Annotated in this window: 50 protein-coding genes and 1 pseudogene (2 of these 51 running past the window's edge); 27 read left to right on the top strand and 24 right to left on the bottom strand. The window is 59.6% G+C overall.

Translation table 11 applies throughout. The annotated features are described in order from the left end of the window. From AC13Q5_RS14990 to AC13Q5_RS14980, 3 genes are all read left to right on the top strand, one after another. Positions 1-1,168, top strand: partial view of a pyridoxal phosphate-dependent aminotransferase gene (locus AC13Q5_RS14990; RefSeq protein WP_488502174.1) — the 3' portion only. The gene continues 47 nt to the left of window position 1, outside the view; only the last 1,168 of its 1,215 coding nucleotides appear in the window; its start codon lies off the left edge, out of view; its stop codon occupies positions 1,166-1,168. A 900-nt stretch (positions 1,169-2,068) separates the two neighbouring features. Continuing rightward, positions 2,069-3,031 carry a class 1 fructose-bisphosphatase gene (locus AC13Q5_RS14985; protein ID WP_488502173.1) on the top strand — a complete coding sequence of 321 codons (963 nt, stop codon included), beginning with the start codon at positions 2,069-2,071 and terminating at the stop codon, positions 3,029-3,031. 146 nt (positions 3,032-3,177) lie between these two features. Beyond that, a complete protein-coding gene (locus AC13Q5_RS14980) occupies positions 3,178-4,611 on the top strand; it encodes a DUF5939 domain-containing protein (RefSeq protein ID WP_488502172.1) in 1,434 nt (477 codons plus the stop codon). Between the two features lie 135 nt (positions 4,612-4,746). Here AC13Q5_RS14980 and AC13Q5_RS14975 read toward each other — a convergent pair whose 3' ends face one another. Beyond that, positions 4,747-5,115 carry a LysR substrate-binding domain-containing protein gene (locus AC13Q5_RS14975; protein WP_488502171.1) on the bottom strand — a complete coding sequence of 123 codons (369 nt, stop codon included), beginning with the start codon at positions 5,113-5,115 and terminating at the stop codon, positions 4,747-4,749. After that, complete coding sequence (locus tag AC13Q5_RS14970) at positions 5,007-5,669, bottom strand: LysR family transcriptional regulator (protein ID WP_488502435.1); 663 nt, start codon at positions 5,667-5,669, stop codon at positions 5,007-5,009. Before AC13Q5_RS14970 ends, AC13Q5_RS14975 begins: the two co-directional genes overlap by 109 nt. 106 nt (positions 5,670-5,775) lie before the next feature. Between AC13Q5_RS14970 and AC13Q5_RS14965 the strand changes: the two genes are divergently transcribed. Genes AC13Q5_RS14965 through AC13Q5_RS14950 form a run of 4 tightly spaced genes read left to right on the top strand, consistent with a single transcriptional unit; the run spans position 5,776 to position 9,539 of the window. Next, complete coding sequence (locus tag AC13Q5_RS14965) at positions 5,776-6,522, top strand: SDR family oxidoreductase (RefSeq protein WP_488502170.1); 747 nt, start codon at positions 5,776-5,778, stop codon at positions 6,520-6,522. 1 nt (position 6,523) lies between these two features. Further along, complete coding sequence (locus AC13Q5_RS14960) at positions 6,524-7,228, top strand: cupin domain-containing protein (RefSeq protein ID WP_488502169.1); 705 nt, start codon at positions 6,524-6,526, stop codon at positions 7,226-7,228. Then, entirely contained in the window at positions 7,225-8,328 is a 1,104-nt protein-coding gene (locus AC13Q5_RS14955) for a flavin monoamine oxidase family protein (protein ID WP_488502168.1), read from the top strand. The genes AC13Q5_RS14960 and AC13Q5_RS14955 overlap by 4 nt, the downstream gene beginning before the upstream one ends. After that, positions 8,325-9,539: an MFS transporter gene (locus AC13Q5_RS14950; protein WP_488502167.1), complete on the top strand. Its 1,215-nt coding sequence runs from the start codon at positions 8,325-8,327 to the stop codon at positions 9,537-9,539. Before AC13Q5_RS14955 ends, AC13Q5_RS14950 begins: the two co-directional genes overlap by 4 nt. 78 nt (positions 9,540-9,617) lie before the next feature. Here AC13Q5_RS14950 and AC13Q5_RS14945 read toward each other — a convergent pair whose 3' ends face one another. Then, positions 9,618-10,196 carry a TetR/AcrR family transcriptional regulator gene (locus AC13Q5_RS14945; protein WP_488502166.1) on the bottom strand — a complete coding sequence of 193 codons (579 nt, stop codon included), beginning with the start codon at positions 10,194-10,196 and terminating at the stop codon, positions 9,618-9,620. Positions 10,197-10,435: 239 nt separating this feature from the next. Here AC13Q5_RS14945 and AC13Q5_RS14940 point away from each other — a divergent pair, with 239 nt between their 5' ends. Next, positions 10,436-11,557, top strand: a complete 1,122-nt coding sequence (locus AC13Q5_RS14940; protein ID WP_488502165.1) for a helix-turn-helix domain-containing protein — start codon at positions 10,436-10,438, stop codon at positions 11,555-11,557. Between the two features lie 72 nt (positions 11,558-11,629). Here the strand turns inward: AC13Q5_RS14940 and AC13Q5_RS14935 are convergent, their stop codons facing one another. The 5 genes from AC13Q5_RS14935 to AC13Q5_RS14915 all read right to left on the bottom strand — a co-directional run bounded on the left by AC13Q5_RS14935 (position 11,630) and on the right by AC13Q5_RS14915 (position 17,380). Beyond that, positions 11,630-13,519: a DUF4344 domain-containing metallopeptidase gene (locus tag AC13Q5_RS14935; protein WP_488502164.1), complete on the bottom strand. Its 1,890-nt coding sequence runs from the start codon at positions 13,517-13,519 to the stop codon at positions 11,630-11,632. 81 nt (positions 13,520-13,600) lie between these two features. Beyond that, a complete protein-coding gene (locus AC13Q5_RS14930; protein ID WP_488502163.1) occupies positions 13,601-14,626 on the bottom strand; it encodes a DUF4424 domain-containing protein in 1,026 nt (341 codons plus the stop codon). Between the two features lie 414 nt (positions 14,627-15,040). Beyond that, a complete protein-coding gene (locus AC13Q5_RS14925; protein ID WP_143525546.1) occupies positions 15,041-15,499 on the bottom strand; it encodes a hypothetical protein in 459 nt (152 codons plus the stop codon). A gap of 130 nt (positions 15,500-15,629) precedes the next feature. Next, entirely contained in the window at positions 15,630-16,427 is a 798-nt protein-coding gene (locus AC13Q5_RS14920) for a lysozyme inhibitor LprI family protein (RefSeq protein WP_488502162.1), read from the bottom strand. A gap of 77 nt (positions 16,428-16,504) precedes the next feature. Then, positions 16,505-17,380, bottom strand: coding sequence for a hypothetical protein (locus tag AC13Q5_RS14915; RefSeq protein ID WP_488502161.1), 876 nt, complete (start codon positions 17,378-17,380; stop codon positions 16,505-16,507). 447 nt (positions 17,381-17,827) lie between these two features. Between AC13Q5_RS14915 and AC13Q5_RS14910 the strand changes: the two genes are divergently transcribed. From AC13Q5_RS14910 to AC13Q5_RS14900, 3 genes are all read left to right on the top strand, one after another. Continuing rightward, positions 17,828-18,220 carry a hypothetical protein gene (locus tag AC13Q5_RS14910; RefSeq protein WP_488502160.1) on the top strand — a complete coding sequence of 131 codons (393 nt, stop codon included), beginning with the start codon at positions 17,828-17,830 and terminating at the stop codon, positions 18,218-18,220. A gap of 67 nt (positions 18,221-18,287) precedes the next feature. Continuing rightward, positions 18,288-19,352, top strand: coding sequence for a tetratricopeptide repeat protein (locus tag AC13Q5_RS14905; RefSeq protein WP_488502159.1), 1,065 nt, complete (start codon positions 18,288-18,290; stop codon positions 19,350-19,352). 108 nt (positions 19,353-19,460) lie between these two features. Then, positions 19,461-19,874 (top strand): hypothetical protein, encoded by a 414-nt coding sequence (locus AC13Q5_RS14900; protein WP_488502158.1) that lies wholly within the window; start codon positions 19,461-19,463, stop codon positions 19,872-19,874. A gap of 140 nt (positions 19,875-20,014) precedes the next feature. Here AC13Q5_RS14900 and AC13Q5_RS14895 read toward each other — a convergent pair whose 3' ends face one another. Genes AC13Q5_RS14895 through AC13Q5_RS14880 form a run of 4 tightly spaced genes read right to left on the bottom strand, consistent with a single transcriptional unit; the run spans position 20,015 to position 26,471 of the window. Next, positions 20,015-21,256 carry an alpha/beta hydrolase gene (locus AC13Q5_RS14895; protein WP_457878805.1) on the bottom strand — a complete coding sequence of 414 codons (1,242 nt, stop codon included), beginning with the start codon at positions 21,254-21,256 and terminating at the stop codon, positions 20,015-20,017. Beyond that, positions 21,256-24,315 carry an efflux RND transporter permease subunit gene (locus AC13Q5_RS14890; RefSeq protein ID WP_488502157.1) on the bottom strand — a complete coding sequence of 1,020 codons (3,060 nt, stop codon included), beginning with the start codon at positions 24,313-24,315 and terminating at the stop codon, positions 21,256-21,258. Before AC13Q5_RS14890 ends, AC13Q5_RS14895 begins: the two co-directional genes overlap by 1 nt. 12 nt (positions 24,316-24,327) lie before the next feature. Further along, positions 24,328-25,398, bottom strand: a complete 1,071-nt coding sequence (locus AC13Q5_RS14885) for an efflux RND transporter periplasmic adaptor subunit (RefSeq protein WP_488502156.1) — start codon at positions 25,396-25,398, stop codon at positions 24,328-24,330. After that, positions 25,395-26,471: an efflux RND transporter periplasmic adaptor subunit gene (locus AC13Q5_RS14880; protein ID WP_488502155.1), complete on the bottom strand. Its 1,077-nt coding sequence runs from the start codon at positions 26,469-26,471 to the stop codon at positions 25,395-25,397. Before AC13Q5_RS14880 ends, AC13Q5_RS14885 begins: the two co-directional genes overlap by 4 nt. 105 nt (positions 26,472-26,576) lie before the next feature. Between AC13Q5_RS14880 and AC13Q5_RS14875 the strand changes: the two genes are divergently transcribed. Further along, positions 26,577-27,206 (top strand): TetR/AcrR family transcriptional regulator, encoded by a 630-nt coding sequence (locus tag AC13Q5_RS14875; RefSeq protein ID WP_075856050.1) that lies wholly within the window; start codon positions 26,577-26,579, stop codon positions 27,204-27,206. 122 nt (positions 27,207-27,328) lie between these two features. Here AC13Q5_RS14875 and AC13Q5_RS14870 read toward each other — a convergent pair whose 3' ends face one another. The 10 genes and pseudogenes from AC13Q5_RS14870 to AC13Q5_RS14825 all read right to left on the bottom strand — a co-directional run bounded on the left by AC13Q5_RS14870 (position 27,329) and on the right by AC13Q5_RS14825 (position 38,618). Then, positions 27,329-27,829 carry an invasion associated locus B family protein gene (locus tag AC13Q5_RS14870; RefSeq protein WP_488502154.1) on the bottom strand — a complete coding sequence of 167 codons (501 nt, stop codon included), beginning with the start codon at positions 27,827-27,829 and terminating at the stop codon, positions 27,329-27,331. A gap of 128 nt (positions 27,830-27,957) precedes the next feature. Beyond that, on the bottom strand, positions 27,958-28,431 hold the full coding sequence (locus tag AC13Q5_RS14865; RefSeq protein WP_488502153.1) for a DUF4189 domain-containing protein: 474 nt from the start codon (positions 28,429-28,431) through the stop codon (positions 27,958-27,960). Continuing rightward, complete coding sequence (locus tag AC13Q5_RS14860; RefSeq protein WP_488502152.1) at positions 28,428-29,123, bottom strand: hypothetical protein; 696 nt, start codon at positions 29,121-29,123, stop codon at positions 28,428-28,430. Before AC13Q5_RS14860 ends, AC13Q5_RS14865 begins: the two co-directional genes overlap by 4 nt. A gap of 15 nt (positions 29,124-29,138) precedes the next feature. After that, positions 29,139-29,714: an invasion associated locus B family protein gene (locus AC13Q5_RS14855; protein WP_488502151.1), complete on the bottom strand. Its 576-nt coding sequence runs from the start codon at positions 29,712-29,714 to the stop codon at positions 29,139-29,141. A 7-nt stretch (positions 29,715-29,721) separates the two neighbouring features. Then, positions 29,722-35,070, bottom strand: a complete 5,349-nt coding sequence (locus AC13Q5_RS14850) for a YadA-like family protein (RefSeq protein WP_488502150.1) — start codon at positions 35,068-35,070, stop codon at positions 29,722-29,724. Continuing rightward, a complete protein-coding gene (locus tag AC13Q5_RS14845) occupies positions 35,067-35,486 on the bottom strand; it encodes a hypothetical protein (protein ID WP_488502149.1) in 420 nt (139 codons plus the stop codon). The genes AC13Q5_RS14850 and AC13Q5_RS14845 overlap by 4 nt, the downstream gene beginning before the upstream one ends. 342 nt (positions 35,487-35,828) lie before the next feature. Next, the gene (locus AC13Q5_RS14840) at positions 35,829-36,713 is read right to left on the bottom strand and encodes a helix-turn-helix domain-containing protein (RefSeq protein WP_488502148.1); all 885 of its coding nucleotides are present in this window, start codon (positions 36,711-36,713) and stop codon (positions 35,829-35,831) included. Between the two features lie 313 nt (positions 36,714-37,026). Next, positions 37,027-37,227: a hypothetical protein gene (locus AC13Q5_RS14835; RefSeq protein ID WP_075856043.1), complete on the bottom strand. Its 201-nt coding sequence runs from the start codon at positions 37,225-37,227 to the stop codon at positions 37,027-37,029. A gap of 336 nt (positions 37,228-37,563) precedes the next feature. Further along, positions 37,564-37,790: pseudogene (locus AC13Q5_RS14830) on the bottom strand (PIN domain-containing protein); the annotation flags it as partial. 72 nt (positions 37,791-37,862) lie between these two features. Beyond that, the gene (locus AC13Q5_RS14825; protein WP_075856042.1) at positions 37,863-38,618 is read right to left on the bottom strand and encodes a GntR family transcriptional regulator; all 756 of its coding nucleotides are present in this window, start codon (positions 38,616-38,618) and stop codon (positions 37,863-37,865) included. Positions 38,619-38,750: 132 nt separating this feature from the next. Here AC13Q5_RS14825 and AC13Q5_RS14820 point away from each other — a divergent pair, with 132 nt between their 5' ends. The 8 genes from AC13Q5_RS14820 (at position 38,751) to AC13Q5_RS14785 (ending at position 48,296) form a co-directional block, all read left to right on the top strand. Next, entirely contained in the window at positions 38,751-40,073 is a 1,323-nt protein-coding gene (locus tag AC13Q5_RS14820) for a M20 family metallopeptidase (protein ID WP_488502147.1), read from the top strand. Between the two features lie 12 nt (positions 40,074-40,085). Continuing rightward, entirely contained in the window at positions 40,086-41,636 is a 1,551-nt protein-coding gene (locus tag AC13Q5_RS14815) for an ABC transporter substrate-binding protein (RefSeq protein WP_488502146.1), read from the top strand. A 118-nt stretch (positions 41,637-41,754) separates the two neighbouring features. Further along, the gene (locus AC13Q5_RS14810; protein ID WP_488502145.1) at positions 41,755-42,702 is read left to right on the top strand and encodes an ABC transporter permease; all 948 of its coding nucleotides are present in this window, start codon (positions 41,755-41,757) and stop codon (positions 42,700-42,702) included. Then, entirely contained in the window at positions 42,695-43,525 is an 831-nt protein-coding gene (locus AC13Q5_RS14805; protein WP_488502144.1) for an ABC transporter permease, read from the top strand. Before AC13Q5_RS14810 ends, AC13Q5_RS14805 begins: the two co-directional genes overlap by 8 nt. 1 nt (position 43,526) lies before the next feature. After that, positions 43,527-45,179, top strand: coding sequence for a dipeptide ABC transporter ATP-binding protein (locus tag AC13Q5_RS14800; protein ID WP_488502143.1), 1,653 nt, complete (start codon positions 43,527-43,529; stop codon positions 45,177-45,179). 12 nt (positions 45,180-45,191) lie between these two features. Next, entirely contained in the window at positions 45,192-46,412 is a 1,221-nt protein-coding gene (locus tag AC13Q5_RS14795; RefSeq protein ID WP_488502142.1) for a M20 family metallopeptidase, read from the top strand. Between the two features lie 6 nt (positions 46,413-46,418). Then, positions 46,419-47,543 carry a M24 family metallopeptidase gene (locus tag AC13Q5_RS14790; RefSeq protein ID WP_488502141.1) on the top strand — a complete coding sequence of 375 codons (1,125 nt, stop codon included), beginning with the start codon at positions 46,419-46,421 and terminating at the stop codon, positions 47,541-47,543. Between the two features lie 351 nt (positions 47,544-47,894). Continuing rightward, positions 47,895-48,296 carry a DUF3592 domain-containing protein gene (locus AC13Q5_RS14785; protein ID WP_488502434.1) on the top strand — a complete coding sequence of 134 codons (402 nt, stop codon included), beginning with the start codon at positions 47,895-47,897 and terminating at the stop codon, positions 48,294-48,296. Here AC13Q5_RS14785 and AC13Q5_RS14780 read toward each other — a convergent pair. Beyond that, complete coding sequence (locus tag AC13Q5_RS14780; protein WP_075856090.1) at positions 48,281-49,138, bottom strand: GNAT family N-acetyltransferase; 858 nt, start codon at positions 49,136-49,138, stop codon at positions 48,281-48,283. The genes AC13Q5_RS14785 and AC13Q5_RS14780 overlap by 16 nt on opposite strands. A gap of 256 nt (positions 49,139-49,394) precedes the next feature. On the opposite strand from AC13Q5_RS14780, the gene argE reads away from it, so the two are divergent. From argE to AC13Q5_RS14745, 7 genes are all read left to right on the top strand, one after another. Further along, the gene (gene argE, locus AC13Q5_RS14775; RefSeq protein WP_488502140.1) at positions 49,395-50,522 is read left to right on the top strand and encodes an acetylornithine deacetylase; all 1,128 of its coding nucleotides are present in this window, start codon (positions 49,395-49,397) and stop codon (positions 50,520-50,522) included. Between the two features lie 13 nt (positions 50,523-50,535). Continuing rightward, positions 50,536-51,459: a 2-hydroxyacid dehydrogenase gene (locus tag AC13Q5_RS14770; protein WP_488502139.1), complete on the top strand. Its 924-nt coding sequence runs from the start codon at positions 50,536-50,538 to the stop codon at positions 51,457-51,459. A 24-nt stretch (positions 51,460-51,483) separates the two neighbouring features. Continuing rightward, positions 51,484-51,837, top strand: coding sequence for a cupin domain-containing protein (locus tag AC13Q5_RS14765; RefSeq protein WP_488502138.1), 354 nt, complete (start codon positions 51,484-51,486; stop codon positions 51,835-51,837). Positions 51,838-51,976: 139 nt separating this feature from the next. Next, positions 51,977-53,440 carry an aldehyde dehydrogenase family protein gene (locus AC13Q5_RS14760; RefSeq protein ID WP_488502137.1) on the top strand — a complete coding sequence of 488 codons (1,464 nt, stop codon included), beginning with the start codon at positions 51,977-51,979 and terminating at the stop codon, positions 53,438-53,440. Between the two features lie 13 nt (positions 53,441-53,453). Then, on the top strand, positions 53,454-54,497 hold the full coding sequence (locus AC13Q5_RS14755; RefSeq protein WP_488502136.1) for a tartrate dehydrogenase: 1,044 nt from the start codon (positions 53,454-53,456) through the stop codon (positions 54,495-54,497). A gap of 15 nt (positions 54,498-54,512) precedes the next feature. Continuing rightward, on the top strand, positions 54,513-55,970 hold the full coding sequence (locus AC13Q5_RS14750; protein WP_488502135.1) for an NAD-dependent succinate-semialdehyde dehydrogenase: 1,458 nt from the start codon (positions 54,513-54,515) through the stop codon (positions 55,968-55,970). A 202-nt stretch (positions 55,971-56,172) separates the two neighbouring features. Beyond that, positions 56,173-56,520 (top strand): hypothetical protein, encoded by a 348-nt coding sequence (locus AC13Q5_RS14745; protein WP_075856029.1) that lies wholly within the window; start codon positions 56,173-56,175, stop codon positions 56,518-56,520. 30 nt (positions 56,521-56,550) lie between these two features. Here AC13Q5_RS14745 and AC13Q5_RS14740 read toward each other — a convergent pair whose 3' ends face one another. Continuing rightward, positions 56,551-57,671 carry the 3' portion of an NAD(P)/FAD-dependent oxidoreductase gene (locus AC13Q5_RS14740; protein ID WP_488502134.1) on the bottom strand. Its footprint extends 154 nt past the window's final position, so 1,121 of the gene's 1,275 nt are visible here — the last part of the coding sequence; its start codon lies off the right edge, out of view; it ends in the stop codon at positions 56,551-56,553.

The following is a 57,671-nucleotide window of genomic DNA, read 5'->3' as shown; positions in this document are numbered from 1 at the left end:
AGGCCAGGAAGTGCGGCAGCAGGTCGGCGGTATCGAAGCTTTGCTGCGCGGCGAACAGATCGCGGGGCGTCAAGTCGATTTTTCCCATGGCGACGTCGATGCGTTTACGCCGACACCGGGCTCTTTCGAGGTCTTCACCACAGGTGTCGAGGCTGGCGGCAGGCAGGCCTATACCGAATACCGCGGTGATCTCTCGATCCGCGAGCAGCTTGCGCCCAGTCTTGCAAGTTTCACGGGCGCCCCGATCGATGCCGCCGACGGCATGATTCTGACACCCGGCACGCAAGGCGCGCTGTTCCTCGCCGTTGCCTCCACCGTCGCGCATGGCGACAAGGTTGCGGTGGTGCAGCCGGATTATTTCGCCAACCGCAAGCTGGTGGAATTCTGCGAGGGCCATATGATGCCCATTCAGATGGATTACCTGAATGCCGAGGGTCGTGCAGGCCTCGATCTCGGTCAACTGGAAGATGCTTTTGCGGCTGGTGCAAAAGTTTTCCTGTTTTCCAACCCGAACAACCCGGCTGGCGTCGTTTATTCGCGCGATGAGATCAAGACGATCGCATCGCTGGCCAGTCGCTATGGCGCGACCGTCATCGTCGACCAGCTTTATTCGCGACTGCTCTATTCTGGCATCGACTATGCACATCTACGCGCGGAAGCCATCGACGCGGAAAACGTGATCACCATCATGGGTCCGTCGAAGACCGAGTCGCTGAGCGGTTACCGCCTGGGCGTCGCTTTCGGCTCGAAGGCGATCATCAACCGGATGGAAAAACTGCAGGCGATCGTATCGTTGCGCGCCGGCGGGTATAGTCAGGCGGTATTCCGGACTTGGTTCAACGAACCGGAAGGCTGGATGGATCAGCGCGTGCGTCAACATCAGGCCATTCGCGATGACCTCCTCAGGCTATTCCGCGCGACCAAAGGCATTCAGGTTCGTACCACCGAGGCGGGGAGCTATATCTTCCCGCAATTGCCTCCCCTTGCCGTAAGCGGCAAGGATTTCGTGCGAATCCTCCGGCTGCAGGCAAGCGTCATCGTAACGCCTGGCACCGAGTTCAGCCCCTTCTGCGACAGCAGCGTGCGCCTGAACTTCTCGCAGGACCACGCCGCCGCAGTCGCAGCAGTGGAACGTCTCGTCTCGCTTGTCGATCGATATCGTGCATGAAACTGGCTCCGCAATGCGGTTGTCGTGTGGAACAATTCCTATTTTCTGGCGCAAAGCCGGATCGTTTCATCTCGCTGAACCACTACGACAATGCGTTGCGGCAGACCAAATTGCCTGCTTCGGCTAAAAATTCACCCCCTTGGGCATTGGAGGAAGTTCCGTCTTCAGACCGTGAGTATATCCGAACTGGTAGGTGCCGCGCCGGGCGCCTGACGGAATCAAGGCAGCTGAAATTTGGTCATTCGACCGACATTGCGATACTCGATCTTGCAGACATCCGCCGGGGCAGAATTGCCGCGGCCGACTTGGCCAATAGCCGATACGTTTGCGCTCATCGAGAGCTTCCTTCTTGCCGATATCGAGGCAACAACATGGGCCGCGAGCCCCGTGCCGCAATCGAAATTCGATCGCGCACTTTTTTAAATCGATCTTAAAAAATCGAGATGCGAAGCTAATCGATTTTAATTTGCGCATTTAAAAATTCTTGTTGCGGCGCGAAGAAAATCGCTCCTAACTGCGCCACGCTATTCCATCCGTTGTAGGAAACGCGCAATGACGATTTCATTTCCGCTTACAGACAAACGCACTGTCGATGAGCTGCTGAAGCATCTGAACGCACATAAGCTATTCTGTCCTGGAAATTGCGCCATCACCGTCAAACCCCTCGCCGTGCACGTTTCGTCGTGCCTCTCATATGCGCTCGGCACCGCTCGGACCGCCTGGTAGCCGCCATGCCCTTCCGTTGAAATCATTTCGAGTTTGGACATCCGAGGCTTGCGTCCGAATTTCGTCGAAGGCTTTGACCTCCGCGCGGGCCGCCTTGCGCGCCCTTCAGCCTCAACTTCGCTGGGCGTTGTTTGAATTCCGTAACGATACCACTCCCGCAGGAGAAAAACATTGATGACGACATTCGAAGCGTATCTCGATGCCCATAGCGGAACATTGTTGAATGAGGATATGGTCACCATCCTCAGCAATATCGCCGAGGCTACCCGGCAGATTTCGGACAAGCTCAGAAGCTCGTCATTGTCAGGTCTGACGGGTGCAACGGATGCCATCAACATCCAGGGCGAGACGCAGAAGCCGCTCGATATACTTTCCAACGAGATCATGCTCGAGGCATGCCGCAAATCGCCGGCAGTTGCTTTCGCGGTATCGGAAGAACTCGACGCCGAAGTGCTCATTCATCCCGCTGGCGAATATGCGATGATCTTCGACCCACTCGATGGATCGTCCAATCTTGACGTCAACGTAACGGTCGGAACGATCTTTTCCATCATCGAGGCGAGTTCCGCGGCCGAGATTTTGAAAAACGGCCGCAGTCAACTGGCGGCGGGATACGCCGCTTACGGACCGCAAACCAATCTGGTACTTGCGATTGGAAATGGCGTACAGATTTTCACGCTCGACCAGCACGGCGTCTACGTGATGACGACTGCGGATGCCAGGATCGCGCCGGAAACCAGGGAATTCGCCATCAATGCGGCACGCCGCCCGTCTTGGGACGACGTCATTACCGAATATGTCGACGGGTCCATCGGAACCCCTGGCTATAATATGCGCTGGGTCGGTTCGATGGTTGCCGACACACATCGCATCTTCAACCGCGGCGGAATCTTTCTCTATCCCGCCGATCGAAGCAAACCCGCTTCCGGCGGCCGCCTGCGTCTACTTTATGAGGCAAATCCGATCGGCTTTCTGGTCGAAGCGGCAGGCGGTTCCGCCATCGCCGGGAAGACCGCTATCCTCGACATCGAACCAACCTCGTTGCATCAGCGGGTTCCGGTGATTTTTGGCTCGCGCCAGGAAGTCGCAAAGATCAGTCAGGCGTACTGCATCGCGCGGACGATCGAGACGGTGTAGCAATCGAACGACGCTCCGCTTGGATGTGCTGGGGGCTTCCTGCCCCCCGCAAGAAGCCTTGACGGGCTCGCTTCGAGCTCGTGAATTGTGTATTGACGTCTGACGGAATGCTGAGGACGATCGAGGCTTTATCGCGGTGCGGTGCGATGATCGACGAAAAGAAACTTGAAGAACGCCTGATCGTGGTCGAAACGGCCAAATCCTGGAGCCCGCGCGTCGTCTCGCGGCTGGAGACGCTGCTGCGCTCGGGTACTGACGAGGCGCTTTATCGCATCAATCCGATTGAGTTCGCCAAGGAAAAGTCGATTGCCGAGGCTGAAGCGATCGATCTTTTTCTCCATGCGTGCATGGCCGGATTATTCGATATGGACTGGCTGCTTGTGTGTCCGATGTGCTCGGACGTCGTCGAGAGCTTCCGGAGCCTGCGCAAACTGCACACGCATTTTCATTGCTACCTCTGTCAAAGCGATTACGACGCCGCGCTGGACGATTACATCACGGTGACATTTACGGTGTCGCCCGCAGTGCGCAGCATCCGCTTCCATCAACCGGACGCGCTTTCAGCCTGGGATTACGTCTTCCATTATAAGCTGACGTCGGGCGGCATCATGCCGGACGGGGTGCCATGGAGCGAGGCCGCCAAACAGCTGGTGAGGGTGCTTACCCGTATAGAGCCTGGTTCCACGGTCAATCTTGAAGTTGATGCCACCGAAGGCGCACTCCTGGGCCAGGATTTCGAAAGCGACGCTCAATTCTTCTTCCCCGTCGAAAAGGGGGCGGGTTTGACGCCACCCCATGTGCCGGTCATGCTCGACCGCGGCAAATGCGTGGCTGCCGCGGCAGACATCACGCCCGGGAAGATCGTGTTCGAAGTTCACAATGCTGGTAAACTGCCCGTGGTATTCGGCATCCTGCAGCTTCCGTCAGCGACGTTTCAGCGCGAGAGACTTCAATTCGGGCCGTCCCTGTCCGGCAAGCGACTGCTGACGACGCAAACCTTTCGCGACTTCTTTCGCTCGGAGGTGATCAGTGCCACAGAGGGCATTGCGGTTCTCGACGTTACCCTCGTATTCACCGATCTCAAGGGCTCCACGGCGCTCTACGAGCGGATAGGCGATCTTAACGCCTATATTCAGGTACAGCGGCACTTCCAGCATCTTCTCGACGCCACTGTTCGGCACAATGGCGCCGTTACCAAGACGATCGGAGACGCGGTAATGGCGGCATTCTTCACGTCGGCCGATGCGGTGCAGGCAGCACTTGATATGCGCGAGGCGGTCGATCAGCTCAACCGGGATCGCCTGCAACGTGATTTCATCCTCAAGATCGGCGTGCATCGAGGCGCTGCGATCGCGGTCACGCTCAACGAGCGTCTCGATTATTTTGGTCAGACGGTGAATATAGCGGCGCGGGTGCAGAACCTTGCCGATGGCGATGAGATTTGCATTACGGAAGACGTGTATCGCGCACCGGCTGTGGCGGAAATTATTGCGCCCTACCCGCTCGCGAAAAACGAGGCGGAACTCAAGGGCGTCAGCAAGGCCATGTCGATTTATCATATAGCCAGGATGGAGCCCTAGCCTGCTGATCGACATGAATCCCTACTGCCACTATGCACCAGAAGTCATTGTTTTCGCTTAGATGATCGCGCCGCTACGCAATGCGCATTCACCTTAAGCGCTCAATGTAGACGGCGGCCTGAAATGCCACGTTGCCTACACGGTTGATGATGCCGCGTGGCGGCTAGCCAGCCAATCATGGAACGCACTTACCTCGTATCGGCGCAGAGCCTTCGCGGATGCGACCACGTAATAGGCCCATTTCACGGGCCAGCGGACTTCCGGCATGAGATGGACGAGACGACCGCTTTCCAGCTCCTGGGCGACGAGTGCCTTGCGCACGAGGGCCACGCCCCGCGCGGTCACAGCGGCCTGGATGACGGCCGCAGTCGAGTTGATCTTCAATCCGCCATCGGTCAGAGGTTGATTGGCCCCGGATCGGGCGAGCCATTCACCCCAGGTCGGAAAGTCCCCGCCGGGGTGCGGCGTCCCATCGTGGATAAGGGTGTCTGCTCGGCGATCCATCCGGCCGTGACTTCCTGGTCCGGCGGCAGGAGCTTGTTATGGCAGACGGCGATGATCTCCTCCCCCATGAGAAAGGTGGATTTCACGCCCTTCCATGAGCCGAGCCCGCATCGGATACCGATATCGGCCTCTCCCTGGAACAGGTCGATCACGCGATCCGAGACATCAAGCCGAACGTCGATATTGGGATGGCCTGCCGAAAAGTCCTCGAGCCTTGACAGGAGCCAGTTGGCGACAAGCGCCTGCGATGCCGTTACCACCACGACCGAACGAGCCTTGCGGCCCCGCAGTTTTCGCAGCCCGGACTCAAGGAGGTCCAACCCCTGCGCGATATCGTCGAGTGCGTCCCGCGCCTCCTCGACGGGCGTCAGCCGTTCGGCACCAGAGCGGGTTCGTTTGAACAACGGATAGCCGACCCAGTCTTCCAGGGAGCGGACAAGCTGCCCGACAGCTGGCGGCGTGACATCGAGTTCCGTGGACGCACCAACGAAGCTTCCGTGCCTTGCGGCTGCTTCCAATGCCTGCAGCGATTTCAATCTGGTGAGGTTTCTCATATCGGCCACGACAAAGATTTTCTTTATTCCCGATATGGCGGCTTTTCCTCGTGATTGCAAATGGCGGGGTCTAGGTATGGATCATTGCAGACATGAGGATTGAGCTATGGTTCTCGAAGGAAAGAACGCCCTGGTGACCGGGGGATCGAGCGGAATAGGACTTGCCGCCGCCCAGCTGTTGCGGGACAACGGTGCGCGTGTCGCCATTACCGGACGCTCACAAGGAAAGCTGTCGCAGGCGACAGCGAAACTCGGTGGCGACGTCGTCGCGATCCGGGCAGATGTCACTTCGACTGCTGATCTCGCCCGGATGAAAACCGAAGTCGAGCAGGCCTTCGCTTTTCTGGACATCCTGTTTGTCAACGCCGGCGTCGCGCTCGGCACGCCCTTGGCGACCACGGACGAAGCCACCTACGACAAGATCATGGATGCCAATGTGAAGGGTGCATTCTTCACCGTGCAAGCTGCCCTACCCCTTATTCGCCAGGGTGGCTCGATCATCCTCAACACGTCCTGGTTAAACCAGGTGGGGACCCCTGGCCGGGCGATCCTGTCCGCTTCGAAGGCGGCCGTCCGCTCTTTCGCGCGGACGATGTCGGCCGAGCTGCTCGATCGCAAAATCCGCGTCAATGCGGTTAGCCCCGGCTCGATCGAAACGCCGATCCATCGCGGAAACAATCAGACCGAGGAAGAGTTTCGCGCCTATGCGGATCGTGTCGGCGCGCAAGTGCCGGTTGGACGCATGGGACGGCCGGAGGAGATCGCCGCCGCAGTTCTCTTCCTTGCCAGCGACGTCTCCAGCTACATGCTCGGTGCGGAGATGGTCATCGACGGCGGCAGATCGGAGCTCTGATATGCTGTTAAATGAAGATCTCACCAAGCGCACGCTCGTCCATGCCGCCATGCTCGAATGGGTGCCCAGCCCCGCCAAGGGCGTCGAACGGCGCATGCTGTTTCGGATCGGCGATGAGAAGGCCCGCGCAACCTCCATCGTCCGCTACGCACCCGAGAGCAGCTTCTCGCACCACCAGCACCCCGGCGGCGAGGAGTTCCTCGTCCTTGACGGCGTGTTCCAGGATGAGAGCGGCAATTTTCCAGCCGGCACCTACGTGCGCAATCCACCCGGAACCGGACACGCCCCCAGGAGCGATAGCGGCTGCACCATTCTCGTCAAGCTCTGGCAGTTCAAGGCTGCCGACCGCGAACGCATCGTCAGGCTGCCCGGTGACGGTCAGGCAGCCGCTCCTCGCTCAGGTGTCATCTCGTCGACCGTCCTCTTCGAAGGATCGAACGAACGCGTCGTGATGGAGGAGTGGCAGGCAGGCGCCGACGTAGAGGTCGCCAATCCTAAGGGGTTGGAACTGCTCGTCATCGGCGGCGGTTTCACCGAAAGCGGCGACACTCTCGGTTCTTGGAGCTGGCTGCGCCTTCCAGCAGGGCTGAAGCTTCATGCCAAGGCCGGCCCTCTAGGTGCGCGCGTTTGGTACAAGTCCGCCCCGCTTCTGCACGAAGACGTCCAGGTGTTCGATGCGCCGCCCCAGGAAGGACCGGATAGATGAAGACCTCCAAGGTAGCCGTGATAGGTGCCGGGCTTTCGGGCCTCTATGCGGCGCAAGCGCTTCATTCCGCCGGCGTCGACGTCACTCTCATCGAGGGTCGTGACCGGCTCGGTGGCCGGATCCTGACCGTTGGCGATGACGGGAAGCCATCGGAGGATGGCTTCGATCTTGGCCCGTCCTGGTACTGGCCTTTGATGCAGCCGGCGATGGCGACCCTCATCGACGAGCTCGATCTGCAGTCCTTCCCTCAGCACAGCGCCGGCGACGTGGTTTTCGAGCGGATGTCGCGCGAAAGGCCGCAGAGATATTCGCCCGTAACACAGGACCAGCAGTCGATGCGGCTCGCCGGCGGCACGGGTGCTGCCGTGCGGGCGCTGGCAAGGCGGCTGCCGGCCGAGCGCATTCTTCTTGGAACCAAGGTGACGGTGATGGCGCTGAAGGGCGATGGCGTCGAGCTGTTGCTGCAAACGAATGACGGCAGGACGGAGAGCCTCAATGCCGATCGCGTGGTCGCCGCCCTGCCTCCGCGGCTCCTCGAGGCGACCGTCATGTTCGTACCCCCTCAAGATCCCGAGATTGCCGCTCGCTGGCGCGAGACCCCGACATGGATGGCCCCGCATGCAAAGTTCTTCGCCATCTACGATAAGGCGTTCTGGCGGGCGAACGCACTTTCCGGAACAGCCCAGAGCATGGTCGGCCCCCTCGTCGAAATTCATGATGCGACTTCTGCCTCAGGCCGGCCCGCGCTCTTCGGCTTTCTCGGTGTAGGCGCCGAAGCGCGGGCGACAATCGACAAGGAAACACTGGAGCTTGCATGCATCGCACAATTGACGAGGCTGTTCGGAGCTGAGGCGCAGTCACCGCAAGCGACCGTCTTCAAGGACTGGGCGGCAGATCCGTTCACGGCCACCGACGCCGACAGAACGGGCGGCGCGCATCCCGTGTCGGGAAGCCCGCAATGGGTCGCCGGCTCCTGGGAAGACCGTCTGCTGTTGGCAGGAAGCGAAACCAGTCCTTCCGAGCCCGGATATCTCGCAGGAGCTGTCGTGGCCGCCAAACGTGCCGTCGCCGACATCCTCTCGCGAATGGAATTGAAATGAACATCGCACATAAGGAACCGGTCGATACAAGCGCCAGCAAACGCAATGCATGGATCCTCACGGTGGCTCAGGCGTTCGGTGGGGCAAACGCCCCTATCGTCATTTCGCTCGGAGGGCTCGTCGGACAGCATCTGTCCCCCGATCCTGGCCTCATCACCCTGCCGGTAAGCTTACTCAATCTCGGCCTTGCACTCGGAACGCTGCCGGCCGCCTATGTCATGCGCCGGTTCGGGCGAAGACGCGGATATCTTTTCGGAACGATGATCGGAATGATCTCGGGCCTGATCGCCGCTGCGGGTATCATCCTCTCGAGTTTCGCCGTGTTCTGCCTCGGAACCTGCATCGCCGGCTTCTACTCCTCCTACGTCCAGAGCTACCGGTTTGCGGCGGCAGACAACGCGACTGGCGCGGAAGCGCAGAAGGCGATCGCCCGTGTCATGGTCGGTGGCCTGATCGCCGCCATCATCGGTCCCCAACTCGTCATCTGGACCAGGGACGCGGTTCCCGGCACGGCATTCGCCGGGAGCTTTATCAGCCAGGCGATGCTTGCCGTTCTGGCGTTTCCTGTCCTGTGGCGCCTGCATGCGCCATCCTCACAGAAATCGAAGGGCATAACCGACGCCGCCGAACGCCCGCTCCTGCAGATCCTGACCTCTCCCTGGTATCTGCTTGCGATCGCGAGCGGGGTCGTCTCCTACGGCCTGATGACCTTCGTAATGACGGCCTCCCCGGTCGCCATGGTCGGACACGGCCATTCCATCGACCAGGCGGCGCTTGGAATCCAATGGCACATCCTTGCCATGTACGGCCCTTCATTCATCACCGGCCGCCTCATGGTCCGGTTTGGCAAGGAGCGCGTTGCGGCCGTCGGGCTTCTCCTGATCGGCTGCTCGGCCGCCGTCGCGCTCTCCGGTTTCGACATCGCCCATTTCTGGGGCTCGCTCGTACTCCTGGGAATCGGCTGGAACTTCGGCTTTATCGGCGCAACCTCGATGGTCGCCGACTGCCATACCCCTGCGGAACGAAGTAAGGTCCAGGGCGCAAACGACTTCCTCGTCTTCGGAACCGTCGCTTGCGCTTCTTTCTTCTCCGGATCGCTGCTTCACAGCTCGGGATGGGAGGCAATCAACTGGATTGTTCTACCGGCAGTCGCTCTGGTTTTGGTCCCTCTCGTTTGGGCGCGGAACAAATGGCCTGCGTCGTTGAACTAAAGTGCGTCGCGATCTTTCAGATTCGCTCTACGCACTTTAAGTTTTTGATTCCATGCGTGTCGTTATTTCAAACCGATCTCACGCCGGCCTCATCGAAGTCAGTATTTCCTGCTCGATGACGGCCTCGGCGGCATTCCAAGCTTTTGTCGCGATGGTCGGATCATGAAAAGCGCGAGCATCGATCGTCGCGCCGTCCAGAAGTATCATCAGGATCGTAGCGATGCGCGCAGCGGCTGGTTCCGGCAAAAGCGCCTTCAGCATGTCAGTCATCCATGCCGTCATGGTCTTCTTGTATTGAATGGCCACGGCAGAGATCTTTGGATAATCGGTGCCGAATTCGGCAAGTGCGCGCTCGAAAAGGCAGCCGGAAAATTCCGGGGTGCCGAACCATGCCTCGTGCCAGGCAAAAATAGCTCTCAATTGTTCTTTTGCCGAAGCCATCGGCTCAACGCATGCCCGAAGACTGGCCATGATGTCGTGATAGCGGCGATCGAGCACCGCGGTAATCAGGTCATCCTTGCCGGGGAAATGGTTGTAGAGCGTCATGCGGGCGACACCGGCTTCGGCCAGAATGCGGTCTATGCCGACCGGATGAAAGCCATGCCTTGAAAACAGGTCGGTCGCAATGAGGATAAGTTGCTCTTTTTTCGGGCTCATCGATGCCTCAAGCGAAGTTCATTCTGCAATGGACAGATTATGCTTCGTTGTCCAGCGATTCCCATATGGACTTTCTATACTGACCGTTCTATCTAAATAGTCAAATCGGCGCCGATGGTGCTTCCTAAGTCTGCGTGAATCCATGAATGTAACGGAAAGCCATCCCGTCGCATTTCCCTGCCGCAAGGCTGCCGGACGAGATTTTGTGCGGGCACGCAAAACGTTTGCTCGTAACCCCATTGTCGCATTCTCCGGTTGCTCTACCTATCGCTCAAAGGCCCCGGGCCTATAAGCAAACAGTCCCCGTGACCCAGATATATTCGACCTTGATGTTCAATTTTTCGACACTCGACTTTCCTGAAAAAGATCGGTTTCACGCTTGGGTCAGCGACAATCACTGCGATTGCATATTGCGGGATGATGCTCCTATCGCGTTCGACGCTGAAGCAAGCGGTGCGGCTCTCGGTCCCCTTATCCTATCCGCCAGGCGGTGGCTCAATCAGGCCCGACCTTCCGCCTATGAGGTCAATCGAACAGAGCGACATATACGAAGCGACGGTCAGGATTTCTTCCGTTTCACCTTGATGGTGAGCGGCCAATTCCTGTGCCGATGGACCACCGATCAACCCGTAAAATCGGCTGGTGATCTTTTCGTTCTTGATGCCGCTCAAGTGAACCAAGGTATGGTTGCCGCCGGTGAAGTGATCTCTTTGGTGGTGCCGAGAGATCTCCTGCCGAGCCGCACCCAGCTTTTGCACGGGCTGACTCTCGCAGGTGGCGTCGGTCGTCTCCTTGGAGACCATCTCCTTTCGTTGTCGCGAAACCTTGCAAGCCTGGGCGAGCACGAAGTCCCCTATGTCGTTCAATCGACCTTGCAGCTTTTGACCGCTTCGGTTTCGCTGACGCCGGATACGGTCGTTGAAGCAGCCAGCCCGATAAGAGATGCGCTCTTCAATCGGATCCTGCGCTACATCGATGCGCATTTGCTGGATGCCAATCTTACGCCCGATCGGATTTGCCGGGACGTCGGCCTGTCGCGCGCAAAACTCTATCAACTGTTCGAAGGCAGCGGTGGGGTCATGCGGCAAATACAGCGCAGGAGGCTGCATCGCGCTTACCAAATGCTGGCGGATCCCAATCGGCCGCAGCCTCATATCGCCGAGATCGCCTGGCGGCATGGTTTCTCCAACGAGAAATACTTCTACCGCCTGTTCAAAGCCGAATTCGGTCACACTCCCGGTGACACTTTGGAGAACATACGCGCCGGCTCATCGCTGAAGCACGTTGTTTCTCATCGCCGTCGAGAGGATGATACTCGGCCTGCGGGCTGGACCTTGCCTTTCGGCGTACCCGGCAATTGAAAACATCTGCCAGCCGACAGCCGACACCATCCGTCATTCTCTCGTTTGCAGTGGTGTCGACGTCGACGATACTTATTTGCCGAACGGGTTAGCCTTTCCGTCCCATTCGAGCGGGTTGCCGCCTGTCGGCTGCTGGGAGGTCTCCGTGTTCTGCTGGGTGCCGCTGCCGTCATCCGACTTCGGCTGGAATCTTGGCGAGAAATGCGGGAGCATCAGCCGTGCCCAGGAACGATTGATCTTGGAAGCTTCGTCGGGGCAGCGGGCCGCCCGTTCTTTCGGCAGCATGCCATTGTCAACAATCGCACTGTTGCTTGTCGGATCAAGGCCATAGACCATGCAGAGCAGGTTGAAGTAGCGCTGCGCATCGAGCGAATGCTCGTCCGCAAACGACGCCGTATCCGGCGTGCTCGACGATTGGCTGTTGACCTTGAACCAGACGGACGCCAGTTGGAGAACGCGGGCAATATCGTTCTTGGTTTCATTATCATCGACATGCGAAAGCAATAGGACCGCGGCGAGCTGATCGACGGAATCCTCTTCGCGGCCGACAGCAGGAATATCCAGCAGGTCGATCAATGCGTGACCGGATTCGTGCAGCAGGATGAAGCGGAGATTGTCCTTGACGAACTCGATCGTCAACGCCTCCGGGTCCGATGCGCCTTTCGAGAGCGCCTTGCCCATCTGCAGGAGACTGTCGATCATCTCATAGCAGAGAAAGACCGCGCCGTTCTTCTTGTTGTAAAATGCATTGACCGTATCGCATTGCCGCGTGACGTAGTGCAGCGGACGCGGCGTCACGAAAAGTCCGTCGAGACCGTCGATTTCGGGAATGTTCAAAAAGAGGTGGGTATCGACGGCCCATTTGTAGGCGTAATTCAGCTTTGAATCTTCCGGCGGAAAATAGTGATAGACGAAGCGCAATCCCTTGCCGTCTGATGTCACCAACGAACCGTCCGAAGGTGGCGGCAGTGCGCCGTCCTTCTGTTCCGTAAGCCCGTCATCGCTGCCAGCCTGCGCCGTTTGGCTGTCAGCGGAACCATTGCTCTGCTCCGATTGCGTCTGACCGTCGGTCGAACTGTCTGCCGAACCATTGCCATTTGGTGCAGATCCGCGGCCGCTGGCACTTGCGAGATCCGCAAGTTTCGTCAATGTCGGGTAGCTCGGATCGCCGTCAGCCGGATTTTCTCCGAACGGATAAAAGCCGTTGGAAATCAACACGGAGATGTTTTCGATGATCTTGCTGTTCTTGTCGGCGTTCCAGCTAAGATCATAGCCGCGGATTTCGCTGCCTCTCTGCTCGAAACGCGAATAGAATTTACGATCCCCGGCCGTACCCGAGACGATGAACCAGTTTCGACGCTTGAGCTGATAGGTGATCGTGCTGCCCTGCTCACTGACAAGATTTTGATAGACTGCATCGATATCGCCCGGGCCACTATTGGCAAAACGTGCCGTCTTCAGCCCGACGGCGCCATCCTCCGTCTGCAGGGTTTCACCGCCGAGCGTGTTGCCTTGCCGTTTGGTCAGCAAGCCTGCGGGATAGGAGATCGTCATGCCTGTCAGGGAACTGTCCAGTGCGCGCCATTGCAGTTGCTTGCGCAGATCGAGTGCCGTCCCTCCCAACTCAAGCGCGTCCTGGGCCGAAAGCTTGCCGGTGGCCGGACGATTATGATCGCGCTGATAGCTTGCGATCGCGTTGCGGCCACTCGGCCCGAAGGAGCCGTCGGCAAAGCCATTATAGTAACCGAGCAGAATGAGCCCTTCCTGCGTGAGCCGCCTCTCCCAAATGTTAAGTGCATCCTCGATCGAGCCGGCGCTTTCAGATTCCGGCTGAGCGGCATCCTGGTTTGAAGACTGCGCGAAAGCAGGCTGGATCGATGCGGAGAACGGAACGGCCAGGAGAAGAGCCAGGGCAAAGAAGATTTTCCTGGAAAAGCAAAGCCTCAAGGCGAAATTCATCATCGGCGAGCTCCGGTTCTCTAGGTGGACTGTCGTAGAAGAGGACATGCTTGGCATGAGAAGGCGCTTGTACATGTCGGAAAATCACCGCCCGGAAACGGTTCGCAGCAGCAACACGTCGATGTCGCGGTCGGGCGCGTAATTCTTGATATCCATCTCGAATTGCGTCGGAGAGATCTTCTTCACGCCATTGCCGCAAAAGGAGACCAGCGTTTTGGGATCGCCCTTGTCGACGATCAGCTTGAAATCGCCGATCGGCCCGGCCCAATTGCCGCCCGAGGTGATGACATAGGAAAGATACTGCTCGAAAGCCTGAACGCCTTTGGCATTGTCGTCAGATATCCGCTTGTAGAGAGAGCGGGCCGACTTCAAGAAGGTTTCGTCGGTGCAGAACTTCTCGCGATAGGATTTAAGCTGATCCGCGTCCATGTCCGGAGCGCCGAGCGACAGCGTCGACTGACTGCCGACCACAGGTACATAGGTCTGCTGTACGACGATCTCCTTCCCTTTCGGGAAGGTCTGGCTTCGCCAATATTTGGATTGCAGCGTCCAGAGCGGATAGAGAGTGGCTGGCTGTCCGTTATAATCGCCTTCGCCGGTATCAAAGATACCGGCATCCACCAACTCCTTGCGCTGCGCGTTCGTCAAGCGACCGATCGCCGCCTCGGTGGCCTCGGCTGTCGGCACCAGGGATATGTGCAGCGCCTTGAGCCTGTCTGTAATCTCCTCGTCTGGCCGACCGTCGGCTACGAGGAAAGCGCGCTGTTCAAGCTGCGAGGCAACGGGTTGCCGATCGACCACGGTTTGGAATTTCATGAAATTGTCGTTCGCTGGGTCGGGAACGACGGTCGTGGAGTTGGATCCGCCGCCCGGAAATGCTGGCATCGGAAAGGCGATGGTCGTCGTATAGTCTGCGTTCGTCAGATTGCGAAAGCGGTAGGAAATGCGAATGCCCGCGGCGGACAGGTACAGATCCTCCGAGACGAGTGCGATCCTGTCCGTTTTCTGAAGGACCAGGCCACCGGTTCCGAGCGTGGCCGAGCTGTCATCGCCGAGGGCTGGGGTGGATAGCAGTATCATGGCAATACAGGCGAGCGGGCTAAAGCGCATGACCGGGTCTTTCTAAATTGACGGGAATGGCAGGGGCGGCGTGTAGAGTCCGTCACGAGCCATGCTGGTGACCGGTCGGCAGTCATCTTTCCGCAGATCGTTGCGCCCACGGGATCGCGACGGATTTCGATTGCTGGAGATGACAGGCTTCGAGCTTGAATTTTGCATGATCCGCCGTGATTCAGGACGATATCTGATCTACCCTGCAAAGGCATTGCGGGCATCGGAGCGCAGGGCTCGAAGGCCTTTATCAGAGCGCGTTGCCCGCACCGATCTCCGCGCGTCTTTCGCAGGTGTACATCCGTCCATATTTCCGAGAATCCATCGTGATAGCTGACGAGCAGGTCCTCAGAATTTTGAAGGCAACCTGCGCCAGAACACTCAAAGTTCGACCCCCGTTCGAAAGAACCGGATTTACCGCGGCATCTGCTCAACCGCCGAAAGCGCGTAACCGCGTTGAACTGTCCCGTTAAAGACTGCGCCGTGACAGCTTAGGGAATAACGCTCCCAGGAGTTATTGGTGACGATCGACCGTGTTGGCGCATCCACGGTGCGGTTCTGATAATTGACCTCGGCCTCATAGAGGGCCTGTTCACCAGGCCCTTGCGAGATACCCTTGGTCGAGACCAGGGTTTGACGTGTGCCGCCCTCCTGCATTGCGACGGGCTCTGGCATGGCCAGGGCCATCTGTTCCCGATGTTTCTCCGTCAGATAGGTCAGGCATGCGGCAAAGCTCGAAAAAGGGCCGGCCACGAGAGGTTCGGGCGGCAGGGATCCGCTGGCAAGCGCTGTGCGGGCGATAAGAAATAGGCAAGCGGCGGCGAGCCATGGACCGACATGGAGCGCTCGCCGGGGCCTCGTCGTCTTAGTCATGGATCCATCTGGTAAAACAATATCCATTGGTTCTCTCTGCCGTCGAAACGGAGTTCACTATGTCGCCTACTTGAGATCCAGGCGCTGAATGTTCATTCCGCCTTGTCCTGGGTCGCTTCCCAAGCTGCCCTCACTGTGCCGGCGGATAGATCGGGCTTGTCAGGCACTGGTCGAACCAGGCTGCATCCGTCGTTTCGAGCGGCCAGATGCCTTCGACATCGAGTTTGGCAAAGTTCGTCTTCGGCGATGGAAAATGTTGATCCGCGTCGGGGTTGAGCGTCCAGGTCACATCCTTGCCGCCGCCGCAGATATCGCCCGATTGGTCGTCGCACAGAGCGGCGGGCTTCGCATTGTCGCCTTCGATGGTGCTGACGGCATGATATTCATAGAGGGACCAGCTGGCCCATTCCGTGCTGGCGCTGCAAAGGCGGGTCTTGTTCTGGACGTGCATGGCGCCGCTGCATTGATAGGAATAGCTCGACCCCTCCCTGTCGTTGGGAATGAACTCGCAACTCGTATCGAAGCCGGCAAAGGCGCCCCCGGTGTATTTCGCAAGAAAACGGCGCTGCGCCTGAGCTTGCATGACCAACCCCTTCTCTGATTGATCGCTGAGCTGCGCGGTGCGGTCTGTGATCGCTTGTCGCAGCTTTCCGGCCGGGATGGCCGAACCATCCGAGCCGGTCTTCAGCCCTTCGTTGCGTGCCGCGATCCAACGGCGTTGGCTATTCACCAGCATCGAGCGGATTTCCGGATCCGGCGCTGATTTGAGGAGCGCGGCATAGGCTTGCCCCATAGCCGCGTCGGCCGCCTTGAGGCCGGCATTGCCGCAGATTCTCTTATCGATCGGATCACTCGCCTTGGTGCAGTCGATTGCCCAGGAAGGAGTTGCAAGCCCCACTCCCAGGATCGCCAGAAGGCCCGCGATCATCAGTCGAACTCTTGCAATGGAATGGTGACGACACATGGTGAGCTGCGCTCCTCTATTGGTTCTGCCGGGCGCGGCTGTCAATTCGCCTTATGCCATTTGGATCGTTCGCAGGTGGCCTCATAGTCCGAAACCATCGGCTTGCTATCACCGTAGCTGGTGAGGCTCAGCTCCATGTCGCCCTTGTGATAATAGTAGCTGCAGGATGCCAGATCCGTGCCCGAGCAATCGGTCGCCTCGATGATCCCGCTCTTGCGAATATTGTCGCCGACGAAATCCTGATAGGCCGGAGCGGGACTGCGAAACGGCTCCCACCCTTCGGCAATGATCGCCGCGCGGGCTTCGACGACGGGCTTGCCGTAAACATTTGGCACCACGGCCTGTCCGCCACAGACGGACTGCTCTTTCACCAGGGGCTCGACTTCAATCGCGCGGCTATCGACGAGCCGAACGTCGCCAATAGGCGTTTGAACAAGGTCGCCATCGACAATACGCAGGCTGTCCTTGGCCGCGATGATCCTGCCGATCGATAGCTTGCTGTTCTTATTTGCATAGATGATGGCGAAAAGCTGCGTGCCGCTAAAGAGCGCGATATTGCCCTGACTGATCTCACAGGCACCGGCGGTCGAAGGTTCGAATTCGCCGGCAAAGCTAACAGCATCATAGGATCCGAGCTTTGCTTCTCCCGTCACTCCCCAGCCGAGAGCATTGGCCGTCTTTCCGCCCGCGCTCTTCGGAACGACCAGCGCGTCGCATTCCTCCCGGGATTGGGCCGAGGCAGGCGCTTTGGGCAATTGTGATAGAAGCGCAATTTCAAGCCCCGGAACCCGCGACCGTATGCTCGGCGCAACCTCTGCGCCCTGGCCCGCCGCAATCGGACCGCCACCCAAAAGAAGGGCCAATACAAGGAAAGTACGACCGGCCGACAGTTGGAAGATACGCTTGGGAGTAATCAATAGGGCCTCGAAGACATGAACATCAGTGAAAAATACAGGGATGTCTATTCAACGCCTGTGTACCGTTCAAGACGTGCGGACCTGCGTGAGGTCTACTCCCCTCCATCTCGAGTGCACATCCGTCTAGAATTGCGCTTTCGCGGTATTCCACATCGAAAAGCGCATCAGCGGGCTTGCACCGCTTCCTTTCGCGACAATCGCTTTTTCCGGACCGTAGCTTGAAATTGCTGGCCGCATCATGAGCCTGCCGAGCCGGCATTCACGTTCGGCGCCCGGGCAGTGTAGGATCATCCATAACAAGTGCACTTGCGTTCAGAATTCGGAAATCGGCTGTCATCGATCACGCCATCGGGCTATGCGGATATCGCGACTGCGACAGAGGTTCCGTTTGAGACGATGTGCCTCCCCTTTTGTGATCCGCTGTCGTGAGAGGGCAAACAAGGATTCATGCGCAAGCTCCTATTCATTCTTTCTATTGTCGGCATGGCGAACATCGCCCATGCCGAGGACGCCAACTTCTACGATCTTCTGAAAGACCCGGTTCATGCCAAGTCATGGAAGGCCATGCTGTCATCGGCCAAGGGAACGCCTGCCTGGGTGCGCGACGAGAACAGATTCATAGCGGAACCGGTCAAGACCATATCCATCGACGCGCTGGACTACTCGATCAGCATCCTTGCCAAGCAGCACGCGACAAACGATGGCCAGGCGGCAATCCTCTTTAAGGCGGATGGAACGCAGGCATGGGCGGAGATCCAGGACGAGAAGAGCCCAAAGCTCTACTTGGGCAACCCTTCCGCAGCACAGAAGACCGCGCTGGATAAGGCTCTGGCGGAGTAGTCGCGTGCGCGTTCCGATGCAGCTGTCGAGCTTCCTGTGCTGTGCTCTTCTTGGAGCACAGCTAGCGATGACATCACGCGCAGATGCAAACGATGTGCAGACAACCGAGCAGACCGGGACACAACAGTCGACGTCCGCCGGCTCTGCGACGGCACGAAGCGACGATACCTCCCTATGCAACAGTTTGCCGACTTGCCTCGCCATTGCCCAGGACGACACTCAAACAGGTGCAGACCGATCCCTTGCCTATAGCAATGCCGGCTATATCAAGATTGACGGCAACGAACTGGATCTGGCCGAAGAATACTTTAGTCGGGCGCTCGAACTCGATGCAAACTCCGATCTCGCCTATGCAGGCCGAAGTGATGCCGAGTTTGCGAAAGGGGATTATGAGAAGGCCGTCGCCGACGCCAAGAAGGCGATAGAATTGCAGCCGGATAGCCATCCCGAGGCCTATCTCATCCTCGGCACCCTTGCCGATCGCAATGGCGATCATGAAGCAAGGATCGGCTATATGAACAAGGCCATCGCACTTGCTCCCGATTTTGCAGAAGCCTATGCCGGACGTGGCAACGGCTATCTTGCGGAAAACAAATATGATCTGGCTCTGGTCGATCTCAACCAGGCCGTTGCTCTCAAGCCTGAACTGTCGGGCATGCTGCAGCAGGCTTTCGAGGTTGCATATGTCCAGCGAGGCGGTCTGTACGTAAAGGACGGTAACTACGGTGCAGCGATCGACGACTATACCCGTGCCTTGCAGCTGATCCCCCTCAACACAAGAGCGCTCAACGATCGGGGTGATGCCTACAACATGACCGGCGACTTCGGCAGCGCCATTGCGGATTTCACGAAAGCCATAGAAAGCGATCCGTCCTATCCCTATGCCTACAGCAATCGCGGTCTTTCCTACTTCAAGATCGGAAGGAACGATCAGGCGCTCCTCGACCTCGACAAGGCTATCGAACTCAACGATCGATCAAGCTCGACCTATTTCGTGCGAGGCGAGGTTTACCGAAGCAAATCGGACTTTAAGTCTGCATTGGCCGATTTTCAAAAGGCACTCGAACTGGCGGCGACCGATGATCGTCACCGCGCCAACATGCTGTCGGCGATTGAATCGGTGAAGAGATGAACGCAATCATCGGCTCCGCCACGCATCCCACCTGGGATTGGCCGCCGCGGCTTTCCTACCCTGCCCCCTAAACCCATTGTCACATTATCAACAGAGGACGTTTTCGCTTTGTATAAGACAGCTTTTTACGCTTTCGCGCTCGCCACCATCTCTATCAGTTCGGCTGCTGCTGCCAGCACATGCTCGCAGCACTATCAAAGCAGCGGTGTTCCGCTCGTGACCGGTGTGACCTATAAGACCTGGATGGAATTCCCGTCGGTCAGCCCGGCCGTTGCGTTTGACAAGGTATCGCGGGCGGTCCTGGCCGAGGGTTTTGTGGATGTGAATGCCGAAAAACAACTCGGCACGCTCACCGCACGGCAGGAAACGACCGGTTCGGGTCGCCCTCAGACCCTTCGCGTCGTCGTCAGAAAGAGCGGCAAGGGTAGCCGGATTGATGCTCTCTTCATGGTGCCGCAGGGCCAGGTTGCTCCCAACATGAGCGACAATCTCTGCCGCGTCGTCAATTCCGTGGCCGATTGAGCTTCCCGCAATTCTACGCGCGTGCGAATGTCTAATCTCACCGTACGTCGATCGCTATTTGAGCCGGCCGCTACATGCGGCCGCGCGCTTCGAGTTGAGAGGTCGTGTTCGCCGGGGCACAAATTGTCGGCTGCCGCAGCTCAGTAGGAAATACGCCCATCGACGATGGGTGACGACCCTGAAGAAAGCTGCTGTTTCAACACCTGTCTCGCATCGTCGCTGATGATCGACATGGGAGCTGCGACAGCGACCTTCGCCGCAGAACCCGCCAGGTCCGCGGTTCGCACGGCTGCCAGGCCAACCCGATCCGCAAGCGAGACTTGTCCGGTGTCCAGCGATTGTCCTGCCAGCCGCCGTCCAAGCAACTGCACCATATCCCGATTGTCCGCAAACGTATTGTGGCCCAGCGCATCGTCGGGTTTAACGGAACTCGTATCAACAACTGTGATCCCGAGCTTGGCCAAATCCGCGGCATAGGGCGTTGAATCGAAGCCGCCGACACGGTTGACGCCGCCGGAGAGCCATCGCGAAACCTGTAGCGCCTTATCCCTTGTCGACGAGAAGATCGTGAAGTGCGGACGTTGCTGCCCCATCTCGATCATCTGCCGGCGAAAGACGTCGATATCGATGTCGGGCGACGCCAGGATGACATTCTTTACCTTCGCCGGAATTGTCTTGTTGCGCATGGCAACGCCGCGCAACGCTTCCGCCGTCAGCCAGGATCCCATGGAATGGGCAAGGATCGTCACCTCCCCGACATCGGGGCTTTTGGCAGACTGCAGGATCAGATCCTCCAGCGCCCGCCGTGAGAAATTCGTGCTCTCCTTATCATAGAGGTAGTCGAAGACATTGCCGCGCGAGGGCCAGGTGAAGAGGATCGGCGCGGCATCCGTTCCGGAATCATGGATGATCTGCGCGAAACGAAAGACCGCGTCGGAATAGGTATTGTTGAAGCCGTGCACGAAAATGACGACCTGGCGCTTGGCATTGCGGTTCTTGCCGAACCATTCGAAAATGTCGCGCTCGGAGGTCACCCTTCCGACCTTGAGGACTGCAAACTCCTTCTCGGGATTGGCGGGCACATGCGATGGCCATTGCACTTCGCCGATCTTACGGTTTCGATCCGGAGGAATGGAAACGACGATATCGTTGAGAGAAATCGCCGTTCCGCGCTCACCGGAGTAGAGCTCCCCCGGCTTGTCGGTCGGTTGGCGGGTCGTCGCCACCATCATGTCCACAGTGCTCGTGCCTGGTCCTTTGGCTGCGACCGGCTGGAGAACATTCTCCAGCCGTCCCGCGCATCCGGCCAACATCGATAGGGCCATCAGAACAGAAAGACATGACCGCCTGGGAGCAAAGGTCACTCTTCGAGCTTCAGACATCAGATCGCCTCATGCTGCGCGTCGTCGCGGGGAATGCGGAACCAGGCAACATACAGGGCGGGAAGGAAAAGCAGCGTCAGAACCGTACCGACGACGATGCCGCCCATCATCGCATAGGCCATCGGACCCCAGAATATCTCCCTGGAGATCGGGATCAGCGCAAGCGTTGCCGCCGCGGCCGTCAGCATGATGGGCCGCATTCGATGCTCCGTCGCCTCGATGACGGCTTGCCAAGCCGGCACGCCCTCGCTTCGAAGGTGCTCGATCTGCACGACGAGGATTACCGAGTTTCGGATCAGGATGCCGATGAGGGCGAGCACGCCAAGGATCGCGACGAACCCCATGGGCGCGTTGCTGAAGAGGAGTGCGGTCACCACGCCGATAAGGGCTGTTGGAGCGACAGCGAACACCAGAAAGAGCCTGCTGAAACTCTGCAGCTGGATCATCAGGATCGTTGCCATGATGAACAGCATCAGCGGCGCGACAGCTACGATCGGCCCTTGCGCTTTGGCGCTTTCTTCGACCGAGCCGCCGTCGACGATATGATAGCCGCTCGGAAGCGCCTTGCGGAATTCGTCGACTTTCGGCTTCAGTTCGTTGACAATCGTCGCCGGTTGCGTCGATCCGACGACCGCGGCCTTGATGGTGATGGTCGGTATGCGCGTCCGCCGCCAGATCGTCGGCTGCTCCAGCTCATAGTGGAAATTGGCGACTGCCGAGAGGGGAACGGACTTGCCGTTGGAACCGCCCAATTGCAGGTTCTGCAGCGTCTCGATCGAGCCACGCTCGGCCGTCTGGGCTCTCCCGATCACATCGATCAGATAGATGTCGTCCCGAATATTTGTCGCCGCCGTTCCCTCGACGATGCCGTTGAGAGCCGTTGCGATATCTTGCGACGAGACGCCCAATTGCCGCGCCTTGTCCTGCAGAACGTCGACTTTGACGACGCGGGAAGGTTCATTCCAGTCGAAGGTCATGTTGGACAGCAAGGGATGCTGACCGACGATCGAAGCAAATTGCTGGGTGATATCCCGGACCTTCTGGATATCAGGCCCACTGATCCGGTACTGTACCGGCTTGCCGACCGGAGGGCCGATGTCGAGCAGCTTCACGAATGCATCGGTTCCAGGGAAGGTCTTTGTCAGATAATCCTGCAGTTCGGCTTTGACCTTGTCGCGAACATCAAGCCCCTTGGTGACGATCACCGTCTGGCCGAACGAGACGTCGGGCGTTTGCACGTCGAAGGACAGGATGAAGCGAGGAGCGCCTTGTCCGACATAGCTCGTCCAATGATCGATATCCTTGTTGTTCGCCAGCATCTCGCGTTCGAACCTGGCCATCTGCTTGTTCGTCTCGGAAATGGAGCTGTTTTGCGGCAGGTTCCAGTCGACGATCAGTTCAGGCCTGTCGGAGGAAGGGAAGAACTGTTGCTGCACCAGGCTCATCCCGCCGATGGAGAGGGCAAACGCGGCTACGGTCGCACCGATGGTTATCCAGCGCCAACGCAGGGCGAGGTTCAGGAGCCAGGCAAAGATGCGTGCAAAGCGGCCTTTCTGTTCATGGTGGGATTTCATGGTTTTCGGAAGGATCGTCACGCCGAGCAGCGGCGTGAACAACACTGCGACGATCCATGAGACCAGGAGCGAAACGGCGATGACCACGAAGAGAGTGAATGTGAATTCGCCGGCAGCGCTGGTGTTGAGGCCGACGGGGATAAAGCCCGCGACCGTCACAAGCGTGCCGGTCAACATCGGGAAGGCCGTCGAGGTATAGACGTAAGTCGCAGCCTTTCTCAGATCGTCGCCCACTTCCAGCCGGGCAACCATCATCTCGACGGCGATCATGGCATCGTCAACGAGAAGGCCAAGCGCGATGATGAGTGCGCCAAGCGAAATACGCTGCATGGAAATGCCGGTGTAGGCCATGACAAGAAAGGTGATCGCCAGCACAAGCGGAATGGAGATCGCAACCACGAGGCCTGCCCTAACACCAAGGCTGATGAAGCTGATCGCCAGCACGATGACGATCGCCTCGAACAAGGCCCGCGTGAAACCCGACACCGCTTCGTCGACGACGGCAGGCTGATCGGAAACGCGCTGGACGTCGACGCCGATCGGAAGATCGGCCGTGACCTGCTCGATTTCCTTGTCGAGCGCCTTGCCGAATTCAAGCAGATTTGCCCCGGTCTTCATGCCGATGGCAAGCCCGATGGCCGGCTGCCCGTTAAATCTGAACAGGGATGAAGGCGGATCGACATAGCCGCGTTTGATCGTCGCAACGTCGGTCAATGGAAAGAAGCGATCGTTGACGCGGAGATTGATCGATTTGAGGCTTTCCTCGGACGTGAACTGACCGCTCACCCGCAAGGCGATGCGCTCAGGACCGGCATCGACGAAACCCGACTGCGTCACGGCATTCTGTGCCTGAAGCGTATCGATGACTGACTGCTGGTTAAGACCGAGAGCGGCGATCTTGCGCGTGGAAAATTCGAGATAGATGGCCTCGTCCTGCGCGCCGATAATATCCACCTTGCCGATATTGGGAACCGTCAGCACTTTTGCACGTGCATCCTCGACCAGGTCGCGAAGCTGGCGCTGCGTCAGCCCGTCGCTCGTAAAGGCATAGATATTGCCGAAGACGTCGCCGAAGTTATCGTTGAAAAATGGCCCGACGACACCGCTTGGAAAATCGCCCTTGATGTCGCCGATCATGTTGCGGACCCGCATCCAGATGGCATTGACATCCTTGGCCTTGGTCGTCGGCAGAAGTTCGACAAAAATGGTCGTCTGGCCGGCAACCGTCTCGCTCTTCGTATAGTCGAGCGAATCCAACTCCTCGAGTTTCTTTTCGATGCGGTCTGTGACCTGCTTGGTCACCTCCTCGGCCGATGCGCCAGGCCACTGCGCCTGAATGATCATGGTCTTGATGGTGAAGGCGGGATCTTCTTCGCGACCGAGGCCGATATAGGAAAATGCGCCGGCCAGAATGAAGACGATCATGAAGTACCAGACGAGCGAACGATGTTCGAGCGCCCAGTCGGACAGGTTGAATTTTTTCACGGGGATCTTTCCTTAATCTACCCTAACGGCCTGGCCGTCTGCAAGCTTGTGAACTCCGGCAACGACGATGCGTTCGCCAGGGCTGATGCCTTCGGTAATCCTCACCGAACCGCCTTCGACGAGGTCTCCGTCGATCTTGATCGCGCGAATGGAGACTTTGCGAGCCGTGGTATCGACAACCCAGACGTTTGGCTTCCCGTCCTTCATCAGCACGGACGAGGACGGCAGCAGGATCATCGGATCCGCAACAACAGTCGCGGTCGCGGTAATGACGGAACCCAGGCGAAACGCGGCGGGCGGATCGATGAGCGTGATCTTCGTGCGCCGCGTACGGGTCGTCGCCTCGGCTTCCGGGGCGATCTCTCTGACGACACCGCTCGCGCGAATGGTCGGGTCGAGCTGGAGCGCAACCTCGAAGGGCGACCCCACCTTGAGACCGTCAAAGCTTGCCACGGGTATGTCGATGATGGCATCGCGCTGGTCGGGGCGCGCGACAGTGGCAATGCTCTGGCCCGCGGAGACGACCTGGCCCACTTCGGCTGAGGTCGCGGTCACGACGCCGTCGAATTCCGCGCGAAGCTGCGCATAGCCCAGTTGCTCTTCGGCCTTGTCCAGATTGGCCTGTGCCTTGGCAACCGAAGCGCTCGCACTCTTGCGCCCAAGTTCTGCCTCTTCGTAGGCTGCTTCACTTCCCGATCGGCTCTCGAGCAAGGACCGTTGGCGCTCCTCGGTGGATGCGGCATTTACCAGTTGCGCCTCGGCATTGGAAAGCTCGGACTGCGAACTCTTGACTGCGAGCTCGAGAGAAAGCGGATCGATGGCGGCAACGACATCACCCTTCTTGACGATATCGCCGACACTGACCTTGCGCGCGATAACCCGTCCCAAGACCCGAAATGCCAGTTGGGTCTCGATCTTGGCTTCGACTGTTCCCGGCAGGGTCAGCGCGGAAGCCGCGGTGGATTTGGCCACAACGGAAAGCACGGGGCGCGGCGGCTCGTAATGGGCTTCATCCTGCTTCTCGCAAGAGGTCAGCAGCAATGAGCCGAGGATCGCAAGGCCGGCTGTGATGCAGATATTCATTGTGCGGCTCCCTTGTCGTATGTGACGGCCTGGCCTGGTCGCAGGAATTTCGCGCCGTCGGCGACGACGATCTCGCCCGGCGATACCCCCGCCCGTACCGCAAAGCGGCCGGTCTCATAGCCGGAGACATCGATTTGACGAAGCGATACGCTCGACGAGGCGGGATCGACGATCCAGACGGCGGGCTTGCCGCTTTTTGACGTCATCGCCGACCATGGCAATTCGATTGCGTCCCTTGCAGTGGACCGAAACAGGCCGATGACCGGAGCGCCAAGCTGCATGTCCGGCGCCCCTTCGAGACCTACCTTGACCCTGATCGTCCCGGTCGACGAGTCGATCGTGGGCGAGATTTCGCGGACGGAAGCCTCCATCCTGTGAGACGGCGCAGAAAGGAGGCTGACAGCCACCTTGTTTTCAAGATTGCGTCCCAGATAAAGGGATTCAAAGACGTTGAAGACCGCGTCCCGCGGACCGTCATGCGCAAGTGTGAAAACCAGCTGGGCGGCTTGCGCGACCTGGCCTACCTCGGCGTTTCTGGCGGTAATCACACCGTCGGCATCAGCGCGCAGTTCCGTATAGGAAAGCGCATCCTGGCTGGTGTCGAGCTGGGCCTGCGCCGACTTAACACTGCCCTGAGCAGTCAACAGCGTTTCCTGGGCCTGATCGAGCGCGGCGCGGGTCGTAACCTGCGTCTTGAAGAGGTTCTGCTGCCGGTCGAAGGCGAGCTGAGCCTGCGTTTGCTGGGCGAGCGCCGACTGCAGGTTCGCGGTGGCGACACCCAGATCAGCTTTCTGCTCTTCGGCGTCCATGCGCGCAAGCACCTGCCCCGCCTTGACCGAGGAGCCGACATCGACGAGGCGCTCGACAATACGCCCGCTGACTCTGAAGGAAAGATCACTCTCGACCCGAGCACTGACTTCGCCGGTGATGGAGTTGCTTTCCACGACCGGCGTGACTTTGGCCACGACGGTCTCCACGTTCTTCGGCTTTGTCTCACTCGCGCTTTGCTTTTCGCATGAGGCAAGCGCGACGGCACTGACACTGAGCCAGGCGACGACAAGGACAGTTTTCATGAATTTGACCTCTTGCATCCGTTCGGCAGACGAATATTATTGACTGACTAGGAAGTCAATGAAAATATATTGACGTCAAACCACGAATAGCGCTCAAGGTGAGATATGCCTGATACGAAGAAACTGACACGTGCGGAGCAGAAGGCCCGTCGCCCCGTTCAGATACTGGATGCTGCGTTTGAAGAATTCGTCGAGCGCGGCTACGTCGCGACGCGCGTCGAAGATATAGCCAGCAGGATTGGAGTAACGAAGGGAACCGTCTACGTTTATTTCGAGACCAAGGAACAGCTTTTCGAAGCAATGATCCGACACATCTCGACGCCCCTCGAAGATCTATTGATAAGCGGAAACGAGCTGAAGGGGACCGTTACGGAGCGGCTTCAGAAAAATATCGAGCTGATCTACGATCTCATAATTAACGATCGCAAATTGCGGGAATTGATGAGGTTCGTCATTGCCGAAGGTTCGCGGTTCCCACATATCGTCGATCGGCACCACGACATATTTATCGATCCTCTCGAGCATCAAATGCAGTCGCTTATCGATGAAGGGGTAAGGCTTGGGGAGTTCCGAGCAGCCCCCGCCGCATTCGCCGATGCAGTCGTGGCGCCTGCTATCGCCTTTCTGTTCTTCAAGCTGCTTTTCGACGAGCGACGAACTCTCGACAAGGCAAGCTATCTCAAGGCACACATCGATCTTGTTTTGCACGGACTGCTCCTGAAAGAGCCTCGCTAGCGGATGTGTCCGATAGCGAGCCGTCAAACTCTGTTGCGAGAGCGGCAAATTGCCGTTCCCGAAGATGCTGGAATTCACAGCCCCGCGAGACAGCGCATCCGCACAGCGTGAAGATGCGGCTTCTATCGGGCGCCCAAAGCGGCCACGCGATCGGCCGCCGCCGAAAAACCTTGCAGGGACACCTGGAAGCCGAGTGGATTGCCGCCATCGGCAACGACCTTCAGGTTCAAGCGCGAGCCGGTTCGCAATTTGCCAAGTGTTGCAGCGTCGACCGGAAGCAAGGCAATGCAGCCGTTAGGCAAACAGGTGCGAAAACGCACGGGCTTCAAAGGCGGCTGATCATCGATGTTCGGCGTCACGCCCGAGTCGAGGACGATTCCGAAGGGCAGCAGCAGCGTTGCAAGTGCGCCGCCGTCAGGACGTATCTGCATTTCGACGGCAAGCAGCCTCTGGCCGTTTTGCTGGGTTTGATCTTGCGAAATCGTGCATGCCGACGCCTTGTCGCGTTGACTGCAGGCAACGCGCCAGTCCTGATAGGTCTCCTGCAGGCTCGATGCGCCGTTTGGCAGAGCCGATTGCGCAAAGGCCGAAGAAGCAATGCCCGCACAGACAAAGGTAAGCATCGCATAAGATATGCGACGAGCTATCCGGGATGAAGTAAATTTGGAATTTGACAAGGGATAGGATCTCTCGGCTTGAAGTGCAACCTTATGCGGTCGGTTCCATAATGAGCGAAGGCAGCGGGTTCAGGTCAGGTGCATACCCACTCCCGGACAGCGCAGCGAGAACCTGAACGCTCACAGGCCTTAAGCGCGAGATCTTCAGCTTCGCGGCGTGTCGGTGCCGAATTTGCGCTCCAAGGTGTGGCGCGATCATGCTTTTCCTTGCCGATGGCAAGGGCGCCGCAATGATTGTATGGAAAGCCGGTCTTGTCGTCATCATCCCAGTGCCGGTGATTGCGAAATACGCTGACCACGACGCAACTGTTACCCTTGTCCCGCTCGCAATGCTTGAGCGCGATATCCATGGCTTCCTGGCGTTTGTCGGCACCCCAAAAGAAGCCGTATTTTTCGTCGGGTGCGGAATAGGCGATGGCCGCCCATATGCCGCGCTCCTCAGGCGGAGGAACCGGCGCCTGTTCTGTCGTGAAGAGATCGGCTGCCCACGGATGGGCGGTGGAGACGAACAGGATGCCTATCGCGGCAATTGCAGATTTCAATCTCATTTTGCGCTCCCTTGCTTTCCTGCTGCCGAAGCCACGGAAATGACGACGCAGCCGCTTCCGGTCGGCAAAAGCATTGCTTCGCCCCCCTCATTGCCGAGTTCGTAGACGCCGACCTGTCCGAGATTGTTGACGAGCTTGCTGCCGTTCGGAAACTTGGTCGAGACTTCCGGGCAGGAGGCGGTAAACGGCGCCACGCGAACCATCGAACCTTCGCAGCCGGATGCGACGGGTGCTGCGAATACGATCCCGGCTGCCGGACCGCTGTAGCCCTGCGTGGCGTAGTTCATTCCGACAAGAGCCTGCACCGCATGCTTGTCGGCCGCCTCATTGTTCCAGATCGACTGGACATTGTATTGGGTGCCGTTCGTCAGCAATTGCCCGAGAACCGGGAAGATGGTCGAGCAGGATTGCAGGCCGGCCTGTTTGGCGTGCTGCAGGAACGGCGTGTCCGGCAGCGCTTGATTGGCGTCATTTGCCGCGGCAATTGCCGGCTGCGGCAAAAGATTGCCGACCACGTCATATCGGATAGCCGCGTAGCCGATGGCGCCGGCGATCGCAATTGCAAGCACCGATAGCGCGGTTGCCTTCCACCAGCGTCGCCGTGGCTTGACCTGCTCGGCGGCTAGGTTCTGAATTGCCGCGTCGTTCGCGTTTCGGGACATGATGCGATCGTGGATTGATTGTTGGCTCATTGAAAAATCCGTCCGTCACTTTATCGCCTTAACGGCTGTGGAAAGGCCCTTGAGATTTGCGGTCACGCTGATCGTGTTCCCATCCGTGGTCGGATAGGAGATTGTTGGCGCCGTATTTTTGGAAATCTGCTCGCGCATTGCGGGGCCGACCGGCAGCATGCCGACGCAAACCGTGTTGTTGCACCCGTTGAACTGAACTTGTATCGGCTCCTTGCGGCCATCGAATTTCAGCAAGAAGCGGCCGTCGCTCTTGGCAACCGGTGCAGCGCGCAAGATCATATAAGGATCGCCCTTTTTGGTGGCCGCGAGCGACCAACTGAATGCGACCTGTCCCGATTGGTTCTCGATGATCTGCGTGACGTTGCAAACTCGCTGATGACTCTTCAAGTTTTCGTCGCAGATCAGCGTCCAGTTTTCGAACGGGCGAATGATCCTCTGATAGTCGCCAGCCTTCAATTCCGGTGGAACGGCGACCTCGGAAGGTCTTATGCGATAGTTGGGAAAAGCGACCTCCTGTCCGGCTGCGATCGAGCCGAACAGGAGTATGCAAGCCATGATAGCCGGGACGCCGAAAAGCGCTCCTTTGAACATGTCAGGCTCAATTCAAGGTGAAGCTGACGCCAGCGCCGACGCCCACGTGTCCGCCGGCGGCCGTACCTGACAAGTTCGCCCGGACGCGGCCGTTCTCGCTGGTGTAACCCGCGCCGAAGGCGACCGCGCCCTCGCCTCGCCAGACACCGCCACCGAGAGCCACGCTCGCCTTGCCCGGACGGTCATCATAACGAAGCGATGCCGCTGCAAGTCCGATTGCGGCCGCCTGCCTTGCCTCGGAACGGACGTCCCCAAGTTCCTGGTTCAGCTGGCCGAATTTCTGGTCGGTGTAGTTGTTGGCCGCAGTCAGCGTATTGGCGGCGGCGGTGTCCGTATACGATTTGACCTGGGTAATGCTGTCGCCCAACTGGGCAACATTCACGGCATCCGTTGGCGCGACACCCTTTCCGACGTTGGAGATGACCACCGGAGCATTGACGTCACCGCCCTGCAGCGTGATGCTGTTCTTCTTGCTGCCATCGGGATTGAGGTCATAGGTGACGGCGTTCTTGGTGATCGTCCCGACACCCGTCTGCAAGCTGTCGATCGCCTGATTGGTTGCATAAAGCTGCGAGCCGTTGATGGCGTCGGTGCTGCCGGCGGAAATGCGGCCGGCAGCGACGTTCGTGATGGTTCTTTCAGACCCTGGGGCGCCCACGCTCACTGTTCCGACCGGCGTGGTGCCGGCAAAGTCATAGTGCTTGCCCTGAATGTCGGCGCCGGCCGTACCGACGGCAGCCTGCGTTGAGGAACCGGAGCCCAAGGCCACATCGTTGGCATTGTTGGCCTGAGCACCCTGACCGAGAGCAACCGCGCCCTGCCCTACCGCGGTAGATCCGTTGCCCGCTGCCAGGCTGCTCACGCCGCTGGCGACACTCTGTGGACCGATCGCAACGCTATCGGTGCCTGAGGCCTGAGAGTCTGCGAGCGTGGAGTTCGCATGGAAGTACTTGATGCCGCCGCCATTGGTGATGTTGGTCAATGTGTTATCGACCGCGCCGAAGGCATCGTAGACCGTATTATAGCTGTTGCCCTGGATGTTGTAGGTTGGGCCAGTGATCGACCCGTCAGGGTTCACAGTCGTATTGCCCCCGATCAGCTTGGTGACGTTGGTGCCAAGACCCTTGAGCTGGCTGACATTCACCGCATCGGTGTCAGCCGAACCGGCTGCCAGATTGGTCAGCTTGCGTTCCGAACCAGCCGAGCCGATCGATACTTCGCCGACAGAGGTCTGTGGGCTCGTAAGCGCGAAGCCGGTATAGTTCGTCTGTGCGCCCACTGTTGTTACGGATTGCGCGCCCAGCGCAACGCTGTTGATGTTGTTGGCTTGCGAGCCGGCACCGAGCGCCACCGATTGGACGCCCGCAGCCAGCGAGTTCGTGCCGAGTGCTACGCCATCAGCCAGCATGACGTGGGCATTCTGGCCGATGGCCGTTCCGCCTGGAGCAACCTGGTCGACGACCGCGCCGTTACCGATGCCAATGCCATTGTCGCCGTTAACGACGGTCGTTGGGCCAACCGCTACCGATTCAGCGCCGACGGCGAGGGAGTCGCCAGCGGCCGAATTCGCATGGAAGTACTTGCTCGGCGTCGTTGCGACCGAAGCGATGGCGCCCTGGAGCTGGCGAACCGTGACGGCGTCCTGCGCGCTGGTACCATCAGCGACGTTGATGATCTGCCGATAGGACGTGCTCGAGCCGACCGAGACTGCGCCCAATAGCGTTTTATCCGTCGTATTGTATTGGATGAAGTTCGTCGGCCCGGCCGCGATCTGGCCGGTGGCTGGAGCGAGGGCGCGATCGGCAACCGATCCCGATCCAAGAGCCACGCCGCCAACGATGGTGGATTGGCTGTTCATCCCAAGTGCAAGCGAATTGTCGGCGACCGAGGTCGCATTGTAGCCGACAGCCGTGGAACCGATCCCTTGAGCGGAGGAGTCGCTGACAGCAAGGGTCCGGTCGTTGGTGCGCACATATCGAATGCCCTTACCGTTTGCATCGGTATAGGTCGTCGATGTGTCACCGGCGATATTGTTGATCGTATTGCCGAGATTGGTCAGATTGCCGTTGATGGTGGTAATGTCGGTGGTGTTCTGCGTCACCTGCTGGTTGGTGGCAAAGAGCTGCGAACCATTGATAGCATCCGTCGAACCGTTGTTGAGCCTGCCCGCCGCGACATTGGTGATGGTGCGCTCGGCGCCGACGGCGCCGACGCTGACCGTCGAAGCCGGGGTCGTGCCGGCGAAGTTGTAGGTGGTGGTGCCGATCACGGTGCTGGCCGTGCCGACCGCTGCGGCGGTCACTGAGCCCGAGCCGAGCGCCACGTCATCCGCGTTACTTGCAGCGGCGTTGGCGCCTAGCGCGAGCGCACTCGCACCGCTGGCACTGGCGTTGACGCCGAGAGCGGTGGACTGAACGGCAGTCGCAAATGCATTCTGGCCGATTGCAGTGCTGGATGTGGCCGTGGCGTTGGCATCGGCGCCCATGGCCGTGCTAAAGTCGCCCGTCGCCTTGGCTATGTATCCGAACGCCGCTGAGTCGAGGCCGGAGGCACCCGAAGCGTTGCCGGCCGCAATGGCATTCTGCCCTGACGCGGTCGAGAGAGGTCCGATCGCGACTGAGTCCGCACCCGTCGCCGACGAGTCCGCAGCCGTCGAATTGGCATGGAAATACTTGATGCCGCCGCCGGTGTTGATGTTGTTGACCGTGGTGCCGATGGCATCGACCGCCTGGTTGGTGGCAAAGAGCTGCGAGCCGTTGACGGCGTCCGTGGACGATCCGCTGATCCGACCCGCGGCGACATTGGTGATGGTGCGCTCGGCGCCGACGGCGCCGACGCTGACCGTTGAAGCCGGTGTGGTGCCCTGGAAGGTGTAGGTCGTGCCGTTGATCACCGCACTGGCCGTGCCGACCGCTGCGGCGGTCACCGAGCCCGAGCCGAGCGCCACGTCATCCGCGTTACTTGCAGCGGCGTTGGCACCCAGGGCGAGCGCACTCGCGCCGCTGGCACTGGCGTTGACGCCGAGCGCTGTTGCCTGAACGGCAGTTGCAAACGCATTCTGGCCAATCGCGGTGCTGGATGAGGCCGTCGCATTGGCATCAGCACCCATGGCGGTGCTGAAGTCGCCCGTCGCCTTGGCTATGTATCCAAACGCTGCTGAGTCGAGGCCGGAGGCACCCGAAGCGTTGCCCGCCGCGATGGCGTTCGCCCCTGACGCGACCGAGAGAGGTCCGATCGCGACTGACTCCGCACCCGTTGCTGACGAGTCCGTCCCCGCCGAATTGGCGTGGAAATACTTGATGCCAGCGCCGCCATTGATGTTGTTGACGGTGGTGGTGACACTATCGACCGCCTGGTTCGTCGCGAAGAGCTGCGACCCGTTGACGGCATCGGTCGAAGCATTGTTGAGCCGGCCTGCTGCCACGTTGGTAATGGTGCGTTCGGCGCCTGGTGCGCCAACGCTAACTGTCGAGGTCGGCGTGGTGCCCTGGAAAGTGTAGGTCGTGCCGCCGATCACCGCGCTCGGGGTGCCGACGGCTGTCGCCGTCGTCGAACCGGAGCCGAGCGCCACATCGCCCGAGCTTGCCGTCGCGGTTGCGCCATTGCCCAGCGCGATATTGCCGACGAAACCGGAGGCACCCGCGGTAGAACCGTTGCCGAGCGCGACCGAGCCCTGGCCGATCGCCTTGTTGTTGTTGCCGATCGCGACCGCGCCGGCCGCCTGGTTGGCCGCAGTGGCGCTTGCCGTCCCGTCGCTGTTGGCGATGTTGTTGGCGCCGCCGGTGAAGGCGCCCGTGCCGCTCGCATAGCTCGGATCGCCGATCGCGACCGCGCCGTCACCGTAGGCGGTATTGCCCGCGCCGATGGAAACTGCCTTACCACCAGTCGCCACAGCATTGGTGCCCATAGCGACGGCATCGGCGGCATCAGCCTTGGCGGTGTTGCCCACGGCGATCGCCGAGGCGGCGGAAGCGGTGGTACTCACGCCGATCGCCGTAGCGCCGGTACCGCTGGCGTTGGCGCTGACGCCGGCAGCGAGAGAATTGTTTCCTGTCGCCTTCGTTCCAGATCCGTACGAGGAGGCGTTTATGCCGCTGGCGATAGCCTGTCGTCCCGTGGCGGTGGAATTGTCGCCACTGGCACTGGCACCAGCACCCGTGGCAACCGATAAGACACCTGCGGCATTTGCATTGTTGCCGAGCGCGACGCTGGACGTCCCGGTAGCGGAAACGATTGCGCCCGAGCCTATCGCAACGGCACCACCTGCAGCGAGCGTCTGCGCTTGGTTACCCAAGGCAACACCGAAGTCTCCGGATGCGACCGTTGTAGGACCAATGGCGAGCGCGTTGGTACCGGAGGCTGCAGCATTCGTGCCGAGAGCGATGGTATCCGTGTTCGAGGCCTTGGCGAGGTAACCCATGGCGGAACCCCTTAGGGCGGAAGCAGCTGCCCCATTGCCGATCGCCGTGGTTTGGTTTGCCGACGCCGTAGCCGACGTACCGAAGGCGCTGGATCCTGTCCCTGTCGCAGACGAGCTTGAACCAAAGGCATTCGCCCATGCCCCTGTGGCCGTCGCAGCGGAGCCCATCGCAACAGACTCGAACGTGAAACCGGAAGGAGCGGTGCCGCTTGCATTGGCATTCGTACCAATAGCAATCGGAGAACCGCCGCCCGTTCCTGCGTTCGCCTTGGAGCCGACTCCCATGGCAATGGCTGCACCGTTTGAAGATGAGGCGTTGGAGGACAATCCAATCGCTACCGAGGCGCCTCCCGAAGCGGTGGCTGTCGAGCCGAGGGCAAGCGCGTTGGCTCCGTTTGCAGTGGTGTTGACACCATAGGCCGAAGCCCCATCCGCCAATGCGCGAGCGTTCCCGCCCACGGCAAGAGCATTGACGCCGGTGGCGTTCGCGAAGACACCCATGCCTATGGCGTTGAGGCCATTGACACCCATCGAATAGCCGATGGCGATCGAAGCGTCGCCCGTTGCACTGTTAGAGGTGCCCAACGCCACGCTGTTCGGGTTATTCGCTGTAGCAGCGTTACCGATGGCGACGGCGTTGGCGGCTGTCGTCGTGCCGCCGCCGGCGGCATATTGCGCCTGCGCAGGAGCGGAAAGGCCGAGCACGGTGAGCGCGGCGAGGCCGCCGATCGCGCTAGCCAAATGCAAGTTCCCGCTGGTGCCCAACGATCCGGGGCCTATGTCCTTACGACGCATGCCGAGAACACGAGAGGCCATCCGCAGCACAGCCATCAGGCGGCGCCGGAGCGAACGATCGGTCCGGTCAGCTGAAACGAAGTTTCGAGCAAATCCGGTACGAGATTTAGTCTGCAGATGTTCCCCAACGCACTCGCTCATGCTGCTTTCTCCTCGCTGCTATCTGGACGACTAAGCACGCGTGAACCCGCATCTGCGGCTGCGTCGTCGTTGAAATTGTGCGCTTGCTGAAGCGCGCGACCCATTTTCGCGGCCTGGCTTTCGAGCTGTTCGCGGACGGTGTCGACCCATGGCTGCGTCGAGACCGGAGCGGAATACAATGCAGCGTCGGCCCGATCGGGAGGAAGCTTCATCGCCACCAAGGCGCGGCAGACATCGAAATGAAAGAATGGTTCCCCTTCCCCATAGGCCGGGGAGGTCAAACCGAAGACAAGGCAGGCAAATAGATAGTCAACTTCCGCGCCTGTCAGACGGCTGGCATATCGTTCTTGTAAGGCAGTCCAGGCTACCTCGATTTTCGGAGCAAAGATTTCAAATTCAGGGAATTGAATGTCCATGTAGCACCGGATGATTACCATTCGGGAACATGGCCTTATTTCAGTGCAACCGTATTTTAGAAAATTCCGGATTTTTTTTAGAAAACTACGGTCTTTTGCTTAGCCGGTTGCAGGTGTAGCCACTTTGCCACACTTAACCTAAGGCTGTTCCGCATGAAGAGGCGAACTGCCGGGCGATCGGCAGCAAGTGGTTCTTTCCATTTCTAAAAATCTCTTCTGCCGCATGTGCAGAAAACGCTCCATCTCCGCCATACACCTCGCGGCCGGCATGCGGAAATATTGAGTTTGGAAATAGTCGAGGCGGCTTGCGACGGACGCAGGCTTGCGTTCAAGCTCGTGCGGTTATCGCATATATCGAAGCTCTGTCGGCGTCCGTCCCCGGTATCTCTTCATCGTGGTCGCCAAATGGCTTTGATCCGAAAACCCTGCCATATAGGCAATTTCCGCAATCGCGATTTCGCCTTCGGCGAGCAATTTTTCCGCAAGATCCAGGCGCAGATTTATCAGATACCGGTGTGGAGGCATGCCAAAGGTCTTGGCGAATCTCACGATGAAATGGTTGGGCGAAATGCCAGCGACCGCCGCAAGTTCAGCGACGTGAACCTTTTCGGTGAAATGCTCGCGAAGATACTCTTCCACGCGTCGAGCGCTTTTGGCGGAGAGCCCTCCCCTGGGCGACGGAATCTGTCTCATATTGTTTGCATAGGTGCGGAGAAGATGTGTACTGAACAACGTAACCAATGAATCCAGATAGAGTTCATTCGGAGTTGCTTTCCCGGTTAATTCGACAGAAATCCTCTGCGCAATGCCGAGGGCGATAAGATCGACTGTGCCAAATGGTGGAGGCTCGAGTTCTACATTGGCAAGGTCAAATTCCTGCAGCGCCAGCTCGGACAGAATTTGGGGTGGAATCGCGACGACAAGATTCTTCCTGGTTTCCGACCAGGCAAGACTGCTGTCCACGCCCGCGGGATTAACCGCGATGCAGCCGATGGGCGCATCATATTCCGTGATTCTGTCGCTACCGAGAGAGGCTCTCAGCTTGCGTGCAGGCGCCAACACGATCCCCACAGCGTGTTCCTTTGCCAGGAATGTCTGTGAGCCAGGATTGCGAACCGAGCTGATAACGCTTCCGCGCGTAGTGGCCTTCCTTGGGCCTGCATTTTCAGGAATTATATCAAATACATATCGATCGGCCCGTTCCCGAACCTCACCCGCATAGTTCATCCTTCATCGCCCCGCCCGAACGAAATCCTGTAAATGCAAACAAGCAGACCTGATCTCAACTTCGCTTGAGATCCCAGTTTCCCAACACTGTCAGCTCGACGCTGCAGCCAGCTAATAGCGCGAGATTAAATAGTATAAATTACAGAGTTTGGAAGGGGGGATATGCATATGGTAAAGAAAGGATGACGCAGTAAAAAACACGTCAATCTTTAGCGCGGACGAATATATCCCACGCATTTCGATAGATGGTTGCCGTCGGGCTAAATCTTAATTCACGTCGAAGTAGAAAACCGATTGTCGAGCATTGGGACCGCTAGAGGTCGCCTCGGCGCTTTTCATATAGGTCCCAAGCGACATCCACCATCGCTAGAAGAACATCTTTTTGGTTCCATCCGGCTGCAGCCGCGGCCCGAACGATTTCACTAACAATAGGCTGCAATTGTCGTTGGCACTCGCTTGAAATGTCGTCGGCACCGCTTCCCAAAGGTGGTTCACTAAATTTGAATTCTGCCATTCTCACTCTCGCAGCCTTAATATATGTCAGCTATCACATTCCCAACATAAAATAAATCCATAGGGACGCCCCGAGATTTTCATAGCCCCGCACCTAGTCACACTATCGCTATGCTGTAATCAAGCCAAACTTCATTACAACCATTAACTCTATATCATTGGGCAACTCACGGAGTGAGCCGCAGGAGATACAAGAAGAACGGAAGTTATTCTGCCACCTAGGCAGAGGAGACCGCAAGACGCTGCAGCAAATCTCGGAACCTTATCGACAGGCCGAAACCGCCATCGATGAGGGCGAATCGATCATGACGCCGGCGATTGGCGGCCATCGCTCCGATCAATCTTGCCAGGGGTGCACGACGACGCGGGTGCCCTCGAAATCCCAAGCATTGCGTGTCACAACGCTCAAGCCGTGAACGAGCGCGGTCGCGGCAATCTGGCATCAGCGTCAATGCGTCGGCCAGGAATAGGAAGATGCGCGCAACGTGTCGCATTCGCCTCATCGGTCGACAAGATGCGACCGGCGAATGCTGGTCTTAGGTGATTTTCCAGCCAGGAATGCAGGCACAATCAGCAGCGAGATAACATGGTGCGATCGCCGGATTTCCGGCGTCGGAGAGCTATGCTTTTTGCCTGCTATTGAACCTCGTGCACATAGCGATGGCTTCTGGTCGTCGCGCGATGTTTTGCGACGAGAACCGGAACCGCGGACTGGTCATAGGCCACTTCGTCAATCGTCAGCACGGCGCTGGGCATGCTCAGCTGCAACAGTCGGCAATCTTCCTCCGTCGCCATATCGGCTGCAATCTGCTCCCGCACGGCGGAAATGCGAATCCCATAGCGATCGAGAAGGAAGAGATAAAGCAGGGAAGGAATCTCCTCCCTTTTGTCGGGAAATTCCGGCAGCATTCTTGCCGGAAGCGCCATCACCTCATGCATGACCGGATGGCCCCCGACGCTGCGCAGCCGGTGGATTGAGATGACTTCAGCAGCATCGTCCAGCCGTAGTCCCAACCGCTCCTCTTCGCTCGCCTCACGGCGTTTCAACGAAAGAATGTCGGATGTCGAGTTTTGCAGCGAACCATCGAGCCCATGCAGGCGAAAATACTGGAAGAAAAAGCGCAGACTGTGCTGCGGCGTGCGACCGGTGACCACGGTCCCCGTCTTGCGCCGCCGGCTGAGCAGGCCTTCATTGGTCAGGTCCTGCAGGGCGCGCCTGATCGTGCCGACAGCAACCCCAAACTTTTGCGACAGCGCGATCTCGCTCGGCAGCACGGTCCCGGCCGACCATTTGCCCATCATGATCGCTTCCGTGATCTGACGCTTCACGACTTCGTAGAGCGGAACGGAGAGCTCTGATGCACGTGGCACATCTGCTGAAAATTTGGGCATTTCGCGCAATTATTTGCCTCTTATTTGGAGTTGACTCAAAGCCTGAGCGGCAGCATCATTACTATATAGTTTATATAAATACGAGTGCAGAGCCTCCATGTGTTCCTGCGCGTCTTTTTTCGGATTTCGAGCATGCGCGATCAAGTCTTGTCATCTTTCGGGGAGCCATTTGCAAGCGCCTTGAGGATCATTGAAGAGAACGTCGAAAGCGCCGTCGGCGATCTCGCGCGCATGATCGCGATCGACACCTCTTTTCCGCCGGGAGACGGCTATCCGGCATTTGCGGAGCTGATGTCGAGCCTGCTCGAACCCATGGGTTTCCATTGCCGGCAGGTGATCCTGCCGGAGGAATTGTGGCGGGTCAGGAATGGCCCCGCGCAGGGGCCGCGCATCAATCTCATTGCCGAGCGATCCGGGACCAAGCCGGTCTGCGGGCTTTACTATCACGTCGACACGGTTCCGGCCGCTCCCGGTTGGCAACAGGATCCGCTATGTCTGCGCCGCGAAGGCGAACGCCTCTTCGGGCTTGGCGCTGCGGACATGAAAGGTACCATCGCGGCAACGCTGCTGGCGTTGCGTGCCGCCGACGCCTGCGGTGTCGAGCTCGCCTACGATCCGATGCTGCTTCTTTGCACCGATGAGGAAGGCGGCCTCTATCCCGGGATTCGCTACCTTGCCGAGCAGGACATGCTCAAGGGACATATCGTCAATTTCAATGGCTCGGCGGCGCCGCGCATCTGGGCGGGCTGTTTCGGCGTCTTCAATCTTCAGATCACCGTTCGCGGTCACGCGGTCCACGCAGGCGAAGGCAACCGTACCGGCTCCGGCATCAATGCCATCGACGGCGCCCTTCCACTTCTGAATGCCCTTCATGCCTTGAAGCCGAAGGTGGCCGCCTTCGCATCCGCCTTGCCGGCGCCGCCGCATGCGAGCGGGCCGCTGCGGCCGCAACTTTCCATTTCGGCCGTCAATGGCGGCACGTCCGGCGGGCAGGTTCCCGCGGAGCTGAAGATCCTCGTCAGCCGCCGTTATGCGCCTGAGGAGAGTTACGAAGCGGCAAGGGCTGAGATCGAAGAGCTAGTCCGCGCCGTCATGGCGAAATCGCCGGAGCTGCACGTGGAGATCGACCTCGTCGGTCACCTCATCCCGACCTCGGATCCGGACGGTCCGCATTGGCCGCGCTGGCAGAAGGCTCTCAGTCTCGGCTTCGGATATCAGGATTCCGACTTCAGCAAATGGGGTGCCGCAAGCTGCTCGGACTTCGGCTACGTGCAGCAGACGGGCGTCATGCAGGAAGTTCTGCTTGGCGGGCTTGGGCGCCCGGAGAGCTGCATCCACAGTCCCGAGGAACATACGACGACCACGGATATCGTCGCGCTGGCGCAAAGCATCCTTGCCTATCTAGCCCGCGACTTTGCGAGCGACCTCATTCCAGAACACGCACCATCAAAATAAGGGAACACTGCAATGCTGAAGCTGAACCGACGTCATTTCCTGGCGAGTACCGCCGCCATCCTGGCAATGCCCGCCATCGGCTTTGCGCAAGCCGCTGCTCCAGCCAAGGGCGGCACCTTGCGCATTTCCGTCGATCAGGCTGCAAGCGTGATCCATCCGCTGCTGACGCGCGTCAATCCGGAATATATGGTTACCGAGCTGCTCTACAGCAATCTGACCCGGCTGAAGGTCGATATGTCGGTTGAACCCGATCTGGCGGAAAGCTGGAGTTCCAACGATGCGCTAACGGAATGGACGTTCAAGCTTCGCAGCGGCGTCAAGTTCCATGACGGATCGCCATTGACCGCCAATGATGTCGTCCAGAGCTTCAAGGCAATCCTCGACCCGAAGAACGCTTCGCCGGCACTCAACAATGTCGGCCCGATCGCCGATGTGACCGCAGCCGATCCATTGACGGCCGTCTTCAAGCTTTCGACCCCCTATGCCGATTTCCCCGTGGCGACAGCCTATACGGTCGCTCGCATCATCCCGGCTTCCATCGCCACCGGCGACTTCAAGAAGCTGTCGACGACGGCCGTTGGCACCGGCCCGTTCAAACTTGTCTCCTACGAACCCGATCGCCTGATCGTCGTCGAACGCAACCCTGATTATTACGATCCGAAGCGGCCTTATCTCGACCGCGTCGAAATCCAGGTTTTCCCGGATACCTCGGCGCAGACCTCCGCCCTGCTTGCCGGCGATATCGACGTCATTTCGACCGTGCAGCCGACCGAATATCTGCGGATGAAGGACGCCCAAGGCGTCAATCCGCTCCGGGTGCCGTCAGGCCAGTTCTGCAACATCAACTTTGGCTGCGACACCAAGCCTTTCAACGATGCGCGCGTGCGTCGCGCTCTGGCGCTGACCGTCGACCGGCAGGCGATGGTCGACTTCGTCACCGAGGGTTTCGGCACACCGGGCAACGACACCGCCCTTAATTCCTCCTATCGCTTCTATGCCGATCTGCCGCTGCGCCAGGCCAATATCGACGCGGCCAAGAAGCTACTTGCCGAGGCAGGCTACCCGAACGGCTTCGAGGCGACGCTGATCGCATCGGACAAGCCGAGCCAGCGCACCCAGCTCGCCGTCGCCTTGCGCGAGATGGCAAAGGAAGCCGGCATCAACATCAACGTCCAGACGATGCCGCATGCGACCTATCTGGAACAGGTGTGGAAGAAGGGCAGCTTCTATGTCGGCTTCTACAACATGCAGCCGACGGCCGACGCAATCTTCAAGCTGCTCTACACCTCCGATGCAGCCTGGAATGAAACGCGCTGGAACAACGCCGCCTTCGACAAGGTCGTCAACGAGGCACGTGGCATCACCGACGAAGCCAAGCGCAAGGAACTGTATGCCGCGGCGCAGAAGCTGATGAACGAGGAAGTACCCTCCATCATCCCGGTGTTCTTCGATGTTCTCGCCGCCAAGCGGGATTGGGTCGCCGGCTTCGAGGTCCATCCGCGCGCTTCCGTCTTCCGCCTGGACTACGTCTCCCTGACGGACAAGGCGCCGAAGCGGAGCTGATGACGCCGACTGCTGAATAAGCGTCGCGGCACGATACTGCGTTCGCGACGCATCCCGTAGCAAGAAGGCCGGCGCGCGCGTCTGCGCGACCGGTCGCTCCAAAGCCAGGGAACGGCCTTTGTCACCGAATTATCTTCTGAAGCGGCTTTTGATGATCGTCTACACGCTCTTCATCGTGTCGCTCGTCGTCTTCGCGATCACCCAGGTCCTGCCGGCGGACGCCGCCGTGATGATGCTTGGGGAGAACGCCACCGATCAGGCGCTCGAGGCGCTACGCCAGCAGATGGGGTTAAACGATCCCGTCTGGCTGCAATATCTGCACTGGCTGGGTGGTATCCTGCATGGCGATTTCGGCCAGTCGCTGCGCACCGGCCAGCCTGTCGGCCCGGCCATGCTCCAGGCGCTCGGTCGTTCGCTTCTGCTCGCTGTCCTGTCGATCGCCTTGATGCTCGTGCTCGCGATACCACTCGGTGTCCTCGCCGCGATCCGCCGCGGCAAGCTCGCCGACATGATCGTGAGCCTCATCTCCTATGCGGGCGTGTCGCTGCCGGAATTCGTGACGGCGACGCTTGCGGTGCTCTTCGTCGCTGATTGGGCGAAGCTTTTGCCGCCGACCGGTTATGTGCCGCTGACCGAGAACTTTCTCGGCGGTCTTGCCCACTTGATATTACCGGTCTGCGTGGTGTCGATCATCCTCATCGCGCATGTCTCCCGCATGGTGCGTTCCGAACTCGTCGACGTGCTGCATACCGACTACATCCGTGCGGCGCGGCTCAAGGGTCTTTCCACGTCAAGGGTGCTGTTCGGTCATGCGTTGCGCAACGCCCTGCTGCCAACAATCACCGTCGTCGCGCTCGATGTCGGCTATCTGCTGGGTGGCATCATCGTCGTCGAGGAAATCTTCGCCCTTCCCGGCATCGGCAGGCAATTGATTGTCGCGATCCAGACGCGCGACCTACCGGCGATTCAGGCCGGCGTGCTGTTCATGGCGGCAACCTATTCCATCGTCAATTTCGCCGCCGACATTCTTTACGCATGGCTCGACAAGAGGATCCAGTATGATTGAGCTTCTCAAACGGCTGCTACGCGCGCCGCAGGGTGCCGTCGGCCTTGTCCTTGTCGTCCTCGTCTTCATTGTCGTCGTCTTCGGTCCCTTTCTTGCCCCACGCGATCCGGAAGCCATGTCGATACTTGCTCGCTACAAGGGGCCGAGCGCGACCTTCCTTCTCGGCACGGATCAGTATGGCCGCGACATCCTGAGCCGTCTGCTGATCGGCGCGCGCTCGACCGTGACGATGGCAGTCTTCGCTACGCTTGCCGGCACCTTTGCCGGAGCCTTTATCGGCACGGTATCAGCCTTCCTTGGCGGGCGTGCCGATGAAATCATCATGCGGACCATCGATGCGATCATGGCGATCCCGAACCTGTTGTTCGCGCTGCTGATCGTCAATCTGCTCGGCTCCAGCAGCGTCAATGCGCTGGTGGCAGTCGCCGTCGCCTTCGCGCCGGGCATGGCGCGCATTACCCGCAGCGTCGCGCTTTCCGTACGCAAGCAGGACTATGTCAGCGCCGCGATCGCCCGTGGCGAAAGCTCCCGCTACATCATCGCGCGCGAGATGCTGCCGAATGTCGTGGCACCCATCGTGGTCGAAACGACGATCCGCGTTTCCTTCGCCGTCATGCTCTTTGCGACGCTGAGCTTCCTTGGGCTCGGTGCCCAGCCGCCCGCGACCGAATGGGGCCTGATGGTCTCGGAAGCGAGACAATATATGCACATCAGCGCCGGCATCCTGATCTGGCCAAGCCTTGCAATCGCCATTGTCGCCATCGGCTTCAATCTTCTTGGCGATGGCCTGCGCGACGCGCTGAACCCGCGTACCGGAGGCTGAGATGACTGAAACTGCAAGCAACACAGTCCTTCAGGTCCGCAACTATTCGCTCGACTATCTGACGGCGGGTGGCGCCTTCCATGCACTGAAGAACATCGATCTCGAAGTCGGTGCCGGCGAAATTCTCGGCCTCGTCGGCGAGTCCGGTTCCGGCAAGACCTCGATGGCATGGTCGATCATGCGCTACCTGCCGGCAAACGCCCGCGAGACCGGCGGCGAAATCCGGCTTCGCGGCGAGGATTTGACGGCGAAGTCCCCGGCCGAGGTCAATCGCATGCGCGGCAAGAGGATCAGCATGGTGTTCCAGGATCCCGGCACCTCGCTCAACCCCACGCTTTCGCTCGGCATCCAGCTCACGGAAACGCTGAGGCGCCATCGCGGTCTGACCGGAAAGCAGGCCTGGAGCGAGGGGGAAGCCATGCTGGATCGCGTCGGCCTCAAGAGCCCGGCGGAAATGATGAAGCGGATGCCGCACGAAGCATCGGGCGGCGAGAAGCAGCGCGTCGTCATCGCCACCGCCTTCGCCTGCAATCCGGAATGCATCATCTTCGACGAACCCACGACCGCGCTCGACGTCATCACGTCCCGTCAGATTCTTGATCTCTTCCTCGACCTGCAGGCCGAAACGGGTGTTGCCTCGCTCTATATCTCGCATGACCTTGCCTTGCTGTCGCGCACCGCAAAGCGGGTTGCCGTCATCCGGCGCGGCGAAATCGTCGAACAGGGAGCGGTCGATGCCATCTTCAATGCACCGCAGCACGACTATACGCGCCAGCTGATCGCCGCCGTGCCTCGGCCGAACGACCGCTTGACGCAGACGCGCCCGTCCTATCAGGACCAGCCGCTGATGAAGGTCGAGAACGTCAGCGTGCATTATGGCCGCAAGCCGTTCCTGTCGGCGCTGACTGGCCGGTCCTTCGAACGCTTCGCCGGCAATCGCGCCGTCAGTCTCAGCGTCCAGCCGGGAGAAATCCTTGGCATCGTCGGGGAATCCGGCTCCGGCAAATCGACGCTCGCCAAGGCGATGACCGGGCTCAATCCCTTCGAAGGCCAAATGACGTTCGCCGGGCGAACGATTGCGGGCCTTGCCGACATGGACAGGGCCTATCGCAAGAACGTCCAGATGATCTTCCAGCATCCGGACGCTTCGCTCAATCCGCGCCAGAAGATTCGCGAAATCCTGGCACGGCCGCTGAAACTCTACGGCGAGGGTGACGGAAGCGCCATGGCGCAACGGATCGGCGACATGCTCGAGCAGGTGCGCCTGCCGCGCACCCATGCCGATCGCTATCCGCATCAGCTCTCCGGCGGCGAAAAGCAGCGCGTCGCCATCGCCCGCGCCTTCGCATCCAGACCGAAGCTGGTGATCTGCGACGAGATCACTTCCGCGCTCGACGTCTCGGTGCAGGCCTCCATCATCGAGCTGCTGCTGGAGCTGCACCGCGAGCATTCCACCGCCTTCCTCTTCATCACCCACGATCTCAACCTCATCCGCCAGATCGCCCACCGCATCGCAGTGATGTATCGCGGCGATCTGCTCGAAGTCGTGCCGGCGGAAGACATCACCAGCCCCGAGCGGGCCGACTATACGCGCCGGCTGCTTGCCGCAGTCCCCACGCCGGCCGGCGCCTCACCTGCAGAAGCAGACTTCTAAGGAGTATCAAAAATGGACCCGAAATCGCTCATCGGAGCAATCGATGAGAAGAGCTGCCTCGACTTCCTGTCGATGATGGTTCGCCAGAAGAGCCATTCCCAGACCGAGGGCGAGCGCGAGCTTGCGCGCATCATGGCCCGCCAGATGGAGGCGATCGGGCTTCAGTCCGAGCTGCAGCCCTTCGACAATGGCGATCGTTTCAATGCGATTGGGCGTCTGAAGGGAACTGGCGGCGGCAAGAGTCTGCTTTTCAACGGCCATCTCGACACCAACCCGGTCACCGAGGGCTGGACCGTCGATCCCTGGGGCGGTCTTGTCGACGACAAGTTCATCTATGGTATCGGTGTATCCAATATGAAGGCGGGCGATGCCGCCTATTTCTGCGCGGTCAAGACCTTGCTCGGCGCCGGTGTCAGGCTCAAGGGCGACGTGATCCTGACCTATGTCGTCGGGGAGCTTCAGGGCGGCGTGGGCACGCTCGCCGCCATCCGCAACGGCGTCAAGGCCGACTATTTCATCAACAGCGAGCCGAGCGATCTTGCTGCCGTGACGATGCATGCGGCGGCGCTGAGCTTCGTGATCGAGCTGACCGGCGATACGCGGCACCTGTCCAAACGCGAGCAATCCGTCGACGCCATCGCTGCGGCCTGCGATCTCATCCCGCGTATCAATGCCATGACCTTCAGTGACGCTAGGAGCGAGGTGCACAGGTCGATCAATCGCGGCCATGTTGGCGTCGTCCATGGCGCGCTTGGGCGTGAGCTCGAGGAATGGCGGCCGCCGCAGGTCTCCGATTTCGTTCGCATTCGGGGCTCGGCCCGCTATGCGCCCGGCCAGACGCAGGAAGGCGTCCTTGCCGATCTCGCCGCGGAATTGACGCAGCTTGAGACGCGCTTCCCCGGCCTGAAAGCGAAGCTTGTTCCGGAGATGATCGAGGGTCGTCCCCTAATGCCCCCTTTCGAAGTCTCGCCGACGTCACGCATCGTAACCTCGATGAACGCCGCCTATGAGGCCGTCCGGGGCGAGAAGCAACCAACAGGCGCCATTACGCCCACGCGTTTTTACGGGACGGATGCCGGCCATCTATATCATGAGCTCGGCATGGAAGGCATCGTCTGCGGGCCAGGCGGCCGGTACAACACGATGCCGGACGAACGCGTCGACATCGTCGACTATCTCGACATGATCCGCGTCTACATGCTCACCATTCTCGACATTTGCGAGGTTGCCTGAGGCCTAATGTTTCCTCGTGACGAATATGATTGGCGCATCGCCAAGGCACATGCCGCCATGGACGCCGCCGCCGTCGATCTGCTCCTGATCGATAGCGGTGAGCTCCTTGCATGGCTTACCGGCTACACCGTTTCGGAAACCATGTATCGTGTCGCCTTTCTTCCGCGACACGGTGCGCCCTGGTTCGTCCTGCGCGAACTCGACGAAACACCGTGCAGGGAAAAGACCTGGATTTCCGATATCATCGGGTTTGCCGACACCGCCAATCCACACGAAGCCATCGCAGACAGCATCCATGCTCGAGGTTTCGCCAATGCCCGTATCGGCGCCGACTTCGCCTCCTATAGCTTCAGCGCCGATACGACGGCCAGGCTTCGGGCGCACCTGCCTGAGGCGCAATTCGTTGCCCTTCCCGGTATCAGCGACAGTCTGCGATGGGTCAAATCGGCCCGCGAGATTACTGTTCTGACGCAAGCGGCGGGCATCGCCGACAAAGCCATGCTGGCAATCGCGCAGGGTACGCGGGCCGGCTCTTCAACCCGTACGGCCGCCGCAACTGCGGCTGCAACCTTCCTGCTTGAAGGTGCTGACAGCGGTGAGACCGGTCCGATCGTCAAGGCCAGCGGCGACCACCAATTCCTGCATGGCTCCTTCAAGAGCGAATTGCTTGACGCAGGCGATATCCTGCATGTGGAGCTTATTCCACGTGTGGGCGGTTATGGCGCCCGCCTCATGCGGCCGATCGTCATCGGCAATGCGTCGACACGCCTTCAGGATATCGCCTCGCGCATCATCGCATTGCAGGACCAGCAAATCGAAGCCATGAAGCCGGGCGTCTCCGCTTGCGAGGTGGATGCCATTGTTCGCCAGGGTCTTATCTCGTCCGGCTTGAGGCAGCGCTACGACAACGTGACGGCCTATACGCTTGGTCTCTATATCCGCACGCCGCGCACCAGCGATTTCTCCCGGGTTTTTCTGCCGAATGCGAAATGGCCGCTGGAAGAAGGCATGGTTTTCCATGTCTATGCGACAGCCGCCAGGCTTGGATTCAGCGAAACGGTGGTGGTTACGCCGGAGGGCGGAAGACGGCTGACGACGACCGGACGCCATCTCCTCGGCTCGGAGAAATAACAGGCGCGACGGCCCGCAGGCTAGCCGCGCAGATTTCATTCCGCAGGCGCTGGCCATATTTTTCGGAAGCCCAGGCCTTGCAGATCGCGGTTTGAGTTTCATCTTATAGAGGCTCGGCGTTGGCGATAGGCATCGCTGGCGGAGCAAAGGTTTGGATGAAGTGAGCGGGTTTGATCCGCTCATCCTTTTCTGAAGATCGAGTGAGGCCCGTTGATAAGGTCTAGCCGCCGTGCACCGAAAGCCGGAACCAAGCGATTTCAGAAATTCGCCTTCATCACCGCCTTCGCGATATTGACAGCCGCAGCGGCCCTTCTTGACTGCCACTATGTTTGGCGTGCCGTTACGGCAAGTGTGGGTCGAGAGAAGACCGTTGGCGTCGTTGTAGCGCTCGATCGCCGCGTAAGCACAAGTACGCTCGGCAGACCTTCAGTCGCTCACCAGCTTGCTGATACTACCGTGTCCTACGCACCGATCGTCGCCTTTCACGCGGGCGATGGCGCACCCTATCGGGTGACGGGAGGAGTTTATTCGAGCTATAATCAGGCTCGGATTGGAGATCAAATTCCGGTCTATTATCGGCGTGATGATCCGCATGACGCGATCATCGTATCCTTCCAGGAAATGTGGTTGCCGGTGATTGTTGGAAGCGGCATGGCCGCCGCCTTTGCGCTTGCCTTGTTCGGAACGATCCGGCTAACCCGCGAAAGGCCTGCGCGCGATGGGGCTGTGCCGGGGCCTCAACCGAGAGCCTGACTGGCAAGAGCATATGTGGTCATCACCCCGCCGGTGGCCCTGTTTCTATTGGAGGGATGATTTCCAAGCGACATGGTCAGGACGGTATCGTAGACGAACATACCACATTGCGACACGTAAGAAGCAAAATCGCCGGCCTCCATATGGGTGTCGAGACGCAGAAATTGGCCCGCATGACGCTCCACATGCGGCGCGACCACCGCAATCGCATCAGTGTCATTGGACGCAACCACCGGTCCGACGACATGACTGCGTCCGAAGGGCCGGCACAATGCGAAAGCCTGCAGATCCGCTCCACGGAACAGACCATAGCCCATCGACTGCTCGTCGAGGCGCCTGACCAGTTCCGAGCGGTCGACACCGAATGCTATGGCATCAAGCCGAAGGATCGCCGCGAGATCGTCAGCGCCAAGCTGGCGTACCGTGCCCTCCAAAGGCAGCATCGCAAAATCCTTTGGGATTCTTGCTTCCCCCTGACATTGGTAGACCGTTTTTTCCGGCTTGAAATCCAGAGAGAGATACAGGCGACGCGCCGCCTGCGTCGCACTGAGGCTGAGACGGCGTCCCGCCACTTTGTCCAGGATCCGGCTCATCAGCCATTGGCCGGTGCCATTGGTCTGCAGCCGCGGAGAGGTAATCACCATGCCGACGGTGGCAAACCCATCTCCGTGCGGAAACCACATGGCAGATCCCATGACCCGGCCGATCTCGTCGAGTGCGACGATGCCGCTACCCGTCTGCCGCAGAAATTCCCAGTCCTCGGCGCGATGCGGCCACCGGACCGAGATCGATAGCGCGTGCAACTGATCGAGTTCCACGTCCTTGATGTCGCCGATATGCATGGAGAAAGCATCGACCCGCAAACTGTCTGATACCTTCACTGGATCACCTCAAAACTTGCTACCCATAGTCATACGCCGAAACAGAGGCGCTCCTCGCCAACCAGAATAGGCGACGCCCGTCGATACAATTAGCTCGAATTGCCTGTGTCGGCACAACAATCGACTGAAACACCCTGACATTCGGCATGCAATTATGGAAGCAGCCGCCATGCTATGGGGGAAATATCCGCAAATTGACGCAGCCGCTGAGGAGCATATGGACACGGTAGACATCCTCGCCCGTCTTGTCGCCTTTCCGAGCGTTGTCGGCACGCCGAATGACGGCATCGTCGGCTGGATCAAAACTTATCTGCAAGATCTCGGAATCCACGTCACCGTGCTTCCAGGGCCTGAAGGCGACAGGTCCAACATCTTTGCCACGATCGGCCCCAGGGATGTTGCAGGTTATATTCTGTCCGGACATATGGATGTCGTTCCCACCGGAGAACCGAACTGGACCTCGGAGCCTTTTGCGCTCCGAAAGAAGTCCGACCGGCTCTATGGGCGTGGCACGACCGATATGAAAGGGTTTCTTGCCGCCGCACTCGCGGCCGCGACGGAACTTGCCAGGGCAAATCTTGCCCGCCCCATTCATCTTGCATTCTCATATGACGAAGAGGCTGGGTGTCGCGGCGTGCCGCACCTCCTGGCTGGTATCAAGGAGCTCTGCGCACATCCGCAAGGCGCCATCATCGGCGAGCCGAGCCGCATGCAGGCCGTGCGCGCCCATAAGGGCAAAGCGGCGGCTCGCGTCACCATCGGCGGAAAGGCAGGCCATTCGTCCCGTCCTGATCTGGCACTCAACGCCGTTCACGCCATGTCGCAAGTGCTCAATAGCGCCGTCGAAGAGGCGCAGAAACTGACGCTTGGCCCCTTCGACCCGGCATTCGAGCCTCCCTATTCGACGCTTCAGGCAGGCATCATTTCCGGCGGGCTGGCGCTGAACATCGTTCCCGACAATTGCCGGCTTGATCTTGAGGCGCGCGGCATTGCCAATGTGTCCCCCGAGGAACTGCTCGCCCCCGTGCGGCGCAGCGCGGAGATGCTTGCGCAACAGGGCTTCTCTGTGGACTGGACCCCGCTCAGCGCCTATCCCGCGCTGTCGCTTGCAAAGGATGCGCAGCTCTCAACACTGATGGAAGAAATCACCGGCAGGCCGTCGCTTGCTGCGGTCAGCTACGGGACCGAGGCCGGCCTATATCAGGCAGCCGGGATCGATGCGATCATCTGCGGGCCTGGAGACATCGATCGCGCGCACAAGCCTGACGAGTACATTCTGGAGGGCGAACTTGAGGATTGTCGCCAAATGATATTGGCGCTGGCTGCGCGATGCGCGCGGTCTTGAGGGAGCGATTGCCATGACGTTTCTCTTCAATTCGGACGCCAAGCGCGGTGCGGTCTTCGCTCGGGCCTTTGCCGAAGAACTCCCTGATCTGGCGTTTTCGATGGATGCAGCAAGCGTCGATCCGGATGAGGTCCGTTTCCTGATTACCTGGACGGTGCCCGAGGATCTCCCACGCTACCGCAATCTGGAAATCCTGTTTTCGATCGGCGCCGGCGTCGACCAGTTCAAGACGGACCACGTGCCTGATCATGTGAAGATCGTCCGCATGGTCGAGGATGGCATCGTCAGGATGATGCAGGAATATGTGACGCTTGGCGTGCTCGCTTTGCATCGCAACCTTCTTCCCTATCTTGCCCAGCAACACGCCGGGGAATGGCGCGGCCTGCCTCAACGCCAGGCGCATGAAAGACGCATCGGGGTTCTCGGATTGGGTGTTCTGGGAACGGCCGTATTGGAACGGCTGAAGCCATTCGGCTTCCCGCTCGCCGGCTGGAGCAGATCGCCCAGGGCGATCGAGGGCGTGGAATGCCATCACGGGGAAGCCGGCCTACGAACCATGGTGGCTGCGACGGACATTCTCATTTGCCTGCTGCCGCTGACGCAGGAGACCACGGGTTTCCTGAACGACACGCTGCTTGCTAGCCTTCCGGCGGGGGCGATGCTCGTGCATGCCGGTCGCGGCCCGCAGCTCGATGTGCACGCCCTGATCGCTGCGCTCGATACCGGCCACCTCGCTGCAGCGGTGCTCGACGTTACCGACCCGGAGCCCCTGCCCTCGGATCATCCGCTTTGGAGACATCCGAAAATCATGCTCACCCCGCATATCGCCAGCGTGACGCAGCCCGATACCGCCGCCCGCGCGGTGATCGACAACATCCGTCGTCATCGCGCGGGCCTCGACCCGATCGGGCTCATCGACCGGCAACGCGGATATTGAACCCATAGCAATGAAAGGCTCGACATGACCCTACTCAAAACCGTTATAACCAATCCTGAGACGGCACCGCGTGAATCCAAGGCCCTGCCCGAAAGGCTGATTGCCGGCGCCCCGTCATTCAAGACCTGGGCACAGGATGAGGCGAAGGATGGCGCAGTACGCACCGGTGTCTGGGAGGCAACGCCCGGCGAGACCCGGTCGATCAAGGGCGAGACCTTCGAATTCTGCCATATCCTCTCGGGTGTCGTCGAGATCACCCCTGATGGCGGCGATCCCGTGGTCTACAGGGCCGGCGACAGTTTTGTGATGAAGCCCGGCTTCACGGGCAAATGGAAGACGGTCGAGACCGTTCGCAAGATCTACGTGACAGTGGGATAAAGGCTGCGCGCGGCCGCAACAGAAATCACTGTTCGCCCTCGCCAAAACGCAAGATTCGTCGGCATGCCCGCCGGCATACGAAGCAAGCTGCTCGTAAGCCGGCGCTAGGCTTTGGCAAATGTCTCAGAAAGAGCTTCCCATGAGCTTGAGTTTCGATCCCGACACATTGCCGTTGCCCATCGGCCATTTCATTGGCGGGGAGCTTGTTGAAGCTCCCGGCGTGATAGAGATGCACAGACCCTCCGATGGCAAGCCCTACGCAGGCTGCCCAATCGCAGGTCCCGAGATGGTGGACCGGGCGGTCGAATCGGCCAAGGCGGCATTGAAGGCAAGCAACTGGGGCGGCATGCGCCCGCGAGAGCGCGTCCGGGTGATGCATGCCTGGGCCGATCTGATCCAGGCTGAGACGGAAACGCTCGCTCGACTGGAGGCTTTGTCCTCCACCCGACTGATCAGTCAGTTGGCGGCAGGAGACATTACGGTCACCGCCGAGCAGATCCGCTTCTTTGCCGAATTCGCCGACAAGGAAGGCAGCGATGTCGTGCCGACCGATGACAAGACCTTCGGCATGATCCTCAGCGAACCCTATGGCGTCGTCGGCGCGATCACGCCGTGGAACTTTCCGGTCTCCATGGCCGGCTGGAAGCTCGGCCCAGCGCTCGCTGCCGGCAATGCCGTCGTCCTCAAGCCCTCGGAGATGACGCCGTTTTCGACGGTCTACCTGGCCGAGCTCGCCGTGAGAGCAGGACTGCCCGCCGGTCTTTTCAACGTCGTCCTCGGCGATGGGCTCACCACCGGGACGACGCTCACCGGCCATCCTGATATCGCCAAGGTCAGCTTCACCGGCTCGACGCGCGCCGGCTCGGCGATCATGGAGAATATCGCCCGCTCCGGCATCAAGCCCGTGACGCTCGAGCTTGGCGGCAAGAGCCCGCAGATCGTCTTCAAGGACGCCGATCTTTCGAAAGCCGCCGATGCGATCGCCGGCAGCCTTCTCTTCAACGCCGGCCAGGCTTGCGTCGCCGCGACACGCGTGATCGTGGAGGCGAGCGTGGCCGGAGAGTTTACGCAAGCGCTCATCACGCGGATGGCCGACGTTGGGGCTGGCCCCACTTGGGATGAGGCGACACGCTATTCGCCGATCATCTCCCAGCGTCAGCGCGACCGGATCGACGCGATCGTCGCCGCCGCAATCAACGAAGGCGGCCGCTGTATCGCCGGCGGCAAGCCCATGGACCGGTCAGGCTATTTCTACGAGCCGACGCTTTTGGCTGATCTCGATCCGTCGTCGCCGGCCATTCTCGAGGAAATCTTCGGACCGGTCCTGACGCTGCAGACCTTTGAGGACGAGGAGGAAGCGATGGCTCTTGCCGATCACCCGACCTATGGACTTGCTGCAGGTCTGTTTACATCGGACCTGTCGCGCACCATCCGCCTCACCCGTCAGATCCAGGCCGGTACCGTCTGGGTCAATCGCTACAGCCGCTCGCGAGATCATATTCTGCCGACCGGCGGCTACAAGCGCTCCGGCATCGGCAAGGATCTGGGGCGCGAGGCCTATCTCGCCAACCGCAAGACGAAGAGTGTGCTCATCAGCCTTTGAGAGATATGAAGCCATGAAGACCTATTCCATTGCCCTGATCCCCGGCGACGGCATCGGCCGGGACGTGACGGACGCCGCATGGTCGGTGCTGCAAGTCGCGGCCAAAACTTGCGGTTTCGCATTGAACGGCACCGAATTTCCCTGGTCATGCGAATTCCACCGGAAGACCGGGCGGATGATGCCCGAAGACGGGATCGAGACGTTGCGGACATTCGACGCCATCCTGCTCGGTGCGGTCGGCTGGCCAGCGGAAGTGCCGGATGCGGTCTCCCTGCATGGCCTGCTGCTGCCGATCCGCAAGGCCTTCGTGCAATATGCCAATATCCGGCCGCACCGGCTTCTGCCGGGGGTACAGGGACCGTTGCGGGCGGAGGCATTCGACATTCTTTGCATCCGCGAAAACACCGAGGGCGAATATTCGGGCGCCGGCGGCCGCGTCCATCAAGGTACGAACGATGAAGTTGCGGTGGAGACGTCGATCTTTACCCGCACGGGTGTCGAGCGGATCCTTCGTTTCGGCTTCGAGCAGGCGCGCAGCCGGCGCGGCAAGCTTGCCTCCGTCACCAAGTCCAACGCCCAAAAATATTCGATGGTCTTTTGGGATGAGATCACGACCAGGCTTTCGGCCGAATTTCCTGATGTCGAGGTTTCGAGCTATCACATCGACGCCATGGCGGCGCGCATGGTGATGGCGCCGGAAAGCCTTGACGTCGTCGTCGCCTCCAACCTGTTCGGCGATATCCTGACCGATCTTGGCGCCGCCATTCAGGGCGGCCTTGGATTTGCGGCTTCGGCCAATATCAATCCACGGCGCGACGCACCTTCCATGTTCGAACCGGTTCACGGTTCGGCTCCGGATATTGCCGGGCTCGGCATCGCCAATCCGATTGCCGCCATCTGGTCGGGAGCGATGATGCTCGATCATCTGGGCGAGAAGGATGCGGCCGCCCGCATCATCGCCGCCATGGAGTCGGCAACGGCGCGCGGCATCGGCATCAGTCCCGGCAAGGATCGGACAGAAACCATCACCGCCGGCATCATTGCCGCGCTCTCCTGACATCAGAGGGACCTCATGTTGAATTTGAAAGACAAGCAGCTTTTCCGTGAGATGGGATTGATCGACGGGGCTTGGATTGCCGCTGCCTCAGGCGCGACGGTGGATGTTCACGACCCGGCCAAACAGGCTGCGATCGGCACCGTGCCCGATATGGGTTCGGCAGAAACGCGCAATGCAATCACCGCCGCCGAGCGCGCGCAGCGCAGCTGGAAGCGCAAGACCAATGCCGAGCGTGCCGCGCTTCTCGAAGCCTGGCACGATCTCATGCTTGAGAATGTCGACGATCTTGCCCTTATTCTGACGACGGAACAGGGCAAGCCGCTCGACGAAGCGCGTGGCGAAATCCGCTACGGCGCCTCATTCGTGAAGTGGTTCGCCGAGGAGGCCCGCCGCATCAACGGCCACACGATACCCTCCCCTACGCCTGATCGCCGCATCATCGTGCTCAAGGAGCCGGTCGGCGTCTGCGGCATCATCACGCCCTGGAATTTTCCCAATGCGATGATCACCCGCAAGGTCGCGCCGGCCCTTGCCGCCGGCTGCACGGTCGTCATCAAGCCCTCGGAATTCACTCCCTATTCTGCGTTGGCGCTCGGGGAGCTGGCCGAACGCGCCGGCATACCGGCAGGCGTCATCAATATCGTCACCGGCATGCCGGCCGAGATTGGCAACGAGATCATGCGCAATGAAACCGTACGCAAGATCTCCTTCACCGGCTCGACCAGGGTCGGCTCGCTCCTGATGCGCGGTGCTGCCGACAGCATCAAGCGGCTCAGCCTCGAACTCGGCGGCAACGCGCCGTTCATCGTCTTTGACGACGCCGATCTCGATCTCGCTGTTGAAGGCGCGCTCGCCTCCAAGTTCCGCAATGGCGGCCAGACCTGCGTCTGCGCCAACCGGCTCCTCGTGCAATCGGGCGTCTACGATGCCTTCGCGGCGAAACTGAAGGCAAAGGTCGATGCCATGAAGGTCGGTCCCGGCACCGAGGCCGGCGTATCGATCGGCCCGATGATCAACCAAGCAGCGATCGAAAAGATCGACCGGCATGTCCGCGACGCGTTGGCAAAGGGTGCCAAGATCATCACATCGGCTCGACAGCTACCCGACGGCAGGCAATATACGGCGCCGATCGTCCTGACCGGGGCGACGACGGAGATGGAGCTTGCCGGCGAAGAAACGTTCGGGCCGGTGGCGCCGCTCTTCCGCTTCGAGACCGAAGACGAGGCGATCGCGATCGCCAACGGCACGCCCTTTGGATTGGCGTCCTATTTCTATACCGACAATCTCAAGCGCGCCTGGCGCGTCGGCGAGGCCCTGGAATTCGGCATGGTCGGGCTCAATACCGGCTCCGTTTCCATGGAAGTCGCCCCCTTCGGCGGCATCAAGCAATCCGGCATCGGCCGCGAGGGTGCACAAGCCGGTATCGAGGAATATCTCGAAATGAAGAGCTTTCACGTGGGCGGACTTGCCTAGATATGGCAGCACGCTCGTCCCAACAATTATGAGGCGATCATATCCAATGTCAGCTCTGGCCCATCATCTTCATGAGGCCAGTTCGATCCTCCGCAAGGAATTGCGATTGCGGCACAGCGAAAGTGGTGCATAGATCATGACCGGGCACCGGCCGGCGAAATCCGAGAGCGGACGTCGGGCGCTATTGGAATATGGAGTTGACATGATCATTCGTTTTTGGCGAGCCGTCGCAGGTTCTGACGAAGTCCTGACCGCCTATGCGAAGCACCTTGAAACCACAACTTTCGTTGAAATGGCGCAACTGCCCGGCCATCTTGGCGCAACCCTCGCCCGCAAGGTGCGAGGCGAAAACCATGAATTGGTGGTCATGAGTTTTTGGGCCGACATGGCTTCCGCCGGCCATTTCGGCAAAGGCGATTTTGACGATGCGGTGGTGAAGCCAAGCACGCAGAAACTGTTGCGCTCCTTCGATCTGAAGGTCGAATATTTCGAGACTGTGGTTTCGACCGGATTGATCGCCGGTCAGGATCGTCCCCTTCAAGACGTCTAGGACCGGCAAATCAGAGCCTGACTGTCGTCATCATCCGAGCCTGTCCAGCATCTTGTAATAGAGACCTACCAGCGGCAGGAACCATGGCTTGCCGAAATGGCCAGGCACGGCAGGCCAATCGACGTCCTTCATGGGATTGCGGTCTTCGCGGCCGAGCATGGCATCGGCCATGATCATGCCGAGATGCGTCGAAAGTTGCGCGCCATGGCCGGAATAACCCATCGCATACCAGCTTCCATCATGATAGCCGGCGCGCGGATAACGGTCCTTGGTCATGTCGACGAGACCGCCCCAGCAATAATCCACATCGATACCGGCAAGTTGCGGGAAGATTTCGGCGAGACCCGCTTTCAGGATTGCACCGCTCTTGGCGTCGGAGCGATGATCGGAGGTAGCGGAAAATCGTGCCCGCCCGCCGAACAGCAACCGGTTGTCGGGCGACAAGCGGAAATAATTGCCGATGTTCATCGAGGTGACGCAGGTGCGGTTTCCCGGCATGACCGACGCGATCTCATCGGCCGTTAGCGGCCGGGTTGCGATCAGGAAGCTGCCGACCGAGATGATCCGCCGGCGGAAATAACCGAAATTCGGGGTCGTGTAGGCGCCGGTTGCCACCAGCACATTGTCGGCCGTGATCTCGCCGTGCGGCGTCACCAATCGATGACGGCCATTCTCCTGGACCTTGTTCGTCACAGGCGCTGCTTCATGAATTACCGCACCATGGCGCACAGCAGCATCCGCAAGGCCGACCGCATAGCGGCCCATGTGCATCATCGCGCTTTTCTTGAAGAGCATCGCACCGTGGAAGGGCGAGCCGATCTCCTGTTTGAGATCGTCTGGCGTAAGCAACGCCGTATCCGCATCGACTTCGGCATGAACGGCTTCGAAATTACGGGCAATCGATCCGAAATGCTGCGGTTTCGATGCCAGCTTCAGCTTTCCCGCCCGGCGAAAATTGCAATCGATGCCTTCCTCGGCGACAAGCGCCTCGATCGTATCGATGGAGGCGTCGAGCGCCTTATAGAGCGCGATCGCCCTGTCCTTGCCAAGTTCGGCCTTGGCGGCCGGATAACTGTGGGCAAGGCCATTGTTCAGATGACCGCCGTTGCGGCCCGACGCGCCCCAGCCGACGCGCTCGGCTTCAAGCACCA

The sequence above is a fragment of the Martinezella sp. CNPSo 3964 genome (assembly GCF_057784375.1).
This window is presented reverse-complemented; position numbering and strand designations above follow the sequence as displayed.

Bases quoted from the DNA above. Each gene is read 5' to 3' on its own strand.
- AC13Q5_RS14950 (WP_488502167.1), top strand. From the start codon at position 8,325: ATGAACATCGCACATAAGGAACCGGTCGATACAAGCGCCAGCAAACGC.
- AC13Q5_RS14985 (WP_488502173.1), top strand. From the start codon at position 2,069: ATGACGACATTCGAAGCGTATCTCGATGCCCATAGCGGAACATTGTTG.
- AC13Q5_RS14780 (WP_075856090.1), bottom strand. From the start codon at position 49,138: ATGCATATCGGCGACATCAAGGACGTGGAACTCGATCAGTTGCACGCG.
- AC13Q5_RS14925 (WP_143525546.1), bottom strand. From the start codon at position 15,499: ATGACTAAGACGACGAGGCCCCGGCGAGCGCTCCATGTCGGTCCATGG.
- AC13Q5_RS14760 (WP_488502137.1), top strand. From the start codon at position 51,977: ATGAGCTTGAGTTTCGATCCCGACACATTGCCGTTGCCCATCGGCCAT.
- AC13Q5_RS14980 (WP_488502172.1), top strand. From the start codon at position 3,178: ATGATCGACGAAAAGAAACTTGAAGAACGCCTGATCGTGGTCGAAACG.
- AC13Q5_RS14870 (WP_488502154.1), bottom strand. From the start codon at position 27,829: ATGCTTACCTTTGTCTGTGCGGGCATTGCTTCTTCGGCCTTTGCGCAA.
- AC13Q5_RS14975 (WP_488502171.1), bottom strand. From the start codon at position 5,115: ATGGATCGCCGAGCAGACACCCTTATCCACGATGGGACGCCGCACCCC.
- AC13Q5_RS14790 (WP_488502141.1), top strand. From the start codon at position 46,419: ATGTTTCCTCGTGACGAATATGATTGGCGCATCGCCAAGGCACATGCC.
- AC13Q5_RS14860 (WP_488502152.1), bottom strand. From the start codon at position 29,123: ATGAGCCAACAATCAATCCACGATCGCATCATGTCCCGAAACGCGAAC.
- AC13Q5_RS14815 (WP_488502146.1), top strand. From the start codon at position 40,086: ATGCTGAAGCTGAACCGACGTCATTTCCTGGCGAGTACCGCCGCCATC.
- AC13Q5_RS14965 (WP_488502170.1), top strand. From the start codon at position 5,776: ATGGTTCTCGAAGGAAAGAACGCCCTGGTGACCGGGGGATCGAGCGGA.
- AC13Q5_RS14795 (WP_488502142.1), top strand. From the start codon at position 45,192: ATGGACCCGAAATCGCTCATCGGAGCAATCGATGAGAAGAGCTGCCTC.
- AC13Q5_RS14910 (WP_488502160.1), top strand. From the start codon at position 17,828: ATGCGCAAGCTCCTATTCATTCTTTCTATTGTCGGCATGGCGAACATC.
- AC13Q5_RS14970 (WP_488502435.1), bottom strand. From the start codon at position 5,669: ATGAGAAACCTCACCAGATTGAAATCGCTGCAGGCATTGGAAGCAGCC.
- AC13Q5_RS14880 (WP_488502155.1), bottom strand. From the start codon at position 26,471: ATGAAAACTGTCCTTGTCGTCGCCTGGCTCAGTGTCAGTGCCGTCGCG.
- AC13Q5_RS14885 (WP_488502156.1), bottom strand. From the start codon at position 25,398: ATGAATATCTGCATCACAGCCGGCCTTGCGATCCTCGGCTCATTGCTG.
- AC13Q5_RS14865 (WP_488502153.1), bottom strand. From the start codon at position 28,431: ATGAGATTGAAATCTGCAATTGCCGCGATAGGCATCCTGTTCGTCTCC.
- AC13Q5_RS14855 (WP_488502151.1), bottom strand. From the start codon at position 29,714: ATGTTCAAAGGAGCGCTTTTCGGCGTCCCGGCTATCATGGCTTGCATA.
- AC13Q5_RS14850 (WP_488502150.1), bottom strand. From the start codon at position 35,070: ATGAGCGAGTGCGTTGGGGAACATCTGCAGACTAAATCTCGTACCGGA.
- AC13Q5_RS14875 (WP_075856050.1), top strand. From the start codon at position 26,577: ATGCCTGATACGAAGAAACTGACACGTGCGGAGCAGAAGGCCCGTCGC.
- AC13Q5_RS14835 (WP_075856043.1), bottom strand. From the start codon at position 37,227: ATGGCAGAATTCAAATTTAGTGAACCACCTTTGGGAAGCGGTGCCGAC.
- AC13Q5_RS14755 (WP_488502136.1), top strand. From the start codon at position 53,454: ATGAAGACCTATTCCATTGCCCTGATCCCCGGCGACGGCATCGGCCGG.
- AC13Q5_RS14930 (WP_488502163.1), bottom strand. From the start codon at position 14,626: ATGCGCTTTAGCCCGCTCGCCTGTATTGCCATGATACTGCTATCCACC.
- AC13Q5_RS14955 (WP_488502168.1), top strand. From the start codon at position 7,225: ATGAAGACCTCCAAGGTAGCCGTGATAGGTGCCGGGCTTTCGGGCCTC.
- AC13Q5_RS14845 (WP_488502149.1), bottom strand. From the start codon at position 35,486: ATGGACATTCAATTCCCTGAATTTGAAATCTTTGCTCCGAAAATCGAG.
- argE (WP_488502140.1), top strand. From the start codon at position 49,395: ATGGACACGGTAGACATCCTCGCCCGTCTTGTCGCCTTTCCGAGCGTT.
- AC13Q5_RS14960 (WP_488502169.1), top strand. From the start codon at position 6,524: ATGCTGTTAAATGAAGATCTCACCAAGCGCACGCTCGTCCATGCCGCC.
- AC13Q5_RS14895 (WP_457878805.1), bottom strand. From the start codon at position 21,256: ATGTCTGAAGCTCGAAGAGTGACCTTTGCTCCCAGGCGGTCATGTCTT.
- AC13Q5_RS14945 (WP_488502166.1), bottom strand. From the start codon at position 10,196: ATGAGCCCGAAAAAAGAGCAACTTATCCTCATTGCGACCGACCTGTTT.
- AC13Q5_RS14935 (WP_488502164.1), bottom strand. From the start codon at position 13,519: ATGATGAATTTCGCCTTGAGGCTTTGCTTTTCCAGGAAAATCTTCTTT.
- AC13Q5_RS14805 (WP_488502144.1), top strand. From the start codon at position 42,695: ATGATTGAGCTTCTCAAACGGCTGCTACGCGCGCCGCAGGGTGCCGTC.
- AC13Q5_RS14750 (WP_488502135.1), top strand. From the start codon at position 54,513: ATGTTGAATTTGAAAGACAAGCAGCTTTTCCGTGAGATGGGATTGATC.
- AC13Q5_RS14745 (WP_075856029.1), top strand. From the start codon at position 56,173: ATGATCATTCGTTTTTGGCGAGCCGTCGCAGGTTCTGACGAAGTCCTG.
- AC13Q5_RS14770 (WP_488502139.1), top strand. From the start codon at position 50,536: ATGACGTTTCTCTTCAATTCGGACGCCAAGCGCGGTGCGGTCTTCGCT.
- AC13Q5_RS14765 (WP_488502138.1), top strand. From the start codon at position 51,484: ATGACCCTACTCAAAACCGTTATAACCAATCCTGAGACGGCACCGCGT.
- AC13Q5_RS14840 (WP_488502148.1), bottom strand. From the start codon at position 36,713: ATGAACTATGCGGGTGAGGTTCGGGAACGGGCCGATCGATATGTATTT.
- AC13Q5_RS14920 (WP_488502162.1), bottom strand. From the start codon at position 16,427: ATGATCGCGGGCCTTCTGGCGATCCTGGGAGTGGGGCTTGCAACTCCT.
- AC13Q5_RS14800 (WP_488502143.1), top strand. From the start codon at position 43,527: ATGACTGAAACTGCAAGCAACACAGTCCTTCAGGTCCGCAACTATTCG.
- AC13Q5_RS14825 (WP_075856042.1), bottom strand. From the start codon at position 38,618: ATGCCCAAATTTTCAGCAGATGTGCCACGTGCATCAGAGCTCTCCGTT.
- AC13Q5_RS14905 (WP_488502159.1), top strand. From the start codon at position 18,288: ATGACATCACGCGCAGATGCAAACGATGTGCAGACAACCGAGCAGACC.
- AC13Q5_RS14820 (WP_488502147.1), top strand. From the start codon at position 38,751: ATGCGCGATCAAGTCTTGTCATCTTTCGGGGAGCCATTTGCAAGCGCC.